Annotated in this window: 51 protein-coding genes and 1 tRNA gene (2 of these 52 only partly in view); 26 read left to right on the top strand and 26 right to left on the bottom strand. The window is 38.0% G+C overall.

The window, feature by feature from the left end; genetic code table 11:
• Nucleotides 1–1,085, top strand: partial view of a TolC family protein gene (locus tag HDE68_RS23575; protein ID WP_183884684.1) — the 3' portion only. It extends 232 nt beyond the left edge of the window; the window shows 1,085 of its 1,317 coding nt (coding positions 233–1,317); the start codon falls outside the window, past its left edge; it ends in the stop codon at nt 1,083–1,085.
• Nucleotides 1,086–1,103: 18 nt separating this feature from the next.
• The gene (locus HDE68_RS23570) at nt 1,104–1,826 is read left to right on the top strand and encodes a siderophore-interacting protein (RefSeq protein WP_183884683.1); all 723 of its coding nucleotides are present in this window, start codon (nt 1,104–1,106) and stop codon (nt 1,824–1,826) included.
• Between the two features lie 44 nt (nt 1,827–1,870).
• On the opposite strand, the gene HDE68_RS23565 is transcribed toward HDE68_RS23570, so the two are convergent.
• The 3 genes from HDE68_RS23565 to HDE68_RS23555 all read right to left on the bottom strand — a co-directional run bounded on the left by HDE68_RS23565 (nt 1,871) and on the right by HDE68_RS23555 (nt 5,379).
• On the bottom strand, nt 1,871–2,509 hold the full coding sequence (locus HDE68_RS23565) for a hypothetical protein (protein ID WP_183884682.1): 639 nt from the start codon (nt 2,507–2,509) through the stop codon (nt 1,871–1,873).
• 26 nt (nt 2,510–2,535) lie between these two features.
• Nucleotides 2,536–4,881 carry a TonB-dependent receptor gene (locus tag HDE68_RS23560; protein WP_183884681.1) on the bottom strand — a complete coding sequence of 782 codons (2,346 nt, stop codon included), beginning with the start codon at nt 4,879–4,881 and terminating at the stop codon, nt 2,536–2,538.
• Between the two features lie 117 nt (nt 4,882–4,998).
• A complete protein-coding gene (locus tag HDE68_RS23555; protein WP_183884680.1) occupies nt 4,999–5,379 on the bottom strand; it encodes a hypothetical protein in 381 nt (126 codons plus the stop codon).
• 208 nt (nt 5,380–5,587) lie between these two features.
• Here HDE68_RS23555 and HDE68_RS23550 point away from each other — a divergent pair, with 208 nt between their 5' ends.
• Both HDE68_RS23550 and HDE68_RS23545 read left to right on the top strand, forming a co-directional pair.
• A complete protein-coding gene (locus HDE68_RS23550; protein WP_183884679.1) occupies nt 5,588–6,004 on the top strand; it encodes a cupin domain-containing protein in 417 nt (138 codons plus the stop codon).
• Between the two features lie 266 nt (nt 6,005–6,270).
• Nucleotides 6,271–6,669: a hypothetical protein gene (locus HDE68_RS23545; RefSeq protein ID WP_183884678.1), complete on the top strand. Its 399-nt coding sequence runs from the start codon at nt 6,271–6,273 to the stop codon at nt 6,667–6,669.
• 182 nt (nt 6,670–6,851) lie between these two features.
• On the opposite strand, the gene HDE68_RS23540 is transcribed toward HDE68_RS23545, so the two are convergent.
• Nucleotides 6,852–7,205, bottom strand: a complete 354-nt coding sequence (locus HDE68_RS23540; RefSeq protein ID WP_183884677.1) for a winged helix-turn-helix transcriptional regulator — start codon at nt 7,203–7,205, stop codon at nt 6,852–6,854.
• Between the two features lie 108 nt (nt 7,206–7,313).
• Between HDE68_RS23540 and HDE68_RS26670 the strand changes: the two genes are divergently transcribed.
• The 5 genes from HDE68_RS26670 (at nt 7,314) to HDE68_RS23525 (ending at nt 10,513) form a co-directional block, all read left to right on the top strand.
• Nucleotides 7,314–7,688, top strand: a complete 375-nt coding sequence (locus HDE68_RS26670; protein WP_317617727.1) for a nitroreductase family protein — start codon at nt 7,314–7,316, stop codon at nt 7,686–7,688.
• A gap of 99 nt (nt 7,689–7,787) precedes the next feature.
• Nucleotides 7,788–7,946 carry a hypothetical protein gene (locus HDE68_RS26665; RefSeq protein WP_317617726.1) on the top strand — a complete coding sequence of 53 codons (159 nt, stop codon included), beginning with the start codon at nt 7,788–7,790 and terminating at the stop codon, nt 7,944–7,946.
• A gap of 926 nt (nt 7,947–8,872) precedes the next feature.
• Nucleotides 8,873–9,562, top strand: coding sequence for an HAD family hydrolase (locus tag HDE68_RS23530; RefSeq protein ID WP_183884676.1), 690 nt, complete (start codon nt 8,873–8,875; stop codon nt 9,560–9,562).
• 7 nt (nt 9,563–9,569) lie between these two features.
• Nucleotides 9,570–9,824: an NAD-dependent epimerase/dehydratase family protein gene (locus HDE68_RS26425; protein WP_221300927.1), complete on the top strand. Its 255-nt coding sequence runs from the start codon at nt 9,570–9,572 to the stop codon at nt 9,822–9,824.
• Between the two features lie 11 nt (nt 9,825–9,835).
• Nucleotides 9,836–10,513, top strand: a complete 678-nt coding sequence (locus tag HDE68_RS23525; protein ID WP_260171850.1) for an NAD-dependent epimerase/dehydratase family protein — start codon at nt 9,836–9,838, stop codon at nt 10,511–10,513.
• 552 nt (nt 10,514–11,065) lie between these two features.
• On the opposite strand, the gene HDE68_RS23520 is transcribed toward HDE68_RS23525, so the two are convergent.
• The 4 genes from HDE68_RS23520 to HDE68_RS23505 form a co-directional block, all read right to left on the bottom strand.
• The gene (locus tag HDE68_RS23520; protein ID WP_183884675.1) at nt 11,066–11,863 is read right to left on the bottom strand and encodes a hypothetical protein; all 798 of its coding nucleotides are present in this window, start codon (nt 11,861–11,863) and stop codon (nt 11,066–11,068) included.
• A gap of 288 nt (nt 11,864–12,151) precedes the next feature.
• On the bottom strand, nt 12,152–12,928 hold the full coding sequence (locus HDE68_RS23515; RefSeq protein WP_183884674.1) for a Fic family protein: 777 nt from the start codon (nt 12,926–12,928) through the stop codon (nt 12,152–12,154).
• 85 nt (nt 12,929–13,013) lie between these two features.
• A tRNA-Ser gene (locus HDE68_RS23510) sits at nt 13,014–13,100 on the bottom strand.
• Nucleotides 13,101–13,167: 67 nt separating this feature from the next.
• Nucleotides 13,168–15,174 carry an HD family phosphohydrolase gene (locus HDE68_RS23505; protein ID WP_183884700.1) on the bottom strand — a complete coding sequence of 669 codons (2,007 nt, stop codon included), beginning with the start codon at nt 15,172–15,174 and terminating at the stop codon, nt 13,168–13,170.
• Nucleotides 15,175–15,374: 200 nt separating this feature from the next.
• Between HDE68_RS23505 and HDE68_RS23500 the strand changes: the two genes are divergently transcribed.
• From HDE68_RS23500 to HDE68_RS23490, 3 genes are read left to right on the top strand one after another with little or no spacing between them, the layout of a single operon-like run.
• Nucleotides 15,375–16,706 (top strand): sigma-54-dependent transcriptional regulator, encoded by a 1,332-nt coding sequence (locus tag HDE68_RS23500; RefSeq protein ID WP_183884673.1) that lies wholly within the window; start codon nt 15,375–15,377, stop codon nt 16,704–16,706.
• Between the two features lie 9 nt (nt 16,707–16,715).
• Nucleotides 16,716–17,006 carry an antibiotic biosynthesis monooxygenase family protein gene (locus HDE68_RS23495; protein ID WP_183884672.1) on the top strand — a complete coding sequence of 97 codons (291 nt, stop codon included), beginning with the start codon at nt 16,716–16,718 and terminating at the stop codon, nt 17,004–17,006.
• A gap of 9 nt (nt 17,007–17,015) precedes the next feature.
• Nucleotides 17,016–17,555: a YfiT family bacillithiol transferase gene (locus HDE68_RS23490; protein WP_183884671.1), complete on the top strand. Its 540-nt coding sequence runs from the start codon at nt 17,016–17,018 to the stop codon at nt 17,553–17,555.
• Between the two features lie 48 nt (nt 17,556–17,603).
• Here HDE68_RS23490 and HDE68_RS23485 read toward each other — a convergent pair whose 3' ends face one another.
• Together HDE68_RS23485 and HDE68_RS23480 are read right to left on the bottom strand one after the other, a co-directional pair.
• Complete coding sequence (locus HDE68_RS23485) at nt 17,604–19,625, bottom strand: cation:proton antiporter (protein WP_183884670.1); 2,022 nt, start codon at nt 19,623–19,625, stop codon at nt 17,604–17,606.
• 15 nt (nt 19,626–19,640) lie between these two features.
• A complete protein-coding gene (locus HDE68_RS23480; RefSeq protein WP_183884669.1) occupies nt 19,641–20,879 on the bottom strand; it encodes a cation:proton antiporter in 1,239 nt (412 codons plus the stop codon).
• 284 nt (nt 20,880–21,163) lie between these two features.
• Between HDE68_RS23480 and HDE68_RS23475 the strand changes: the two genes are divergently transcribed.
• Both HDE68_RS23475 and HDE68_RS23470 read left to right on the top strand, forming a co-directional pair.
• Nucleotides 21,164–22,060, top strand: a complete 897-nt coding sequence (locus tag HDE68_RS23475; RefSeq protein WP_183884668.1) for an aldo/keto reductase — start codon at nt 21,164–21,166, stop codon at nt 22,058–22,060.
• A gap of 56 nt (nt 22,061–22,116) precedes the next feature.
• Nucleotides 22,117–22,623, top strand: a complete 507-nt coding sequence (locus HDE68_RS23470) for a hypothetical protein (RefSeq protein ID WP_183884667.1) — start codon at nt 22,117–22,119, stop codon at nt 22,621–22,623.
• 25 nt (nt 22,624–22,648) lie between these two features.
• Here the strand turns inward: HDE68_RS23470 and HDE68_RS23465 are convergent, their stop codons facing one another.
• The 3 genes from HDE68_RS23465 to HDE68_RS23455 are packed head-to-tail and all read right to left on the bottom strand — an operon-like array spanning nt 22,649 to nt 26,264.
• The gene (locus HDE68_RS23465) at nt 22,649–24,505 is read right to left on the bottom strand and encodes an ABC transporter ATP-binding protein (RefSeq protein ID WP_183884666.1); all 1,857 of its coding nucleotides are present in this window, start codon (nt 24,503–24,505) and stop codon (nt 22,649–22,651) included.
• Entirely contained in the window at nt 24,480–25,616 is a 1,137-nt protein-coding gene (locus HDE68_RS23460) for a metallophosphoesterase family protein (RefSeq protein WP_183884665.1), read from the bottom strand. Before HDE68_RS23460 ends, HDE68_RS23465 begins: the two co-directional genes overlap by 26 nt.
• A 6-nt stretch (nt 25,617–25,622) precedes the next feature.
• Nucleotides 25,623–26,264 carry a DUF47 domain-containing protein gene (locus HDE68_RS23455; protein ID WP_183884664.1) on the bottom strand — a complete coding sequence of 214 codons (642 nt, stop codon included), beginning with the start codon at nt 26,262–26,264 and terminating at the stop codon, nt 25,623–25,625.
• Between the two features lie 552 nt (nt 26,265–26,816).
• Between HDE68_RS23455 and HDE68_RS23450 the strand changes: the two genes are divergently transcribed.
• On the top strand, nt 26,817–28,754 hold the full coding sequence (locus HDE68_RS23450; protein ID WP_183884663.1) for a KUP/HAK/KT family potassium transporter: 1,938 nt from the start codon (nt 26,817–26,819) through the stop codon (nt 28,752–28,754).
• Here the strand turns inward: HDE68_RS23450 and HDE68_RS23445 are convergent.
• Complete coding sequence (locus HDE68_RS23445) at nt 28,751–29,545, bottom strand: helix-turn-helix domain-containing protein (RefSeq protein ID WP_183884662.1); 795 nt, start codon at nt 29,543–29,545, stop codon at nt 28,751–28,753. The genes HDE68_RS23450 and HDE68_RS23445 overlap by 4 nt on opposite strands.
• 82 nt (nt 29,546–29,627) lie before the next feature.
• Between HDE68_RS23445 and HDE68_RS23440 the strand changes: the two genes are divergently transcribed.
• Genes HDE68_RS23440 through HDE68_RS23430 form a run of 3 tightly spaced genes read left to right on the top strand, consistent with a single transcriptional unit; the run spans nt 29,628 to nt 33,608 of the window.
• Nucleotides 29,628–30,953, top strand: a complete 1,326-nt coding sequence (locus HDE68_RS23440) for a TolC family protein (protein ID WP_183884661.1) — start codon at nt 29,628–29,630, stop codon at nt 30,951–30,953.
• Nucleotide 30,954: 1 nt separating this feature from the next.
• A complete protein-coding gene (locus HDE68_RS23435; RefSeq protein ID WP_183884660.1) occupies nt 30,955–32,013 on the top strand; it encodes an HlyD family secretion protein in 1,059 nt (352 codons plus the stop codon).
• Nucleotides 32,013–33,608, top strand: coding sequence for an MFS transporter (locus HDE68_RS23430; protein ID WP_183884659.1), 1,596 nt, complete (start codon nt 32,013–32,015; stop codon nt 33,606–33,608). Before HDE68_RS23435 ends, HDE68_RS23430 begins: the two co-directional genes overlap by 1 nt.
• Nucleotides 33,609–33,643: 35 nt before the next feature.
• Here HDE68_RS23430 and HDE68_RS23425 read toward each other — a convergent pair whose 3' ends face one another.
• On the bottom strand, nt 33,644–33,961 hold the full coding sequence (locus tag HDE68_RS23425) for a hypothetical protein (RefSeq protein WP_183884658.1): 318 nt from the start codon (nt 33,959–33,961) through the stop codon (nt 33,644–33,646).
• Nucleotides 33,962–34,129: 168 nt separating this feature from the next.
• On the opposite strand from HDE68_RS23425, the gene HDE68_RS23420 reads away from it, so the two are divergent.
• A complete protein-coding gene (locus HDE68_RS23420) occupies nt 34,130–34,309 on the top strand; it encodes a histone H1 (protein WP_183884657.1) in 180 nt (59 codons plus the stop codon).
• A gap of 99 nt (nt 34,310–34,408) precedes the next feature.
• Here the strand turns inward: HDE68_RS23420 and HDE68_RS23415 are convergent, their stop codons facing one another.
• From HDE68_RS23415 to HDE68_RS23405, 3 genes are read right to left on the bottom strand one after another with little or no spacing between them, the layout of a single operon-like run.
• Complete coding sequence (locus HDE68_RS23415) at nt 34,409–35,668, bottom strand: cation:dicarboxylate symporter family transporter (protein ID WP_183884656.1); 1,260 nt, start codon at nt 35,666–35,668, stop codon at nt 34,409–34,411.
• A gap of 9 nt (nt 35,669–35,677) precedes the next feature.
• On the bottom strand, nt 35,678–38,455 hold the full coding sequence (locus HDE68_RS23410; RefSeq protein ID WP_183884655.1) for a TonB-dependent receptor plug domain-containing protein: 2,778 nt from the start codon (nt 38,453–38,455) through the stop codon (nt 35,678–35,680).
• Complete coding sequence (locus tag HDE68_RS23405) at nt 38,427–39,440, bottom strand: FecR family protein (protein ID WP_183884654.1); 1,014 nt, start codon at nt 39,438–39,440, stop codon at nt 38,427–38,429. The genes HDE68_RS23410 and HDE68_RS23405 overlap by 29 nt, the downstream gene beginning before the upstream one ends.
• Before the next feature lie 406 nt (nt 39,441–39,846).
• On the opposite strand from HDE68_RS23405, the gene HDE68_RS26420 reads away from it, so the two are divergent.
• Nucleotides 39,847–41,253 carry a discoidin domain-containing protein gene (locus tag HDE68_RS26420; protein ID WP_221300922.1) on the top strand — a complete coding sequence of 469 codons (1,407 nt, stop codon included), beginning with the start codon at nt 39,847–39,849 and terminating at the stop codon, nt 41,251–41,253.
• Nucleotides 41,254–41,289: 36 nt separating this feature from the next.
• Here the strand turns inward: HDE68_RS26420 and HDE68_RS23395 are convergent, their stop codons facing one another.
• The 4 genes from HDE68_RS23395 to HDE68_RS23380 form a co-directional block, all read right to left on the bottom strand.
• On the bottom strand, nt 41,290–41,742 hold the full coding sequence (locus tag HDE68_RS23395) for a DoxX family protein (protein ID WP_183884653.1): 453 nt from the start codon (nt 41,740–41,742) through the stop codon (nt 41,290–41,292).
• 98 nt (nt 41,743–41,840) lie between these two features.
• Complete coding sequence (locus HDE68_RS23390) at nt 41,841–42,740, bottom strand: NAD(P)/FAD-dependent oxidoreductase (protein ID WP_183884652.1); 900 nt, start codon at nt 42,738–42,740, stop codon at nt 41,841–41,843.
• 3 nt (nt 42,741–42,743) lie between these two features.
• Nucleotides 42,744–43,310, bottom strand: coding sequence for a TetR/AcrR family transcriptional regulator (locus HDE68_RS23385; RefSeq protein WP_221300920.1), 567 nt, complete (start codon nt 43,308–43,310; stop codon nt 42,744–42,746).
• 229 nt (nt 43,311–43,539) lie between these two features.
• Entirely contained in the window at nt 43,540–45,675 is a 2,136-nt protein-coding gene (locus tag HDE68_RS23380) for an ATP-binding protein (RefSeq protein WP_183884651.1), read from the bottom strand.
• A gap of 196 nt (nt 45,676–45,871) precedes the next feature.
• Between HDE68_RS23380 and HDE68_RS23375 the strand changes: the two genes are divergently transcribed.
• The 3 genes from HDE68_RS23375 (at nt 45,872) to HDE68_RS23365 (ending at nt 49,716) form a co-directional block, all read left to right on the top strand.
• Complete coding sequence (locus HDE68_RS23375) at nt 45,872–46,768, top strand: LysR family transcriptional regulator (RefSeq protein WP_183884650.1); 897 nt, start codon at nt 45,872–45,874, stop codon at nt 46,766–46,768.
• 78 nt (nt 46,769–46,846) lie between these two features.
• On the top strand, nt 46,847–47,773 hold the full coding sequence (locus HDE68_RS23370) for a YeiH family protein (protein ID WP_260171848.1): 927 nt from the start codon (nt 46,847–46,849) through the stop codon (nt 47,771–47,773).
• A gap of 350 nt (nt 47,774–48,123) precedes the next feature.
• Complete coding sequence (locus HDE68_RS23365; protein WP_183884648.1) at nt 48,124–49,716, top strand: discoidin domain-containing protein; 1,593 nt, start codon at nt 48,124–48,126, stop codon at nt 49,714–49,716.
• A gap of 183 nt (nt 49,717–49,899) precedes the next feature.
• Here HDE68_RS23365 and HDE68_RS23360 read toward each other — a convergent pair whose 3' ends face one another.
• Nucleotides 49,900–51,075: a cupin domain-containing protein gene (locus HDE68_RS23360; protein WP_183884647.1), complete on the bottom strand. Its 1,176-nt coding sequence runs from the start codon at nt 51,073–51,075 to the stop codon at nt 49,900–49,902.
• A gap of 237 nt (nt 51,076–51,312) precedes the next feature.
• Here HDE68_RS23360 and HDE68_RS23355 point away from each other — a divergent pair, with 237 nt between their 5' ends.
• Entirely contained in the window at nt 51,313–51,954 is a 642-nt protein-coding gene (locus HDE68_RS23355) for a FadR/GntR family transcriptional regulator (protein WP_183884646.1), read from the top strand.
• Nucleotides 51,955–52,035: 81 nt separating this feature from the next.
• Here the strand turns inward: HDE68_RS23355 and HDE68_RS23350 are convergent, their stop codons facing one another.
• Nucleotides 52,036–53,304 carry a phosphatidylserine decarboxylase family protein gene (locus tag HDE68_RS23350; protein ID WP_183884645.1) on the bottom strand — a complete coding sequence of 423 codons (1,269 nt, stop codon included), beginning with the start codon at nt 53,302–53,304 and terminating at the stop codon, nt 52,036–52,038.
• 155 nt (nt 53,305–53,459) lie between these two features.
• A complete protein-coding gene (locus HDE68_RS23345) occupies nt 53,460–54,731 on the bottom strand; it encodes an Hsp70 family protein (protein WP_183884644.1) in 1,272 nt (423 codons plus the stop codon).
• Between the two features lie 217 nt (nt 54,732–54,948).
• On the opposite strand from HDE68_RS23345, the gene HDE68_RS23340 reads away from it, so the two are divergent.
• Nucleotides 54,949–55,656 carry a helix-turn-helix transcriptional regulator gene (locus HDE68_RS23340; RefSeq protein ID WP_183884643.1) on the top strand — a complete coding sequence of 236 codons (708 nt, stop codon included), beginning with the start codon at nt 54,949–54,951 and terminating at the stop codon, nt 55,654–55,656.
• Between the two features lie 100 nt (nt 55,657–55,756).
• Here the strand turns inward: HDE68_RS23340 and HDE68_RS23335 are convergent, their stop codons facing one another.
• Nucleotides 55,757–56,014: a hypothetical protein gene (locus HDE68_RS23335; protein ID WP_183884642.1), complete on the bottom strand. Its 258-nt coding sequence runs from the start codon at nt 56,012–56,014 to the stop codon at nt 55,757–55,759.
• A 194-nt stretch (nt 56,015–56,208) separates the two neighbouring features.
• On the opposite strand from HDE68_RS23335, the gene HDE68_RS23330 reads away from it, so the two are divergent.
• A protein-coding gene (locus tag HDE68_RS23330; RefSeq protein WP_183884641.1) for an ABC1 kinase family protein crosses the window boundary here: on the top strand, nt 56,209–57,671 show its 5' portion. It continues 199 nt past the right edge of the window; only the first 1,463 of its 1,662 coding nucleotides appear in the window; it begins with the start codon at nt 56,209–56,211; its stop codon lies off the right edge, out of view.

The raw sequence follows: 57,671 nt of genomic DNA, 5'->3' as shown, positions 1-57,671 counted from the left end.
AGCTTCAAAATTCAGTGATACCGGGTGGTGTCTTGCCTGGTTTTGATCAAAGTCAGCTGATTCCGCTTACAGTCAAAAGCGAGAGTGTTTTCGGGTTGAACCTGAGTCAGCCGGTCTTTAATATTGGTTTGATCAATGAAATTAAGTTTAGTCAAATAAATCTCGCCATTCAAAAGGAAAAAAACAGGGCTGAGGAAATTAACATTAGTCTGCAGATTAGCCAGGCTTATCTGAATGTACAGTTAAGAGATTTGCAAAAAAGGGTTGCAGCTGATATAGCCACGCGTAATGCTGAGTATGCAATGATCGCCGAAGGAATGTATAAACATGGGTCTCTGATAGAGAACTATTATTTAAGGGCTATACTTGACCGTGATAATGCAAAGCAGATTCAAAAACAGACAGAACAGGATTATGAACTGAGCCTGATGGAACTATATTATCAGCTCAATATCCCCCGCGGAACGAATGTGCACATCAGCGATTCACTGGACGGGGCAGAAGCTGATATGAACAGTTTTCAGGACCTGTCAGGTGAAAGGACAGAACTCTGCCAGTTAAAACTCAGACAGCAGGAAGATCAGCTGGCCCTTAAAAACGTGAATCAAAGTGTAATGCCTTCGGTTTATCTGGGCGCAAATTATTCACAGCAATTCCTGTCCAATCGATTTAATTATGGGGATGGGAGATGGTGGAGCCCTTTCAGCTATGTGACGTTAAATGTGAATGTACCCCTGTCTGCACATTTGAAAATAAAGGGTAAAAAACGGGAATTTAAAGAAAGGATCGTCCAGAATGAATTGCTCCTGGAACAGAAAAAATCAGATATTAATTATGAAATCCAGCAGGCCCGTACTTCATTCAGTAATGCAGTCCTGAACATGAGGAGTACAAAAAGTAGCTATGAGCTTTCCAGGACTATTTTCCATAATCAGCAAAAGCAATACAAGCTTGGTGCATTTGCATACAGTGAGCTGATAGATACGGAAAAGACATTGAGTGTGACAGAGCGAAATTATATTCAGAGTGCTTATGAACTCATGCTTGCCCGGATTAAACTGCAGAAAGCAACAAATAATTTTTAATTTAAAACAGCGGGTTTTATGCCTTATATACCTAAATGGATTGCTGATTCGATGGAGAATCTGCTATCTTCAAAATTTCTTAATGCTATAGTGAAGTCTGAGGTTTATCTAAGTCCTGAGATAAAGAATATAGTTTTTACTGCCAATCTGGAAGGGATCGATTTCTATCCGGGTGCTGCTGTCAATTTTCGTGTCAGCCCGAATGATTTTCGTCATTATACCATTTCGGCCTTTGACAGGGAAGCCGGAACATTTGAAATTATTTTTCATATCCACGGTAATGGACCAGGAAGTGATTTGGTGGAACAACTGAAAGCAGGAGACCACATCAAAATAACCGTTCCGGGAGGCCGTAAATTATATAACAGGGAGAAAGAGCATCATTTCTTTTTTGGAGATGAAACCAGCCTTAGTTTTTACGCTGCTTTGATGCGTGAAACCGGTGAAAACGGCCAGTCGTGTACCGGGGTATTAGAATTACTGGAACAAAATATGAAGGTTCCCCCGGTTCTGGGTTTCGATGTGGTAACCGTATTAAAAACATCCGGAAATCCCGGATGGCAGGCAATTGCTTATCTGCAAACACTGATGGAGCAGGGTACAATTTTGCACTCTGCTTTTTATCTGACAGGTAATGTCGCTTCAATACAGGGATTTAGAAAGGCCTTGAAACATTTAGGGGTAAGTTCAAAAAATATTATGTTTCAGGGGTATTGGGCCGAAGGAAGGATTGGGTTGTAAAGAGGTTGATTAATCAACCTCTTTATTTATAGTGTAAAATTGAGTTAATGGCTATGTCCTTCCCCTTGTACCGGGTGCAGTTCAAATTTCAGATCAAGGTCGTTTGCTCCGGAGAATTTACTGGCAAAATCTTTATTGTTCCAGTCCTGAGCAGTAATACTAACTTTAACACCAGGATTTAAATGGCGTAATATATAACGGAAAGTAAAACTATCACTCGCTTTATCAACTGTTACGTAGCCGGTAACACCAACATTTATTTTCTTATTATCTTTGTCTCTGTCAGCATAAACATAAGTAAGGACACCGGTTGGGGCACCCAGAATAAATGCCTGATGTATCTCATGTTTATTTAAGAACTCCTGCTGCATTTCGCGATTGGCAAAGTCAAATGATTTTAAAACTAATTGATATGTTTTTCCTTCAGTAAGATGAAGATGCGCGCCAACAGGAGCAAGGCCTTTACTGTCAAAAGCTATAGTGACTGGTTTTGCTGCAGCGATAGGGTTGTAGTGATAATGATCTCCATGAGCTTCCCGTTCTACTTCTAAAAAGGTAAGTTCTGCTTTCCCTACCTCTTCTCCGGGAACTTCTGGAATAGGGCTGTCTTTTTTACAGGCGTTAAAAAATAAGGTTGTAGAAATTAGCAGGACAGCGAATGAATAATGACGTAGTTTGTTCATGATTATTTGTTTTTATGTGTTAGAAATTAAAATTTGTAAGCAAGTCGGAGTGTTAAGTTTCTACCCATTTCATGGGTATAGTATCTATAGCGGTTCATATAGTCTTTATAAAGCGTGTTGAATAAATTATCTGCGCTCATATTGATACTCATGGACTGTTGCCCCAGTTTTATAGAAGTGCCTGCTGTCATGGTAAAAAGATGATAGGCCCCGGGAGGGGGAGCATAATCGCTTTCGGCTTCGAAACGGGTTTGCCGTCTGATAAAACTGTGTTTAAATTGCAGGTAAGAACCTTTTAAATCAAGATTCCAGTTTATAGCCTGACTGATTCTGTCTGCCGGAATATAGGGAAGGTAATTTTTAGCTTTTATATCTTTTGCCCTGATCAGTGAAGCATTAAGCTGATAAGAAAAAGCAGGCAGAAACTGATAGCTTCCCGTGAAATCTATACCCGCAAAAGTTGCGTTGGTCTGCGTATACCTGAATATGGGATAAGTCCCGCTAATGGTTTGTTTAAAGCTGCGATCTGGTCTTGAATAGATATAGTTGCTGATGTACTGCAGGTATACATCCAGATTAAATTTCAGAAGGTTTCCTGAGTGTTTCAGGGAAGTTATCCATTTATAACCTTTTTCATTCTGCATGGCCGGGTTTCCTACTTCGAATAAACCAGCGCCATGATGCAGACCATTGCTATATAATTCATTTGCTGTAGGTGCCCGCCATGCCAAACCAATATTAGAGGCTAAATGCCATCTGGTATTAAATTTCCAGAGGATACCAGCAGATCCGGTTACGTTATTAAAGCTGTTATTGCCACCATAATATTGTTCTGTATTTTCATTCTGCTGCTCCTGGGCGGTAGTCTGGCTATACCTGAAACCAGCGGCGTCAAAGTATTTGTAATCGTATCTTAAGCCTGCTTCCAGTTCATATTTTTCTTTGATCCAGTGCTGAATAATAAATAGACCAGCAGTATAACTGTCAAAGTTTGGAATAAAAGTATTTGCCAGCGTACCAGGTATATTATTATTGACTTGCATCATGCTATTGATACCATAACTTCTTTTAGCACCATGAGCAAGAGGTACATCAAGTTTGAGATCCAGGGTATGCGTACTTAAAACCAGATCAGTAATAGGGATTGCTTCCCGGTCCCCTCTTCTGATGTCATATTCTTTTCTTTGGTTTTTTTGAAAAGCATAAGTGATGTCTAATTTGTGATGATTATCTAAATCATAATGACCTGTTAATTTGAGCAGCTGATGGGATATTTTTTGGCGGGGTGCAGTAATGTTATAACTGAAATTATAACTCTCCAATGGCCTTCCTGCTTCAATTCTGGCATTAATATCTTCTATGGTGCCAATATGGGCACTATATAGAATGCCTAATTCTGTACTGAACCGGCTATAATAAGCTTCATAATTTGATTTACCTGTCTGATAACCGGCCGCAGCGGAGAAGTTAAGCTCTCTTACGCCAGTGTTGCCCAGATAATAATCAGCTGTTTTGATATTTCCGCTCTTTTTGGCAGACCCCTGCAGGCGCCAGCCAAACCCTTTAATTGCCTTTAAGCCTCCGGTAAGCATAGCAGCAGTAGTCACTGCTCTTCCATTAGATGCGCCAATCAAATTCACATTTCCTGAAATAGCCGCAGTTTGCGGTAGGGCAGGGGGCTCTGTGATTACGATACCCCCAATTGCTTCGGCACCATATTTTACAGATTCGGCACCTTTGATGACGTGGATTTGCTGCGCGATGAAGGGGTCAATTTCAGGAGCATGTTCAGCTCCCCACTGCTGTCCTTCTAATCTGATACCATTATTTAAGATCAGTATTCTGTTGCTGTGGAGCCCGTGTATAATAGGTTTTGATATGGTAGATCCGCTTTTTAGCATGTTTACTCCCGAAATGTCAGCTAATGTTTCTGCCAGTGTACCACCTCTTGTTTTTTCTAACTGCTTTTCGGTTAGGGTAGTAGCTATACTTGTTCTGGGGGTAGCAGCCTGTTTGCTCTTTATTTCTACTTCCTGTAGCTTATTGACTATTGGATTAAGCGAAATAAGTATTGAGGTGTCTTTGGTGATTAGTATTTTTTGCTGATGCAAGTGATATCCAACAGCAGAATATTTAACTAAAACCGGTGTTTTTGCCTCTTGCCGGGAAAAGGTGAATTTATATAATCCTGCTCCATCAGAGTTTCCTTTTAAGTCTGATGGAAATAGGTTTATCGTTACACCTGTTATTGGCAAATGAGTATTCTCATCTGTAACATTAAGTGTAATGTGATAGGCGTCATTTTGTGCAAATGAGCTGTTGGCGCACAGCAAAAGTATCAGGGTGATTATTGGAAATAACCTTTTAAGCATAGCAAATAATAAGATAAATGAAAAGATACCTGCCGCTATTTTTTAATAACAGAGGTTAGTATGCAAGCTGATTAATACATATTTTGATATGTATAGACAGCAAGCGCATGGAATTATTTAACTGAAAGGCGAAGGCGGACCTTTATTTGTCCAGCTGATACCAGGAAGAAGTACCAGTTTTTGAAAATCACGATTACTGAGCAGTAAACTGGATTTTGTAAAGTATAATAAGGAGACGGATGATATAGACAACAGGGATGCTGGCTGATGATGTGAAAGTTGGTGGCAGAATTTACAGTTGATGTGATGCTTTTCAAAGCTGGATTTTTTGTTTGCCCCAAAAGTGTTTTTAAACACTGTCACAGTTACAGTTTCTGAGCTGCTTTCATGGTTATGAAAAACTTCGAGCACTGGTATAATGGTGAAAATAAATACCATCAAAGTGATGATAATTTTATTCAGTACAAGAAAAGAGGTATGGATACCTTTATTTTTCATGCAACAAAGATGCATTAATGTATTTGATTTTAGAAATTCTAATTGATATTTATCCGGTAATAACTGCATTTTGTATGTATGTTGCTGTAGTCAGGGATTATATGTGATGTCCTGTCTGTTGTTAGACAAGAGATGTCTACAAAGAATAACCGGATTTATCAGCACGATGATTGCTTTCGTATTTTGTACTCCTAAAAATCAAAATAAAATGACAACAGAAAATAACACATTAATTTTCCCTTTGGGAAATCCAGGGTCCGGTGAATGGTTCAATGGTGAAGTACATGTTCAGGGTTTAGTTTCTCCCGAACAAATGGAAGGACTATATAATGTAGGTCAGGTAACTTTCAGTCCGGGTGGCAGAACACATTGGCATACTCATCCGATAGGTCAGGTATTGCTGGTTATTGAAGGTAAGGGCTGGTATCAGGAAAGAGGGAAACCAGCGCAGGTACTTATTAAAGGGAGTACGGTAGCGATTCCAAAAGATGTAGAACATTGGCACGGAGCTTCTGCTGATAGTCAAATGGTCCATATTGCTATTTCAAATATGAAAGATGGGAATAATGTAGTATGGATGACTCCTGTTAGTGATCAGGAGTACGCGGAAACGGGGCTGGAATAGGCTGAGGCACAATGGCTGTAGTTTTTGACAGAGAAATGGCAGCTTCAAATGTCCGGAGTAGGCGGTTCATGTTGTCTTATACTCTTGTGACTTATCTTTTGTTGATTTTTGTTTGAATTATATGAATATACCTTTTTTAAAGGTTAGTGTGTTTTGTTTTTAAAAGTAAATATTTTTCATTTATTGGGTTTTTGAATGTATATTGGTAATTGTAAATGCTTTTTTGTTAACTAATTATCTAATATTAATCATAAAATCAAAAAAAAATGAAGACACTATCTATGTTTAGCCTCTTAATTATTTCAGCATTTTTAGCAAATGCTAAACCGGTGGAAATTAAAGATCCGCCGAAAGAAAGAAAAAATGAAGTTTTAACTGCGCCAATGAAGCTTAGTAAAGCGGCTTATATCTATGTTGCAAGACCAATACAAACTGAAATTGGACCGAGTGGTATATCATGTCCCTTTTCAATTGTTAAAAACGAGACTACTGGTGAAACAGTTACAGCTAGCTATAGTGGCTCAGCCATATTAAATGTAAGTGCAGGTGATGTTGTAACTGCTCTTTTCGATTTTTCGGGTCAAAGCTCTAAAAAGTTTACTGGTGCTGTAACTATTTCTGTATCAGAATTTAATAGCGGTTATAAAACTATTTGGGTTCGCTAGATATTCTTGTCTTTACTGAAAAGCTTGTTTATTTAAGATAAACAGGCTTTTTTATGCTGCTTATCGAAGATAAGCAGCATTTATGTTTCGCGAATGAAGAGGGATTCTAATAAAACAGCAGAAGAGTACCGCACCTTTCCAACCCCCCTCTCAACTTCGAAGACTCATCCTGTCACGTCCATCTATTTGCCAATAATCTTTTTCCGGTGATCTAAACCCCATTCTGACAATGCTATAACGACTTTTTCTAGTGTGCGGCCGTAGTCAGTAAGTTCATATTCAACGCCTATGGGTTGTATGTCTAATACAGTTCTTTTGATCAGCTGGTTGATTTCCAGATCTTTTAATTCACGACTTAACATTTTACCTGAAATCCCATTTACTTCACGCAGCAGATCCGTAAATCTCATTTTACTGAAAAAAAGCGAAGTAATAATAGTAATCTTCCAGCGTCCATTCAAAATATCCAGGGCGTCATGTACGGCAGGTATTTGTTTTCTGCATGTTTCTACCGTTTTTAGATCTTTTTCATCCATAATATGTTAGTTAGTATACTTTTTGTCACTGTTACTTTTGGTAACAATGTGACAAAAGTATATAAAATGTCTTTACTTTTGTCCTGTTAAATTAATTTTTTTTAAAAAATGGTCTTACTAGAAGCACTAAACTGGCGATATGCCACAAAAAAAATGAATGGACAAGTTGTTCCACAAGATAAACTGGATTATATTTTAGAGGCAGCCAGACTTGCACCATCTTCATCAGGTCTGCAACCCTTTCGCATTTTCGTAATTTCCAATAAAGAGTTACAAGAAAGAATGATACCTATTTCTGAAAACCAAAGCCAGATTGCTGATGCCTCACATTTATTAGTCTTTGCAGCCTGGGATGGTTATAGCCTGGAAAGAATAGAAGAAGTGTTTAATCAAACGATGGCCGAAAGAGGTTTGCCTGCAGATACCATGGATGGTTATAAACAGCGCCTCTGGAGTAAGTATGAACCACTTGGACAGGAATGACATGCAAATCATGCTGCAAAGCAGGCTTATATTTCATTCGGTCTGGCAATTGGCGCAGCAGCAGAACAAAGAGTTGACGCTACCCCAATTGAGGGCTTTTTGCCACCTGAGTTAGATGAATTATTAGGCCTGGACAAAATGGGTTTGAAAAGTACAGTTATATTGGCATTAGGATATAGAGATGAAGCGAATGACTGGTTAGTGGGGATGAAAAAGGTTAGAACTTCAAAAGAAGACTTTATAACGGAAATCGTTTAGCAGGTTGTAGGTGGGGTGATTTTTCTGAGGTTTATCCGATATAGATGAGGATTAGCTCGCTGCGCTCGCTGATCCCTTGAGGGGGGGCTTTCAACTTAACTGCGCTCGCTTCGCTCGTACGCATTTTTTGTTTACAGACCAGTCTTGCACCTGCGGCGCAGAACTGGTCTGTAAACAAAAAATGCTACTTGTCTTTCAGACAAGCAGCATTTAAGTTGAGCGGGGGAGAGGGGATTCTAATAGAACACCTTGAGGGGATTTTTGGTGTTTTGAGGCAGATTTTGGGTGTATAATCATCTAATTATAATTAAACATCAAATACAATTTCATCTGAGTTTGCAACTTAAGAGCTATATGATAAATTACCCACTTTAGCCAATTTCTGTTCCCCTTTTTTCCTTGCATTTTCTGAGGTAAAAAGATCTTGTAAGTAACAGCTTTTGTTAATTGAGATTGTGTTGAAATGCTATAAGTAATGAACAATGCCAATAATTTCACTGTTATTTTCAGCAATTATAGCATGTACCGGAATATTTTCATCGAAGAAACGTGACAAGATACTCTCAGTGATTACCGGGTCAAGTGATGTTGGTTCAGCTCTTCTATAAAACCGATTGTATTCATTCCAAAGGAGTAACCATTGTTATTTGTATTGACCAGATATTAAATGTCATCTTATTAATAGATATTAGATTGTGATTAGTTATGTTTTTCTGTGAAAACAGTTTTAAACTTCTTTAATAAGAAATTAACGTTATTCATCTAGTAAACGATGAAAACTTAGTTTTTAAGGATATTGTTGATCATAAATCAAAAATTACGGACAAAGAGGTGGGTTAGTTAAAAACATCCTTAGAATAGCTATATGTTGAATATCCTTAATCTTTCATATAGATCACTATCTTTGTAATCTATAATTAAAATTGATGAAGGACAAAATAAAAGTAGTGGCATTTGATGCTGATGATACATTGTGGGTTAATGAACCTTATTTTCAGGAAATTGAACATAAATTTTGTGCTTTATTGGAAGATTATCTTCCACATCATGATGTATCGCAAGAACTTTTCAAAACCGAAATGAAGAACCTTCATTTATATGGATATGGAGTTAAAGGGTTTATACTATGCATGATCGAAACTATTTGTCAAGTATCTAACAACACTGCTAATTTAGATTTAGTTGGTAAAACAATTCAACTTGGACAAGAATTACTTCAAAAGCCAATAGTGTTATTAGATGGTGTCGTTGAGGTATTAGAAAAGTTAAAAGGTAAATATACTTTAGTCGTAGCAACAAAAGGAGATTTATTAGATCAAGAAAGGAAGTTGAAAAATTCTAATTTGTTGGATTATTTTCATCATATAGAAATAATGAGTGACAAGAAAATAGAAGATTATCAAAAATTATTAAAACATCTGAATTGTGCTCCAGAAAATTTCTTAATGTTAGGTAATTCTATTAAATCTGACATTCTTCCGGTTCTAGAGCTTGGAGGCTACGCTGCTCATATTCCATATCATACTACTTGGGCACATGAAGAACAAGTACAAAGCATTGAGAATTCTGGATTTCTGCAAATGAAGACAATAGCAGAAATCTTTATGCATATATAATTATATTATGAAAGTACTAGTAACTGGTAGCTGTGGACATTTAGGTGAGGCAATTATTCGCCTTTTAATTGATAGAAATATTGAATATTCTGGACTGGATCTTAAGTCCTCAAAATATACTACACATGTAGGTTCCTTAACTGATCGTCATTTTGTTAAAGATTGTGTCAAAGGTGTTAAAGCGATAATTCATACTGCACTTTACATAAGCCGCATATTGCAACAAATAGTAAAACTGATTTTATTGAAACAAATTTATTAGGAACATTAAATTTGTTAGAAGAAGCGTCCTTAAATGATATTCAATCATTCATTTATAGTAGTACCACCAGTACTTTTGGTGATATGTTAAAGCCAAAAAGTGGAGATCCTGCTATTTGGATTACAGAGAAAACTCCTTCAATTCCTAAAAATATTTATGGTGTAACAAAGTTAGCTGCGGAAGATCTCTGTAATTTATTTTATCGAAATAATAATTTACCATGCATAGTTTTGAAAATAGCCAGATTTTTTCAGGAAGAGGATGACGATATTGGAGTAAGCTCATCATATGATGATTTAAATAGTAAAGCAAATGAACTTCTTTACCGTAGAGTTGATATAGAAGATGCTGCTATGGCCCATATTCTTGCTATGGTTAAAGCTCCAAGTTTAGGCTTTAATAAATATGTAATAAGTGCAACTTCGCCTTTCAGCAAAGATGATCTTTCGGAACTTAATATTGATGCTCCATCTGTAGTTTTAAAGAAATATCCTAATTATAAAGATATATATGAAAAAAAAGGGTGGAAGATGTTTCCGAAAATTGATAGAGTTTATGTTAATTCTGAAGCTATAAAAGATCTTGATTGGAATCCAAAATATAATTTTCAATATGTTTTGGATTGCTTGAAACAAAATAAAGATTACCGAAGTCAATTGTCAATAGATGTGGGCGTTAAAGCATATTAACACTATCTATCAGTTAGAGTATACAACTGTTGTTAAAATATCTATGGATTTCATCAAAAATGATTTTTGTTCACTTATGAGGGGTTTTAGATCGGGATGGAAGGTGCAATTGGCGGTGTTTTATTTAGGAGCATGAACAATTTAATGATAATATCAGTGCTCCAAATGATTCAAAAGGTAATTTATCTCGAATTGCTAAGGACAGACTTGATTGTGCTTCTGGTTTTATAATGCAAATCAAGATCTCAGATTAGTATGTACTGGTGGTTTTGGGGAGCATTTAAATACAACCCGTAAACCATACCATATTTATGAAAAGAAATACCTTGTTGACAGGGATATTCCGGGCTCAAATATTGTATAGACAGATTATCAATTATCCCAATGTTATATTCGTACCAGCATCTTCATCTTTATCCGAAGCAGAATTTAGCCATTTAGTTGAAAACGAAGCCAATGCCGTAAAAAAAGTATTTGCCCACAATTCTTAATGACTCTGTAAACAACTTATTTTGAAATTCCTATTACTGATGTAAATTCAATTAATATCGATTAAATCAAGTTTAAAAATCGAGCAATACTGGAATAGTGATCTAATTCTTTTTCGAAATCACCAATATCCCTTTCTTGATTTAACAGAGGGACAATGAGCCGGAAAGCAATAGCTCTAGCAACTAACGGGCGCAAGACATCCGTATTATACGATAATAAGTTTAAACTATTTAATGGCTGATCATGCCAGGCAATACTATCAACTATTAAAAGTGTTTCAGAATACTCCACAGGAAAAAAACCTGGTGTTAGATCTATCAATAGTGTTTGTTTATCACTAAAAAGCATGTTTCCTGCAAGATCGCAATGTACAAATTGCGTACTTAGACTTGGGACGCTTAACTTATTTAGCAAACTTTCAATGATTTCTGTTGCTTTAGACGGAATATCTGAAGGTATTGGGATTTTTTTGAATGCAATTCGTTGGGCTTTTTTCCAAGAATTATCCCAAAGTTCAAAATCCAATGGTCTATTAATATACTTTATTGCTTGATGGAATTTTCTACTAATTTCTAGTTTTTCCTTTAATCTATTTGGAACAAAAGAACCATCAAAATAATTTGTGGCTCCATATCCATTTTCGATAAATTTACCGGTTTTAGACCTAATTGGTTTAGCAACATTAATCCCTTCAAAATCAATGTCTTCGAGTGCAGAGCCCATCCAATTATATTCCTCTGGATTATTTATAGGTTTTAAGACGATATGTCCAACCTTCACAGAGGTATTTTGACCACCTGAAAGAAATTGTACATTTTCATCAGAATTTCCCCCGAATAGATCGGCTATTGCTTTCATTTTGTTTGGATTATAATTTGTAAAAATACAAAAGCAAATATATTGCTCTTGTAATAAATGTAATCTTAAATGGTTGTATTCTGCTACTTTGGTACACTAATCAATGATATATAGTTTGACGCTTTGATCGTAACATTCGCTGTTTCTTTCAGGGGGAAGAGGGCTTCAAACACTTAATGACCCAATAATTTCTAAGATCGAAGAAACCCTCGTTTTGCTCGTAATAGAGAGTTTTATAAGCCCAGTAACGGATTGAGTCTTTATGATAGTTTCTGACTCTTAATCTTTTTATGTTACAGACTTTGGCAACATCAATAAAAATGATAATGCTTTTGAATAGTCTAAATCCTGATATTCCAATCCTAGGGCTCTTATGTTGCTATAGTAAGTTTCATGCTGAGTATAATAGTATTTCTCAGATTGTACAAACCAGGCTTTAGCACCTAGTTTCTGAGCAAGGAACCATTTTTCAAGCAGACGGGCACTGCGCCCGTTCCCATCATTCCAAGGATGTATTTTTACAAATACGAGATGAATCATGCTGGCAAAAAAGAAAGTCTCTGATATAGTTAGTTCAGTATTCAATAATATCTCCAGATCAGTGTACAATTTATCCATTTCAGACGTCACTTCAAAAGGAGTAGCTGCTACATACTCAATACGACCGTCTTTTGTGGTGACAAACATATTTTGATTTCTAAACTTTCCCAGCCAGTTTGTAGATACGATATGTCTGGCTAAAAGGGAATGCATCTCTGCAAAAGTCTCTTTATCTGGTCTGGTTTCTGAAGCGAATTGGTAAGCAAGGTACAGATCGTCTATCTTGCGGGTATAATCAGGTTGAAATTCAATGTGAAAACGCTTGTGTTTGATGTAAGAATCTAATTCTATAGCTTCCCCTTCAATTTTACTGGAATACACCGATGCTACTGAAGTATAAAAACTAAATTCCTCTGTAGAAAGAGGGGCGTCTTCCAATTGATTAAATGCTGTAAATAAAGCTTCCTCATTAACAGTTGTCTTGTACTGTTCAAGCAAGTCTTTTGGGATGATTTGTAAATCCATTTCCAGCATTTTTTTCCTCTTGTTAAATAAAGATAAACAAAAAAGCCTGCTCATCTTAAGATTGCAGGCTTCTTGTTCATTTCAGCGGAGGAAGAGGGATTCGAACCCTCGGTACCGTTGCCAGTACGACAGTTTAGCAAACTGTTCCTTTCGGCCACTCAGGCATCCCTCCGTTTAAATTTGTTACCCGTTTTCCGGGGTTGCAAATATAGTAATAGTATCATTAAAACAAAAAAAAATTAAACATTTTGTAGGTAATCTATACGCACATGATAGATGCTCATAAGCATTGTCTTGAATATCAGCTTTATAGTTTCTATATCTTTTAACGTTAAATCGCAATTATCTAATTGATTTTGTTCCAGCTTGTAGTTAATGATGCGTTCAACCAGGTCATTTATGTTTTGCGCATTAGGATTTTTGATACTTCTTGAGGCTGCTTCGACCGAATCGGCAAGCATTAATACCCCTGTTTCCTTAGAAAAAGGGATAGGACCAGGGTAACGGAAGATATTTTCATCTACAAATTTCTCTGGAGAATTCTTCAGGAAGGACTGATAGAAATAATCTACACGTGTATTTCCATGATGTGTTCTGATAAAGTCAATCACACTTTCCGGTAACTGATGTCTCCGGGTAATCTCAATACCTTTATGGACGTGCTTAATGATGATCTGTGCACTTTGCTCATAAGGCAGTTTATCGTGCGGGCTTAAGGTCGTATTCTGGTTCTCAATAAAGTACTGAGGGTTTTCAATTTTACCAATGTCATGGTACAAAGCACCGGCCCTTACGAGCAGCGAATTTCCACCGATTTTAAAGATTGCAGCCTCAGCTAAATTAGCGACCTGTAAGGAATGCTGGAAAGTTCCCGGAGCTTTAAACGCCAGTTCTCTTAATAGCTTGTTATTCGTGTTGGTGAGCTCAATCAGAGCGACATCAGAAGTTATTCCAAATACACGCTCAAAAGCATAGATCAGCGGGTAAGCCAGTAATGATAAAAGAACACTGATAATAAAAGGTACAAAGTTGATCCATTCAATATCTTTAAATGAACCATCCCTTAATAACGCAATCCCTACGAAACAGATAAAATAAGCTGTTAAGATAAATAATGCAGATAATAACAATTGTTCTCTTTTGATCAGGTTTCTGATACTATAGATCGCAACCATACCTGCAGTAACCTGATAGAATACAAATTCAAAGCTATTTGGGACAAAGAAGCCTGCTATCAGAATAACAAGTAAATGGAGGTACAATGCCAGCCGGGTATCAAAAAGTATCCTGATGATAATAGGAACAATACAGAAAGGGATATAGTAAAGACTTGGCATATTGAGTTTAATAGACCAGGTCAAAGCCAGTAGCAGCATGGTAATAATTAACAGCAGTAATGATAACTGTCTGTTATCGCTGAAAATATCTTTTCTGAACATAGAAAGAAATACCATCAGCAGGGTCAGAATAAATCCTACCAGTAAGATCTGGCCAAGATATACCAGTTTACTGTCCCCGATAGTCTTGGTCTGTGCTTCATAAGTCTCTTTGAAAGATTGAAGTTTCTGGAAAACCTCATCGTCAATCACATTATTTTTTGCGATGATCAATTCTCCTTTCTGAACCATCCCACGGGTAGTCGAAAGACTATTGATCGTATTGTTCTGCACAATTGCAGTCAGTTTTTCATCAAATACAATATTGGGCTGTAAATGATCTTCCACCAGATTCATCACGACCTCTTTTTCCTTTACTTTAATAGAGGTAAAGGTGGTATTGAAATAATCCAGCGCAGTTTGTACCGTAAATACATCCTGTGTACTGATCGTTTTTGTGATGTTGTTATTTAAAAGGGAGATGTCATAATATTTCCGGCCCTTTTGATGTTTAGGGTTTAAGGCTATAATCCCTTTCTCGTAAATACTTTTTAATAATTTGAGTGAAGCAATTTTATTCGGGTTTTTCTCTTCTTCTGGAAAAGCATTTCCGCGCCATTTAACATCAAACTCATTCATATAAGCCTCTTCTACAGTAGCGTATAACTCTGTATTGTAACGGTAAATAGGAAGGACATTCTCCAATGCGTCTTGCTTATCGGTATTTACCTGCGGATTAGTCTTCAGGATTGCAAAGCTGAATGGTGAAACAAGATCTTTGTTCAGCCAAACTTTACCCTTTTGAAATTCATACCTGAAACGCGGTTGTTTAGGTAAAAAGAAGGTAATGATAAGTACAGTGAGTACCATCATAATATATTTAATATTTGATGAATACTTTCTGTAAAGGATTTTATGTGAATTCTTTTTGATTTTAGCCAAAACGGTGCGGATTTTTATTGTACAAAAATAAGATTTTTTAATGAATATGACCGTGTTACCAATTATTACAGGATCAGTCTTGATTACATATGTCTTATTATAACTATTTTTGACGAAATTTTGTAACTATGCAGCAAAGCGTTCTGATTATTGATGATGAAAAAAAGATATGCAGTCTTTTGGCGAGAATTATAGAACTGGAAGGATTTACTGTATTTCAGGCCAATACGGGCAAAGAAGGTCTTAAAGTATTGGCAGCGCAAGAAGTTCATGTAGTTATCAGCGATGTTAAATTGCCGGATATCAATGGGGTAGAGCTAGTTAAACAAATCAAAGAAATCAAACCCTATGCGGAAGTGATCAATCTGACTGCTTTCGGAACTATTCAGGATGGGGTAAAGGCCATGCGAAATGGCGCATTTGATTATATCACTAAAGGAGATGATAATGATAAAATCATCCCGTTAGTTTATAAAGCTATGGATAAAGCAAAACTGCAATACCGGGTATTTGAGCTGGAATCCAAAATACAGAAACAATATGATTTCACCGCTATACTGGGACAATCCAAACCTATTTTAGCAGCGATAGATCTTGCCCGCAAAGTGGCGCCAACAGATACTACCGTTTTATTATTAGGAGAAACAGGAACTGGTAAAGAAGTTTTTGCTCAGGCTATTCACTTTGAAAGCCAGCGGAAAGTAAAGCCATTTGTTGCTTTAAATTGCAGTGGGTTTAATCCTGATTTGCTTGAAAGTGAGCTGTTCGGTTATAAGCAGGGTGCTTTCACCGGCGCTCAGAAAGATAAAAAGGGCTTATTACAGGAAGCTAATGAAGGGACCTTATTCCTGGATGAAATTGGTGAAATGAACCTGGATTTACAGGCCAAGTTATTACGTGTGCTTGAAAATCAGACTTTTATTAAAGTAGGGGATACTCAAACCACCAAAGTAAATGTCCGTATTATAGCCGCAACAAACAGAGATTTAAAAACAGAAGCAGAAGAAGGCCGGTTCAGACTGGACTTGTTCTACAGATTGTCAGTTTTCTCTATAGAACTCCCTTCTTTAAATGAAAGAAAAGGTGATGTACTGTTAATTGCCAAACATTATCTGAAACAATTTGCTGCTAAAGTGAACAAACCTGATTTTACAATGGATGAGCAATTTAGTGCAAATCTGCAGAACCATGTTTGGAAAGGAAATATAAGAGAACTGAAAAATGTGATAGAAAGAGTAGTTATTTTATCTGATGGTCAGATTCTTAACGCCAGTTTACTTCCTTACGAATTTCACCATGAAGCAGTAGAAGGAGATGGGATGAAAATGGAAACTGTCGAAAAAATGCATATCATTAAGGTGTTAAAATATACTGGTAATAATAAAACCGAAACTTCACGTTTACTCGGTATAGGGCTGACAACTCTTTATCGTAAACTGGAAGAATATCATATTTCCTAAAAAAACAGCATGATACTTGAACAAGCTATATTAAATGTTTTGCCAGATCAGACTGCACAGTTTGAACTTGCTTTTGAACAGGCACAGCAGATTATATCCAGAATGCCGGGATATATTGATCATGAACTTCAGCGCTGTATCGAAAATCGGGAACAATATCTTTTGCTGGTGAAATGGGAAACACTCGAAGACCATACTGTTGGGTTCAGGACATCGGCAGAATACCTGAAGTGGAAAGAACTGCTTCATCATTTTTATAATCCATTCCCTAAAGTTGAACACTATACCAGAATCTTTTAAATACTAACTATGGAAAATTCTCAGGAAAAGCATGCTTATCCGATCGGACGTTTTGTGCCGGCAGCTACTTATACACCGCAGTCACTGGCCTCGTGGATAGGTGCGATCAGATCTGTTCCACTGCTGCTGGACTATTGCATTGAAAACCTGGATGAAGCACAGTTAAATGTACCTTATCGGGAAGGTGGCTGGAATACGATACAGGTGATCCACCATATCGCTGATAGCCATATGAATGCCTATATCAGACTGAAACTAGCCTTGACAGAAGACCGGCCAGCTATTACACCTTATGAAGAGCAGTTATGGGCAGAATTACCTGATGTGACTGATGTACCTTTAAATGTTTCGATTACACTTATTCATGCCTTACACCGCCGCTGGACTTCTATGTTAATGCAAATGACAGATCAGGACTGGAACAGGGAATACTATCATCCTGTTTCTAAAACTTATGTCCCTTTATGGCAAATGACTAACATCTACAGCTGGCATGGAAAACACCATGCCGAACAGATTTTATCATTGCGTAAGCGAAAAGGCTGGTAAAAAACTGCGGACTTGAAATCGGCAAGAGTTCAAATCCGCAGTATAATTCTAAATCTGCGGATAGATCAGCAGCTTAGTTTGTGATTCAAAAAGATGTTCCAGTTTACGCTGCGTAAAAGTAAGAGAAAGCAGATAAGTAGTTTCTTGTTTCCGATCTAAAACTACAATCATAAAGTCATCAGGCATCATCTTTTGCTTTAATATTCTCCAGTCTTTCCAGATTTCAGTTGCATCAAATTTAAAGGTAATATTAGCTTTAATTGCTTTTAAAGCATGTTCAATATGAATCTTCGTCGCGTCATCACAATAGCAATTCACAGATAAGCTGAGTTCAGTGCTGAGTTTGCAAACTTTAGCCAGCCATACCTTCATGTTTTTCTCCATCAGATACGCCGGTGGACAAATTAGTTGTATCCCTGTATGCACTGTGATTGGTTTATTGAGATACAGAATAAATAAGTTAGCTGGTGATTTCTCAATCAGTGCAGCAGATTTGTCCCCTAAAAATTTATCAATCACTGTCGACTTCCTTGGCCAGCCGGTAATAATAATATTCGATGACTTTTCTTTTGCAATACGCAGAACGCCACTCGATACGTTGTGATCTAATGTAGCAATCACTTTGACCAGTGTATCATTACCAGAAGCATATTTAACAGAATCATTTAATTTTTTACGGGCGATCAGCAGATTTGCCTGTGCATTATCACTATCGGGCACTACAGAAAGCAGGTTAATTGGTCTTTCTGAAGCTTTATCCTTGAACAATACGGCAAGATCAAGCATGGTCTCCATATTATTGAAATCCGCAATAGGAATTAAAATGTTTTCCTGGTCCTGTACAGGTTCGGGACCGGAAATCTCTTCCTCAGAAACAATATCCCTGCTGGCTTTTTCGGTCGCAAAAGAAGCAAATACACAGGTAATCAGGATCAGTATAATTGTTCCGTTAAGAATGTTATCATCGATTATTTTGGCCTTGTAACCTACTAATATAATAGCCAGTGTGGCTGCGGCATGTGCACTGCTCAATCCGAAAATAAGTAAACGCTGATTTTTAGTGTATTTAAAAATCCACTGTGTGAGTGTCGCAGAAAAGTATTTACCAGCAATTGCCACTAAAGTTAATGCTCCGGCAACTACCAATGCTTCAGGCCCTCTGAACAATACGCGCAGATCGACCAGCATCCCTACACTGATCAGAAAAAAGGGAATAAACAAAGCATTTCCCACAAACTCGATCCTGTTCATCAGAATAGAAGAATGCGGAATTAACCTGTTTAAGGCCAGTCCTGCCACAAAGGCCCCGATAATAGGCTCGATACCGGCCAGCTGTGCTAAGAAAGCAGAGAAAAACACAACCGATAAAACGAAAATATAATGAGAAGTTTTCTCACTTTCCAGTTTAGTGAAAAACCATTTGGCGATTTTTGGGATCACAATAAATACCGTTGCTGTAAAGATTGTGAGCGAGATGGCCAGCTGTATCCAGAAAGAACTGTTCAGCTCGCCTTCTACAGAGCCCATAATGACTGCCAGAATAATCAATACTGCAGTGTCAGTCAGGATTGTACCCCCAACAGTTACTGCTACTGCTTCATTTTTAGCGATTCCAAATTTATTGACAATAGGGTAGGCTACTAAAGTATGTGTAGCGAACATGCTTGCTGTCAGAATTGACGTTAGCAGAGAATAATGCAGCAGATAATAACAGACCGGGAAACCAATGAGAATGGGTACTGCAAAGGTTAGAAAGCCAAAGATAAAACTCTTATGTTTCTTCTTTTTAAACTCTGCCAGATCAAGCTCAATACCAGCAATAAACATGATATAGAGTAAACCTATAGTGGCAAAAAGCTCTATTGCCGAATTTTTTTTAAGGATATTAAAGCCATTCGGGCCGATAAGTATCCCTGCAATGATAAACCCTACAATGCCGGGTATTTTTATCTTCCCCAGTAAAATAGGGGCAATCAGGATGATAAATAGTAATAATGAAAATATCAGTACCGGATTAGTAAAAGGCAGCTGAAATTGCTTCGTGATCTGATCGAAAATATTTGTATGCATATATTCATTATGAATTTATTTTACCAATTTGTTAACTACCTTATTTAAGGTCAATCCCTGTACGACAATTGAAAATATAACGATGATATAACTTGCAGAAACAATCAGTGGTTTATAAGGTGAATCAGGTAAAGATAAAGCAAGTGCAACGGAAATACCACCTCTTAATCCGGCCCAGATCAGAATTCCTAATCTGTTATAATCTGTTTTCAGCGATCTTTTCATCAGGATAGTCGGCGCAGCAATACTCAACCCTCTTGCAATCAGTACAAAAATAACCGAAAGTAAGCTGATCAGCCAGTAGTTTTTAAAGAAAGGTATAATTACAATCTGCAACCCAATCATCACAAAAAGAATTGTATTCAGCAGATCGTCGATCAATCCCCAAACCTTATCGAGTATATCCTTCAAATGTGCTGTATTTGAATTTTCACCAATCTTCATGTTACTCAGCATTAACCCTGCGGTCACAGCAGCTAATGGAATAGAGACATGAAGTAACCCGCCAACAACAGAAATTCCCATGACCATAGCTAAGGTGATCATCAATATCGTTTGCAGCTCATCCACTTTCTTAACCAGACGGGTGCAGAAATAACCTGATGCTACACCGAGTAAAATACCTCCGAATACTTCCTGTGCAAACAAAAGTGAAGAATGTGACCAGGAAAATGCCATACCTGTATTTTCTGTTAGCTCCCTTAAGGTTACAAATAAAAGGATACCCACACCGTCATTAAAAAGCGATTCACCACCAATGATAGTTTCCAGTGAAGGTGGTATTTTTGATTTCTTTAAAATTGATAATACAGCCACAGGATCAGTAGGAGAGATCAGTGCACCAAAAAGAAAACAATACATCAATGGGATTTCTATATGAAGAAAAGATGCGGCCCAGTAAAAAAGAAAACCAAATATGGTCGTACAGCCTATAACACCTACTGTACTCAAAATCAGTACAGGCCTTTTTTGTGCTTTAAGTTTTTCATAATCAAAATGTAATGCACTGGCAAAAAGTAAAAATGCCAGCATGACATCCAGCAGGGTTTTAGTAAAATCTATACTTGAAGTAAGCTCAGCAATAAAATTATAAACTGAAGGAAAGGTCTTTCCGGTAATCATAATAACTACCGAAAGACTGATTGCAATAACCATGATACCTATAGTACCGGGTAATTTAACGTAACGGTGATTCAGATAAGAAATGAGCGCGCTGATGGTTACCAAAATGGTAATCGTAGTAAAAGTATCCATTAATTTAATTGGGGTTTATTCTCTATTTATTATTTTTCAAACAACAAAATAGGTTAAATTGTTCAGTTTTGATGGCTTAAGCGGAAAGGTTTTTTAATTCATGAATCGAAATCATTGCCTGTTAATCTTAAAAACAGGAACAAACAATTGATAACGAGGCCCTGGTAAACATTAGTGGAAATCTGTTGCAAGATTGAAAAAAACAATTAATTTAGTCATTTCACAAGCTCGCCTAAAAAAATGATCCTTTTGTTGAGCCGGGACACATTATAAAGATAAATAAGATGCAATATTCAAAACTTGGAAAATCTGATCTTGAAATCAGCAAAATTGGATTCGGCTGTATGTCTTTATCAGGCAACACCAAAGAGAATGAACTGATCATTGAAAAAGCGGTTGAACTTGGGATTAATTACTTTGATACAGCAGATCTTTATGAGCATGGGGAGAATGAAGTTAAAATAGGTAACCTGTTAAAATTAAAACGGGATCAGGTTATTATTGCGACTAAAGTTGGAAACCAGCACAGAGCTGACGGAAATGGCTGGGACTGGAATCCAAAAAAGGAATATATTTTGTCAGCAGTCGAAGGAAGCCTGAAAAGACTGCAAACCGATTATATTGATCTTTATCAGTTGCATGGCGGAACTATGGAAGACCCGATTGATGAAACTATTGAAGCCTTTGAGATTTTAAAACAACAAGGGAAAATCAGACATTATGGTATTTCATCTATCCGGCCAAATGTGATCCGTGAATATGTTCAGCGATCCGGAATTGTGAGTGTAATGATGCAGTATAGCCTGCTGGACAGAAGACCGGAAGAAGAATCTCTGGAATTGCTCCAAAAAAATGGTATTGGTGTATTAGGACGTGGTAGTATTGCCCAGGGACTATTAGTTGATAAACCGGCAGCTTCTTATTTGAACTGGTCGGCCGGAGAAGTTGCCCATGCTGCAGAAATTGTACATTCCATAACCGGCAGAAACAGTTCTTCTGCGCAGACAGCTATACGTTTCGTTTTACAAAACCAGGCTTTAAACAGTGCTGTTATGGGAATAAGAACTCAGGCACAATTAGAAGATATTGCTGCGGCAGTTAATTTCCCTAAGCTTACTGTACAGGAAATGGATTTACTATTAAGAGTATCACCAGCAAACTATTATTTAGCGCACAGATAACAGCTCAGAACGGCAGGTTTAATATCAGGGGCTCCATTTAACAAAAAAGACAATAAATGAAATTATCATTCGGAACAGAAGTCAATCATCAGCCTAATTATTTTCTGGAGAAAATATGGAAAGGTCTACTGCTAGGTCCAGGAGACCTGGACGGAAGTTATCAGGATTTCCAGCGTCGTCATCTCGAGAAATTTGGCAAATGCTGGGATGGTGATAACTTTGGCGAATTTCTGGAAGCCAAAATCCATACTATCCGCAGAGATTTGGATAATGAATGGAGAGCAGGAATGGAAATTCAACTGGTTATTAATCTGAATTCCATTGACGAATTTCAATTTGCACCTATATTGAGGTGTCAGTCAGTGCAAAGGATACAGATTGACTATTCTAATTTAATTAATGATGATGGGCCAGCTGTTTTTATAAACTATGAACTGATTGACAAAGAAACATTAGTGCGTCTGGCCATCAATGATGGTTTTGCAACTGTAGAAGACTTTTTTCTTTATTTCAATGAAGAATTTACAGGGAATCTGATTCACTGGACGCCTTTAAAATACTGATCGTAAACAGAAACGGGCAGCCAGCTTAACGATAACCCATAGCCTGGAGATTAAACAATTCGGCATAACGGCCGTTTTTATCCAGTAATTGCTGATGGCTTCCTATTTCTACGAGTTCGCCTTTTTCCAGTACAAGGATCCTGTCAGCCATTCTTACCGTAGAAAAACGATGGGAAATCAAGACTGCCGATTTTCCATGGGTAAGTTCCGAAAAACGCTGAAATACCTCGTATTCAGCCCTGGCATCCAGTGCTGCGGTGGGTTCATCCAGAATTAGTAATTGCGAATCCTTCATATAGGCTCTTGCCAAAGCTACTTTTTGCCATTCTCCGCCAGAAAGTTCCACACCTTCCGAAAACCGCTTACCCAGCATCTGGTCATAATGTCCCGGTAATTTGGCGGCAAGCTGATCAGCCAGACTCTGATGCGCAGCAGATTTTATCAAAGGATCATTTTCTTTCTCTTTGATATTTCCAACCGCTATATTTTGAGAAAAGCTCATCTGATACCGGATATAATCCTGAAAGATAATCCCCAGGTTCATCCTTAAATCAGCGAGGTCATATGCTTTCAAATCTATTCCATCCAGTAAAATTCGCCCTTCTGTAGGATCATATAACCGGGCCAGCAGTTTAACCAGGGTAGTTTTTCCTGCCCCGTTTTCACCAACTAAAGCCAGTTTTTCACCAGCAAATAAAGTAAAACTCAAATGTCTGTTGGCCCAGCGCTCAGAATTCAGGTAACGGAAGCCGACATCTTCGAAAGTAAAACCGGTTTGAATAGGTCTTGGGAAAGGAATAGGTTTTGCAGCTGTGGTAATCTTTGGATTAATCTCAAAAAACTCAAAGAAGTCACGCAGGTAAATAGCTCCCTGAGATACGGCAGTAAAACGGGTCAGGATGCCTTCCAGTAAAGCTCTCAGCTGGCGGAAAGAGCCTGCTAAAAAAGTCAGTTCACCAATAGTGACTTTCCCTGAAACTGCATCCAGGATAATCACGATATAAGCACCATAATATCCCGCTGTGCCTAATAAAGCAAAAAAAGTTCCCCATGCCGAGCGTTGTATAGCCAGCTTTTTGTTCGCAAGATAAAACCTGTCTGATAAAACTGAAAAGCGATCGATGACAAAACCTGAAAGATTAAATATCTTGATTTCTTTAGCAGTTTCGTCACTGGCACCTAAAAAACGAAGATAATCCAGTTCCCTTCTTTCGGGGGTTTGCCCTCTTGTTAAAGCATAACTCTGGTCATTGAAATAAGATTCTCCCAGAAAAGAGGGGAGGATAGCTACAAACAAAAGCAGGATCAGCCAGGGATTAAATACAATCAGTCCTGCTGCCAGAAAACCCATTGTAATCAGATCCTGTAGCTGGCTCATCACTTGTGAAAGCAAAATAGTCCTTCCTACAGTTTGCTGACGTGCACGCTCCAGTTTATCATAAAAGATAGAATCTTCAAATTGATCCAGGTCTAAGGTGGCTGCATGAGCCATAATCTGTATCGAAGTATGTTTAGAAAAAAGATCCCCAAGCAGACTATCAATTAATGAAATCGCCCGGCTTAATAAATCTGAGCTTACTGCAAGTGCAAATTCCAGAGCAATCAGTTCCCAGAGATAGGTTAGATCATGGTTCTGAGGTGTTTTGCTAAACAGGATAACCTGATCAATAATCAGTTTACCAACATATAGCATGGCCAGTGGAGTTGCAGAACGTGCTATTCGCAATAACAAGTTAGAAATTGTCATGCGGGGGCTCGTCTGCCAGACCATTTTAAAGAAAGCCGGCAGGTTTCCCAGTGCAGCTAATCTTTCTTTTATAGTTAAACTTTCTTTTTTAGAATTTTGCAGAGAAGATTTATTGAACAGCCTGTTTGTCGCCATGCTTACAAAAATACGTAAACTCTTCGAACAGTGCTGCGTCTTCACCAGGTTTCAATCCCTCATGCGGAATTGCATAGTATTTTCCGTTAATCTGATGTCCTTCTTCGGTCTTTTCTATCTCCAGATTTAAAAAGCCATGCTGCATGGTACAGGCATTTTCTAAAGTAACTGTGTCGAAAAGCTCACTTTTATCCGTATACATCACCTCATCACTTTCTGCCAGCCAATGCAGTTCATCAAAACCACCTGCACCACAAACGATAAATGGAACTGTTTTTCCATTCGCATAGGTTTTATTGAAACGCTGATAATTATGGACATGTCCGCTTAATACAAGATCGGGGGTTACTCCGGCTGTTTCAAAACATGCTGCCATGAAATTAATCATTGGTAAACTTGAACTATGATTGAAATCTGCCGAGTAGGGGGCATGATGCACACAAACAATAATTGCTTTATCACTGTGTTCGGTTGCAGCTTGTTTCAGTTCTTCAATAAACCAGGCTTTTTGCTCTTCAGTAATCACTCCGAATTTGGGAACATTGCTATGCAGGCCTATGATATTAGCCAATGGAGTTTGTAAGGTCCAGTAGACATGAGGCTGCATTCCGCTCATACGATTTAGTTTCGAGCCGAAAGGAACAGGTCTTGGAGCCTTTCCACAAAATACACTTGTAAAGGGTGCAAGGCTTGAATAAGGGATTTTAGCGTTTGAATTGACATCACTGTCATGGTTGCCGGCAATGGCATAAACAGGGGAAGGATAATCTTTATAAGGTATGAAAAACTGACGTTCATACTGATCGGCCTCACCAAAATGATAAACGATATCACCTACATGATAAAGAAACATTGGCCGGTCTGCCGGGTTTTTAGCCTGATAATACTGTTTGCCCATTTCTTCTGCAATGAGCTTTTGAAAAGATGGAGATTTTAAACCTCCGGTATCACCAGCAACCTGAAAAACCATTTTATGCGGATCAGGCAAAGACATTTCTGGTTTTAAATGGTATGGATATTCTCCAAAGGGTTCTGGCAGCGGCTGGAATTTATAGTTGTCGTCTGGTTGGTTTAATTTGAATAATGGTGTTTTCTTATTTTCTGATGACATGCTTATCTATGCGTTTTTAATCAGGATAGCCTCAAGCACATTGGCTGCATCATCGCATTTATCGGTGGCCATCTCCAGGGTCTGGAGAATCTCTTTTTGCTTGATGAGCTCAATCGCATCTGTTTCTGAGATAAACAAACGGGCAATGGCAGTATTACAAAGAAAATCTGCCTGGCTCTCTCCTTTATTAATTCTTAAACAAACATCAGCAATAATTTTGGTATTCTTGAAATTACGGAGCTCTGTTATCGCTAATTCCAGATCTTTGGACATTTCTGTGATTAACTTAGCAAGATGTACAATTTCCTGACTGAAAACAGTGATCTTATACAATTCGATATTCAGGGAAGTCGCATAGATATAGTCTGCAACATCATCCAGCGCACTTACTAAAGCATGGATATCTTCTCTGTCAAAAGGAGTAATAAAATTCTTGCTCAGTTCCAGGAAGATTGAATGCGTAATATCATCTCCGGCTTGTTCCAGTCTTTCTGTTTCCCTGAAATGAGCTATTCTTTTCTCAGCATCTTCAGTAGTTACGGTCTGTAACAGGCTTTGCGATATTTTAACCAGATTTTTAGCATCCTGCTCAAACAGCGGCTGGAACTTTTTATCTTTTGGACTGAAGAAATTAAATACAGAATTCATGGGAATGGGGTTTCTGTAAAAATAAACAGGCAATGTTAAGTCTTCGTCAACTCTGTATGAGATTAGATATCAGGCAATCAGTTTCTGCAGATCAGCTTCGGGTATGAGCGTAGGATCTTTAAATTGTTTATTTAATAATCCCCGCCGAACCTTAATCGTTCGGGTAGTGGTCACGATTATCGCGCCCGATTTGTTGTAACTGTGGGAAATGTAAGAACCAACATTTGGGTCAAACAGTTCGATTCTAAAAAGTAATTCGTGGAAAATGAAAATTGGTAGCGGCACGGGGTAAAGGTAAATTAACAGTTTGGTAATATGTAATTATCATTCTGTTAATGATGTTTTTAAGTTAACATAGATTTAATATTGGAAAGGGAGATTTTTAATATTGAACTCTAAATTTATAGAAGAATTTTGTTCAGGGGCACTGTAGATTATCTTTAAGAATATTGTAAGATGTTTAAACAGATTGGATTAAATATTATTTTTTTAGAATTATACTACCCTTCAATGTAGAACAATCCCTACATTTGCGCCACTCAAATAAAAAAAATGGCAAATCATAAAGACGTCAATAAGCTAACCGCGGCAGGTTTACTCATTAGCTTAGGGATTATTTACGGGGATATCGGTACTTCTCCGCTCTATGTTTTTAAAGCAATTATTGGCGATAGACTCATTACAGCAGACCTGATACTTGGTGGTGTATCTTGTATCTTCTGGACATTAACACTTCAAACTACTATAAAATACGTAATCATAACGCTTCAGGCGGACAATAAAGGTGAGGGTGGTATTTTCTCTTTATACTCATTGGTTAAACGTAAAGCAAAATGGCTCATTATTCCGGCAATGATTGGTGGTGCAGCTCTTTTAGCAGATGGGATTATGACCCCGGCGGTGACCGTTTCTTCAGCAATTGAAGGATTAGGGATTATTTATAAAGATCTGCCAACCGTGCCGATCGTCATTTTAATAATTACCTTCCTGTTCGGTATTCAGCAATTCGGAACTTCATTTATTGGTAAAGCATTTGGTCCCATTATGTGGCTTTGGTTTACTATGATCGCTGTTTTAGGTGCTGTTTATGTGATGCAGTTTCCAGAAATACTGAAAGCTGTTAATCCTTATTATGCTTATCATATCCTGACCACTAATCCAGAAGCATTTCTGATTATTGGTGCAGTGTTCTTATGTACAACAGGAGCAGAGGCATTATATTCTGATCTTGGCCACTGCGGACGTTCCAATATCCGTGTGAGTTGGGTATATGTTAAAATCTGTCTGATTTTAAGTTATATGGGACAGGGTGTATGGTTATGGCAGTTACAGGGAAAACATTTAGGAGAGGTTAACCCATTCTTCCATATTATGCCAGACTGGTTCTTAATCTATGGTATCCTGATTGCAACTGTAGCAGCTGCTGTAGCAAGTCAGGCATTGATTTCAGGATCATTTACGCTGATTTCAGAAGCAGTCAGGTTAAACTTATGGCCTAAAGTTAAAATCAATTACCCAAGTAATTCAAAAGGACAATTATATGTGCCTTCTATGAACTGGGTCTTGTTTATTGGTTGTATCCTGGTAGTATTAATCTTCCAGAAATCAGAACATATGGAAGCTGCATACGGTTTATCAATTACCGTAGCTATGTTGATGACAACCATTTTAGTCTCAATTTTCCTGATGCGCAAAAAGGTTCCAATGTACCTGATTGTGATATTTTTAACTATTTACGGTGTGATCGAATTGACTTTCCTTGCAGGTAATGCAGTGAAAATACTACATGGCGGCTGGTTTACACTGATCCTGGGTATGTCGCTTTTCTCTATTATGTGGGCATGGTCAAACGGCCGCAGAATCAGAAACCGCTATATGCGTTTTGTGGATATAGAGAAATACTTCCCGATTATCAGTAACATCAGTGAAGATGAAACTATTCCTAAATATGCTTCACAGCTGGTTTATCTGACCAGTGCCAATTTCAATTTTGAAATTGAATCTTCGATCATGTATTCGATCATTCAGAAACATCCAAAAAGAGCTGATGTCTATTGGTTATTGCACGTAGATGTAACTGACGAGCCTTTTACCATGGAATATAAAGTAGAGCAGTTAGTAGACAAAAAACTGATCAGAATAGATTTCCGTCTGGGATTCCGTGTCGAACAACGTGTAAACGTGCTGTTTAGAAAGGTAGTGGAAGAGATGGTTAAAAACGGAGAAATTGATATTACCAGTAAATATGCCTCTTTAAAAGAGCATAATATCGCTGGGGATTTCAGATTTGTTGTGATTGAAAAAGTACTTTCGAACTCTAACAGTCTTCGTTTTATTGAAAGATTTACTATGGCTTATTATAGTATTCTTAAAACATTCAGTGTACCTGAAGAAAGAGGGTTTGGTCTTGACTTAAGCTTTGTAGCAGTAGAAAAGGTCCCTCTGATCGTAGATATACCTACTGATTTTTATTTAAAAAGGCTGGATTAATCCTTCTTGCCAAAATCTGACGGCCTGATATTAGTAAGCTGAAAAAATGCTTTACTAAAGGCCGCCAGACTATTATATCCTGTTAAGTAGGCGATTTCAGTAGTTGTCTTATCGCCAAACATAATCAATTCTATCGCTCTTACTGTTCTTAGTAATTTAAGATATTGCAGAAAGGATATGCTCATGGTAGATTGAAATAAGCGTGATAAAGTACGTTCACCCATTCCGAAACGGCTGGCCAGGTTTTCCAGTGTTAGTGGCTGGGCAAAATTCTGAGAGAGGTACAGCACGATAGGCCTTAACCTCGGATTTGAAGTTGTTGGTAATGCAATCGGGAATGATTTGGTGCTTAAGCGCGGCAATATATCCTTGATCGCCGACAGAAAACGATAACCTGAATCTTTTTTCTCCACCGTACCCGTCCAGTTTTCTGAAAAAACAAGCATCTCAAATAACAGACTGTTTAGCGGATAAATTCCCAGTTTTTGATAAAAAGGATCTAAATGATCATCTTCATTATAAAAGTATAAGCTATGGGTAACCGTAGCTGCATTTCTGACATTCAGATAATGGCCCAGGCCACCAGGAATCCATACATAGTGTCTCGCTGGTATGATATAAGTCTTATTTTCAATATGAATATAAGCAATACCACCCTCTACATAAGTCAGCTGACCTTTGGTATGGGAGTGTTTAGGCAGACTGCGCTCTAATTTTTCATGGACTATATATATGCTTTTAGGCTTAAAATCAATGTTTTTAAGATAGGCTGCTGTGTCTAATGATTGCATTGGCTGGAATGGACAAATATTTGGTAATATAGGTAAAATTACAGGTATTTCATAGCTGTAATTTTGTATCATTCTTAAAGACATGTACTACAATAATAAAAAACTCGTTTTATTTTCCTGCGCTTTTTTCCTGTTCAACAGCGTAAATGCACAGCAGAACACCAAAATTTCCATGTCCCTCAACCAGATCTGGGAAAAAGTAACCGCAAATAACAGAACCATTCAAATGCAGGATCTTAGTGTAAAAAGAACTGTTGAAGGTATAAAGGACGCTAAAGCGGAGCGTCTTCCCGAAATCTCTGCCGAAGGCGAATATGCAAAAGTCAGTAATATGCCAATCTATGACAACGGACTTTTTCATACACCATCTCAGTTTGAAGTGGTACATACTTCTTATTCATTTGGAGGCAATGCGTACTTCAACTTGTATAACGGTAATAAAACCAATATTAAAATAGCAGAAGAAAAGAAAGAAAATGAGATTGCGATAGAACACCGGAATCTGACAACTGCTGAGATTAAATTAAGGGCTACGGCATATTTTCTGGATCTTCAGAGAAGTAATATTTTCAAAGCATTGTTATTGAAAGATATCAGTGATCAGGAAAAACAACTGGAAGAAATCAGACAATTGCTTAAAAATGGTGTTGTGCTTAAGAGTGATGTGCTCAGGGTGACTTTAAAATTATCCAGACAGAAAATGGCACTCGTTCAGTTGAACAATGATTTGACTATTGCCAATCAGAAATTGAATATTCTGACCGGGCTGCCGGATGAAACAGTTATTGAGCCTGTGGCTGATACAGCAGCAGATTTGCCGGTATTAAAGCCTTATGCTACTTATTTATCTGATGCAATGGCACATTCATTTGCCTATAAAATCTCAGAGAAAGAGACTGAATTGCGCAAGCTGGAACTGAAAAATGTAAAAGCGAATGTGTCATTTAAACTGGGGCTGTTTGCAACTTATTCTTATTCGTACCCACAGATATTTATTTATCCCTATTCGATATCCTTATATGGCCTGGGGATGGCGGGTGTTAAAGCCAGTTTCCCGATTTCGGCCCTTTACCACAATACCCATAAAGCAAGGGCAGCCGGGCTAAAATATCAGCAGCAGGAAGTAGAGCATTCCGATACCGAAGATAAAATCAGACAAGAAGTGAATGAAGCCTATCTCAGATACCAGGAATCACTGACCCGTATTGATGTGGCCAAAGAAAATATTAGCCAGGCTACAGAGAATTTAAGGATTGTAAATAACACTTATTTCAATCAGCTGGCACTGGTGACCGATTTGCTTGATGCAGATACACAGTTACTTCAAACTCGTTTCGACTATGCTGCAGCCAGAATCGCGGCACAATTACAATTTTATCAATTACAAAAGGCAATAGGTAACCTCTAGCATGAAAACAAAGAATAATTACACGAATACTGATCAGCTGATCACTAAAATAACGGCCTGGATAGCTGGAATCATTGCTATAGGGTTGGCCGTCTGGGGAATTGTATTCCTTGTTGAGCTTTATACTTATGAAGATACAAACGATGCACAGATAGAAGAATACATTAACCCGGTTACTTCGCGCGTAGGCGGTTTTATCAGAGAGATCAAATACGAAGAAAACCAGGAAGTGAAAAAAGGCGATACCCTGCTGATTATTGACAACAGTGAGTATCAATTGCAGCAGGAAGAAGCTGAAGCAGCACTTTCTAATGCACAAGCACAGATTAATGTGCTGGAAAGCAATGTGCTGACTACTGGTAAAGTTTCTCAGGCCAGTCAGTCTCAAATTGCTTCTGCAAAAGCAAAATTGATTAAACAGCAGCAGGATTATGACAGATATTCCAAATTATTTAAAGTAGAATCCGCTACACAGCAGCAATTGGAAAATAGCAAAGCCGCATTGGATGTCGCCAGTTCAGAATATCAGGCAGCACAGGAAAACTATCAGGCCTCATTATCAAAAGTAAATGATATCAGGGCGCAAAAAGGAGTTTATGAAGCCGAAATTAAACGTCGTAAAGCTTTGCTGAACAGAGGTAAACTCGATGTAAGTTATACGGTAATCCGTGCACCATATAATGGGAAGATGGGCAGAAGAACCATACAGCAGGGGCAGCAGATTCAAACCGGACAAACCTTAGCTTATATCGTAGATGAGGAAGCTGGTAAATGGGTGATTGCTAATTTCAAAGAAACACAGATCGCCAAAATGAAAATCAATGGCGCAGCAGAAATCACAGCCGATGCTTTTCCTGGAAAAACATTTAAAGGAGCAATTATATCTTTATCTCCGGCCACAGGCGCAAGATTTTCTTTACTCCCTCCGGATAACTCTACAGGTAACTTTGTTAAAATTGTTCAGCGTATACCTGTTAAGATTAAATTGACAGAAAGTAAAGAAATAGTAGATCAGCTGCGTGCGGGAATGAATGTAAATGTCAAAGTAAAAAAAGACTAATGAGTTTAGCTTTGCCTGTATTTAAATCGTGGGTGCCTGTCTGGTTAATCAGGACAACTATATTTCTGGTCATTTTTCCGGGCCTGTTATTGTTTGGATTATCAACGGCCAGCGGACCCGGAGCTGCCGGATATTATGGGATTGAGCCAGCGGACGTTCAATATTCTATGGTAATTTTTTATGCCGCTGTAGCGGGATTTTTTGCGCTGGAAAGAAGGTTTTTTATCTTCATTGCAACCAGAGAATACTTTATACTGAGTATCATTATTCAAATGGCCACCGCCTATGTTTGTTTTCATACGCAAAACCTGTATATCTTATTGTTCTTCAGGTTTTTGCAGGGGATGTCTAATTGTATGTCTACCAGTATTTGTATTACACTCATTTTTGGAAGTCTGCAAAGCGAAAGAGCCAGAGAAATTGGTTATTCTATATTTTATGGTTTGCTGCTTTGCATTACGCCAATCTCCACGATCATTACTTCGCCTATATTGGACGCATTTGATTATAATGTTTTATACAAATTTATCATCTTCGCTTATATCCCAGGTGGTATCCTGCTTTTGCTGATCATGAATAATGTCAGACTCAATAAGAAAATGCCGCTTTATCAGCTGGACTTTTATAGTTTTATCATATATTCTTCATTACTCTGTTTAATGGGTTATACACTGGTATACGGACAACAATATTACTGGCTAAATGATCAGAGAATTGTCCGGAGTTTATCTGGCTCAGTAGTTCTGATTGCTTTGCATATTTTTCGCCAGCTTCATTTGAAACGTCCATATCTAAATCTGGATGTCTTTAAACACAGGAATTTTAACGTAGGAATGCTGATGATCTTCGTGCTTTATCTGATCCGCGGGGCTTTAGGAATTGTTTCTATCTATTTTGCGAATATATTAGGAATGGACCCCATACATATAGGGTATATTATGGCCGCGAATATTGCTGGTATCGTACTCAGCGTGCTGATCTCATCCCGTCTGATTGTTATGAAAAGGCCGATACGCCTGGTTTGGCTGTATGGTTTTTTATTACTGTTGATTTTCCATGTCTGGATGTGGTTTCTTTTCACTACACAGGCCGATGCTTCAACTTATGTGATCCCTTTAATTATACAGGGAATGGGAGCAGGCATGCTGATGACACCTATTATTGTTTATGCGATCTCTTCTGTGCCCGAGTATTTAGGAAGTTCGGCATCTGCTACCGGTGTATTTTTTCGGTTTACCGGATTTTGTACCAGTATCGCATTAATCAACTATTTTCAGCTTCAGCAAAAAAGCAATCATATCAACCGTTTTCAGGAACAACTGAGCGGACTAAACACAGTGGTGTCAGAACGTTTAAACCAGTACGCAGGTGCATTGACCAATAAAGGTATGGTACCCGATCAGGCAGCTAAAGCTGCAAGAGGTTTACTGAACAGAACTGTAGACAGTCAGGCGCAGTTGAGGGCAATGATGGATTATTATTTGCTGATCAGTATCGTGCTGATTGCAGTCCTGCTGATTATCGCATTATTTCCTAAGCTGAACAGAACAAAAATTGATTTGAAATCTAATCAGCCAGCACCGGCTTCTTACTAGAACAACTTTATTCTGATCTCCCGGTTGCAGGGAGATCAGGTACGGATAATCTTCTCTTTTTCCTCTTCATCATCAGCTCTCTGGCCTCCGCCAAGGTCTGTTTTATTGTTTTTACCATACAATGAATCATCGTTTTTTGTCATTGTATTGTCAGAATGATTGTTTTTAGCGTCTTTTAGCTGATCTTTTAATCCTTCTGCCTGATTTAAATTTTCAATAGCGGGAAGCTCTGATCCTTCCCTGTGTTCGGTCGTACTATTATACCGTGGAAGGGTTTGTTTTTGTGGATTATTTACGTTAAAGTCTTCTGAATCAGTTACTTTACGTTTTTCTTCTTTGTTGTCCTTTTTCATATCGCTGTGGCTTGGTGAGTTACAGTATCTTCAACAATACCTTATGGAAATGGTTTTAAATAAAGATATGGACATATTAAAACCCAATTATCGTTCGTTAATGATTTGGAAGAAAACAAACAATTATTAACTTTAAGCCCAGAAATCAAATTTAATTAACAAAATATCATGGAAAAATTCGCAAAATTAAAAGAGTTAATCGCCGGAGTTGAGGCAGATGCAGACAAGTTTTATAATTCAGGTAACGGTGCTGCCGGTACTAGAGTTCGTAAAGCAATGCAAGATTTAAAAACACTTGCTCAGGAGATCCGTACTGAAGTAACTGAAAAGAAAAACAGCGACAAATAATTATATATAGTCTTTGCGCAAGCAGACTTTATAAAAGAAGCCGGGTCATGATTAATGATCCGGCTTCTTCTTTGAATGGGATTTTGTAGAAAGCTTTCCTTATTTTTTTAGCGCCAGTACATTATCTTCTCCCGGATTAAATTCATTCTCAGTTTTAGCAATTACAATTGTGGCTACCCCGTTTCCGATAATATTTGTAATAGCACGGGCTTCACTCATAAACTTATCTACACCCAGAAGGAAAGCCAGCCCCTCTACAGGGATTTTATGAATAGCAGTAAGGGTAGAGGCCAATACAATGAACCCGCTGCCAGTTACACCCGCAGCCCCTTTAGAAGTAAGCATCAGAATGCCTATAATACTCAGCATCTCTGGAAATGATAAATGAACATTATACAATTGCGCTAAAAAGATAATGGCCATTGATAAATAAATGGAGGTGCCATCCAGATTGAAAGAGTAACCGGTAGGGATAACCAGGCCGACAACTGATTTACTACATCCCAGCTGTTCCAGTTTTCTCATGATAGATGGCAGTGCCGATTCGGATGAAGATGTTCCTAAAACAAGCAATAATTCCTCTTTAATATATTTAAGAAAGCTAAGAATGCTTAAATTGAAATAGCGCATAATGGAACCCAGAATAAGAAAGATGAACAAAGCCATAGTCAGATAAATGGTACCCATTAATTTGGCTAAAGGAATCAGAGTTTGTAAGCCGAATTTGCCAATTGTATAAGCCATACCTCCAAAAGCACCCAGAGGAGCGAGGTACATCACATATCTCAGACTACCAAAAACAATTTTTGAAGCCTTACCTAATACACCAATAACAGCCTGTCTTTTAGCATAAAAATTAAGTGCAATCCCCACAATAATAGCTACAGCCAATACCTGCAGTGTCAGATTGGACATGAAAAATTTGCCCCAGTCAAAACCAGCCCCGGATTCAGCAGCCTTTGTATATTTTGAAGGGTCCTGGATATTGAGCCCTGTACGGTCGATATGTCCCGGCCTGATCACATAGGCTACAAGTATGCCTATAGCTAAAGCAAATGTGGTGACTACTTCGAAATATAAAAGTGATTTAACACCAATACGTCCTACCTTTTTCAGGTCACCCATGCCGCTGATCCCTAGTACTATAGTCAGGAAAATAATAGGCGCTATAAAAAGTTTGATGATATCCACAAAGGTTTTACCAATAATTTCCATTTTAACGGCTAATGCCGGATTCAGGGTGCCCAGCAGGACACCTGCTATAATTGCAATTAAAACCCAGAAAGTAAGATTGGTAAATAACGTTCTACTCAAACTTTTGGGCTGTGTTTTAATGGCTGTGTTTAAAGTGTTTTCCATGTTGATGGTTTAAAAATAATATTGCAGACCGGTATAATAATTCATTCCGTTGAATCCGAATTGATTAGCTGTCCTGCTATAAGGGATCTGGCCTCCAAAGGACAGATTGGTATTCATTGCATTGATCTCTTTGATCTCATCAGGATAAATGTTAAATAGGTTATTACAGCCAGCGGTTATCGTGAACTTCCTGCTCATCCGGCAGGAGAATTGAAGGTCAGTAATGACTTTACCACCAAAAGACTGATCAAAGGCCGGATTGTTTTCCCAGGTTGCTACTTTTCCAAAATAGGTATTCCTGAGCAGAAAATTAAAAGCGCGTAGCTGATATGCAAATGATAATATCATTTTACTGGCAGGCTGGGCCTTTTCAATGATACCAATATCAAGACGGGGCAGCAGGCTTGAACCAGGAATATTTCTTCCATCTGAAAGCGGCAGGCTGATCACTCTCATTTTAACCCTGGTCTGATTAAAAGCAGCTGTTCCATTAATAGTCAGCGATTGTTGCTGATCAAAAATTGCTGCATAATTAGCTGTGAGTTCAATCCCATGGGTATAAGTATCTAAGGCATTAATGAAAAACTGTATATCAGTCACGGCCGCATGCGTAAGGATTGGTTTTAATACGGTGATAGAGCTATCTAATCTTCCGGAAACGACAATCCGGTTATGAATAGGGATATAATAGAAGTCGGCAGAGAAAGAAAGTGAAGAGTTAATGCTTCCGGCTATCCCGGTACTCAGGTTAAATGAAGTTTCAGGCCTGAGTTTGGGGACTCCTAACTGCTGTAAAATGGGGTTGTCATTGCGAAAATGCTGTACCAGGTAAACATCAGATTGCCCGTTCTTCTGAAAGAACTGGAACTGCTGCTGCTGATAATATACTTGCTGCAGCGAAGGGGCCCTGAAATTCCTGCTGAGTGAACCTCTGATAGAAAACTTTTCATCTAACTTATGCCGGATGGCTATTTTGCCAGAAAGATTACCACCGAAATCACTATAGCGTTCATATCTTGCAGCAACAGATAATAATGTTTTTGCTGACAGCTCCAGATTAGCTTCTGCATAAACCCCAATATTTGCCCGGTATTTATTCAACTGCTCTTCGGGCTTAAAACCGGGTCTTCCATTGGTCCCGGGCAGCTTTAATAGGTTTGCAGGCGTACCATCAGGATTGGCATTTAGATAAGAAGCTTTCTCCCCGCCTATAATCTGATAATTTTCGAGACGGGATTCTGCACCTGCAGCAAAGGTTATACCCTGTGTTATTTTTTTTGAAAAGTCGACATTCAGAATCCCTTGCTGAAGTATTGTACCTCCTGTTTTAAAGTTTAAAGGAGATAACTCACCCATAGAGGCATTGACTGTATTGACTGCATCACTATTTAATTTATTATATCCATAAACTGCGCTGAAATCCATATTCCAGTTGTTGGTACTCATTTTTTTGAAACCAGCAGCCAAAGATTTGTTTGTTAAAACTGCTGGAAATTCGGGAAGATAACCATTGGGAAAAAGAACTGATGATGCAGAATAAATATTCGGAAAACGGTAAAAGCCGAATGTTACAGCTTTTCTCTGTGAAAAGCCACCAAATGAATAAAATTTCCATTCCTTATTTAAAGGAGTTTCCATGTTGAGCCACAAGGCTATATTTTTAAATTCTGCATCACCATATTGACTCTGGTTGCGCTTAAAGCCTTTGTCATTCACTAATAAATCGTCCCTGCGTTTATTTTCATTCAGCTTATCTGCAGGTGTAGGGAAGGTAATGCTGCTTAATTTTGAGGTGTCGCTAACGGTATTATAAACCAGTCCTTTATATGCCCTTGCACGGTTGGTAGCTTGTTGGTATTGATAATTAAGTGTGAAATTTATAAATCCTTTACCTGAACTAAGTGGTAAACCATAACTTAAATTATTTTGAGTATAAAATCCGTCTCCTTTTAAAGTCTGGCCTGCTTGTGTGGTATAAAAACCCCTGGTTTCTTTCTTTAAGACGATATTAATAATACCAGCAATTGCGTCAGAACCATATTGCGCAGCAGCTCCGTCCCGCAGTATTTCGATTCTTTCAATCAATGCTGCGGGAATCGCACTCAGATCAGTTCCGGCAGTCCCTTTACCAATGGTATTGTTCAGATTTAATGCAGAGATGTTATGCCTCCTTTTGCCATTGATTAAAATCAGAAGCTGATCGGGGCCCATACCGCGCAGCGTAGATTGTTCTGCATAGGAAGCCACATTATTGATCCCGTATTTTGAAGAATTAAAAGAAGCAGAAGTATAATGAAGCATTTGCGCTAAATCTGGCTGACCTGTTTGCAGCAGGATATGCTGGTTGAAAATGTCTACCGGTAACGCTGTTTGAAGCTTTGTGCGCGGCATTTTGGTATGCGAACCGAGAACAGCAACCTCATTCAGGTTCATGGTGACAGGCTTCACCTCTTGCTGATCAATAGCTGCATTGATAATATACTGGCTATCAGAAATCTTTTTAAATGATAGATTTAACTGGGATAACAGGTTTTTTAATATCAAGTCCAGGTTATGGCTGTCCGAACGTGTATAACCTGATAATTTTACACTATTTATCAACGCCGCATCATAGACAAAGCTGACTTTAAATTTATTGGAAAGAAAATCCAGTTCGCTGGTCAGTGTTTGATCCTGGAATGTGACTTTATGCTGTCCGCAGGCACCATTACTAAAAGTATTAAAGATAACAAGCAGGATAATTCCTGTCAGGTATAAATTAACTCCCGATATAAACTTTCTTGCCATTCTCTTTTACTGTAGTATTCAGTAAGGCCGCCAAAGTCTGAATTAAAACAGCTTCATTTTTGAGTTCCAGTGTCCCTGAAATTTCTTTTGCAGTGATTGATTTGTTTTTGATTAAATACGCTCTGCCATAGTATGCGGATAACTTATCACATATTTCGGATAAGGCTGCATCCTTAAAAATATATCTGCCCTCAACCCACGAAGTAAGCTGTTCTAAATGATCAGTTTTTTTGCGGTAAGCAGTTTCTCCTTTTTTACAAACAGCATATTCCCCTGGAAATAGGGTAAGGGACTGATGCTGGAATTGTAAAGCAACTTTTCCACTCACTAAAGCGACAAGTGTGCGATCAGTACGGCTATCTACATTAAATACAGTCCCCAAAACATTCACATCAGTAAGATTTGCATGTACCGTAAATGCCACTGGCGATTGATTTTCTGTTTCAATATGTTTGATTTTAAAGTGGGCTTCACCGGTTAACCAAACCTCCCTGTTCTGTTTATCCCATTTTTCGGGATATTTCACCGAGCTATTCGCATTCAGGATTACTGTTGAACTATCAGGTAATAACAGCGTTTTTGTTTGCCCATAGGGTGAAGAAAAAGTAAGTAAAGTGACTTCAGCCGGCTTATTTTTCATATAAAATAATAACCCGGCACCAATAGCCAGTCCTGTAAACACTGCTGCTATTTTGAAGAATGAGAATCTTTTTTCTGCAATAGCAGGATAGTCAGTTCTTTGATTTGAAATTGTATGGTCTATTCTATTTTTAAAACTTTCATAAAGCTCTTTCTTCAAAGGATCTTTCCCCAGAGAAAGCAACCCAATGATTTCTTTAGCCTCATTGGCTTTTTCCTGGCAGGATGGGTTATCCTGAATCCATTTTTCCCAGAATAAAACAGCTTCCGGATCAGAGGCCTTCACATAATTAGTGAAGCCCTCATCGTTTACAAAATCAGCTGTTGTATATTCCTGGTACGACATTTTTATCAGTTATAATTTATAAGAGGTTTTTGTCTTTCTGTTTATTACCCTGCCCATTAATTTAATAAGGTTAAAATAGATTATTTATTTCGTTTTAGCGTTTATTTGGCCTCATCTATCAATAATATCTATATTAAGTTGTTTGTACTAAATGTGTTGAGATGAAAAAATATTATAAATTTATCTTTAAATTAAAATTATTGGATATATTTATTTAATAACCGATAATAAATTAATCACAGGACATTTGAATTTAGTATTAATAATGATTTCTAAACTGATTTATTTTGTTAAAACGTTTTAATGTAGTTTAAATGATGATTTAATATCAGATCACAAAACCTATAATCAAATATAATATGCTATGATGAAATAAACACAATCTTAAACCTATAAATCTAAACCTATGAAAATTAAAACAATGATCTTTAGTTTGCTCACATTAAGTACGGGAATTGCCTGTACTAAACAGGATGCTGCAAATAAAGATGGACTTTCTAAAAACAATTCTTTAATGCAGATGAATGAGGTATTGGCCGATGCGCCTAATACCTGGCAGGAGCACTGGTTTGAACATAACCAATTGCTTAACCGCGTATTTAGTGATACCAGCGTGGCTGTTTATTATGATAATGACGTGGACAGAACTATAACCTGGCCTAATACTTTTCTTGCCCAGGTCTGGAACTATACTAAAAAGACCTATGGGGCTTTTGGTAATGAGTCGCGTCTTTATGTGATTTTGCATACCGCGAAATATAGCGGAGGCCATCCAAGTACTTATATGGATGGCAGTCATGATTACAGAAATGTAATTGATTGTGGTTCTGCAAGTACGCAGGCCTGGAAATCTGGTACTGGTAACGATCTGGACCTGACTACACATGAGGTTGGTCACATTGTAGAAGGTGCATCTAAAGGGGTTCATGGCTCCCCGGCATTTGATATCTGGCATGATAGTAAATGGATGGAAATATATATTTATGACGTTTATCTTGGGCTGGGAAGAACTGCAGATGCGCAGCGCTGGTATAACCTGGTATCGGCAGGTTCGGATAGTTATCCACGTGCGCAAACACATTGGTTTAAAGACTGGTGGTATCCGCTTTATAACCAGTATGGAAAAACAGCCGTATTAAATAAGTATTTTACCTTATTAGCTGCAAATTTCCCAAAACATGTAGTCTCAAACGGGGCTGGTAATATCAGTGAATATAGCAGAAAATTGAATTTCGGAGAGTTTGTACATTTTTGGAGCGGTGCGGCCGGAGCTGATTTAAAACAACTGGCACTTACAGCTTTTGGAAACAAAGATGAGCAGGGAAATGACTGGACTGTACAATTACAGCAGGCCAAATCAACTTTTCCAAATGTCGTATATCCCGGAAGCAGTACTGGTCAAACCGGATTAACGGTAAGTGCTGATAATGTGGGAGGTCCTAATGCGGCAGAAGGGTCTTTAAAGCTTGTAGATAATGATGTAAATACCAAGTTTTTTACAGCGAATTACTCCACAGGATTCTGGGCACAGTTAACTTATCCTTCGGCGGTCATCTTAAAAGGATATTCACTGACATCAGGAAATGATGCAGCAGACCGTGATCCTAAGAGCTGGAAATTATCAGGATCTAATGACGGGAATACTTATACGCAGCTGGATATCCGCTCAGGAGAAACATTTAGTGGAAGAATACAGACTAAGAATTATACTTTTAGTAATACTACTGCCTATAAATATTACAGGCTTTTTATTACTGCTAACAATGGAAGCCCTGATTTACAAATCAGTGAATGGGGGGTAAGCCTTAATTGATAAAGATATAGCGTACTGGTTTACAGTACGCTATACTTATGGTTTTGGACGATGTGTCTTCATATAGTTATCTACAGAAAATGGGCCTGAGCCTACTACCCAAAACAGAACAAGCAGGAGCAGGACAATAATTGAAAGCCATAATTCTGAATTCAAAAAAGAGAAACCTTTAGAGATATTTACAAAGAAAATAGCGCCTAAAAGAATAGGGATCTGGATAACTGCAGCAAAGCGTGTCACTAGTCCGATAAGGATCAGCAAGCCACCAACCAGGTGCGCAAAAGCCACGGTATGCAGTACCACAACGGCCATTAATCCTGAAAATCCAAGTGTGTTGTGCTGTATGATCCATTCCTGCTGGGCTCCGGTATCACTGACAAATGCAATACCTTTACTTAAAATCAATAAACCGAGTCCAATCCGGACTACGTCGAGCGATTTGGTGTGATGAATATCACCCCAATGCTCTATTTTTTGAACCATGTTCATATAACCTCCTTTTTAAGATAGATTTGGTTATATTAAGTTAAGAATAAAATATGTTTAAAGTGCAAATAATTGTGTGTTAATTGTTTGCACTTTAAAATCTACTCTGAAATCAATTCATGGTTAATCAAAGCACCGGCTGCAGTACCTGCAGCAACAGAACTTGCAACCGATCTCATAGCTTCTGTACAATCTCCGGCAGCATAGACTCCCTGTACACTGGTCTTTTTGAAATTATCTACCACAATTAACCCTTTCGGATCTATTTCACAGCCTATCTTCTCTGGAATAGGGCAGTGCTGGGTAAATGGTGGCCTGGTATATAAAGCATCTGTTTTTTGCTGTGTTCCATCTATAAAGCTGATACTTTCTATATGACCGTCTGTATGTATGATACCTGCTATTTGTTTTTCTACAATAGTCACATTTAATGCCCTGATCTGCTGCTGCTGATCTGCATCAAACTTAATTTCTCCATTCGTGAAAACGGTCAGATCTTTAGTCCAGTTGGAGATCAATTTGCTGAAATTCAGTGTTGTATCGTCGTTAGACAAAATCCCGGTAGACTGCCCTTTGTATTCATAACCATGACAATACGGACAATGAATAACCGAAATTCCCCAGCAGGATGCAATACCTGGAATATCTGGAAGCAGATCTTTTAATCCGGTAGCAAAAAGTATTTTTTTTGTACTGAGTTGTATTCCTGTGGCAGTCAGAACTGTGAAATTATGGTTTTCACCAGTTACCTGTACAACTTTGTCATTCAGAAAACTAACGGTTGGATAAGCCAATACCTGGTCTTTAGCTGTTTTTGCAATTTGTGAAGGGCTAAAACCGTCCTGTGTGATAAAATTATGAGATTGTGGTGTTTGCTGATTACAAGGAGCCCCGCTATCAATAATCAGTGTTTTTCTGATTGCCCTGCCTAAAGACATAGCTGCCGATAGTCCGCTGTAGCTACCACCGATTATAATCACTTCAAATTCTTGTTTTTCCATTTTTTATAGCTTATTAATTCCAATCCCTTTACTAAAAGAGAACCATGCAAAACTTTTAATATCATTTCTGGCTACAGATCCTGTTGTGGAGGAAAGTATGGTTGTATTGATTATTCCACTTAAAAACAATGTTATCCAGGGCGTAGTTAGTGTCGGACTGATAATCCCCTGTTTTTGCAGTTCCAGGATAATTGATGTGGTCTTATTGAAAGTATGATCATAATCAGCACAATCTTTATCACTTTTCTCATGTACATGATCTTGTCCATGATGGAGTTTCTGCAAAAATGAGTACTTTGATCCGCAGTCTATACTTGCATATAAAATGCGTTCTAACTGGACCAGTGGATCTGCAGAGCTATTAATAGCATTCGTGATATTAGTTTTGCAATTTTCCTGCATTTCCTGCTGGCAGGCTTTGAGTAAATCAGTCCTGTCTGTGAAATATCTGTGAAGTGTTCTCCTGGTAACTTCAGCCCGCTCAGCTACTTTCTCAAGTGAGCTTGAATAGTCATCATTAAAGATTTCTATTGCGTTATCAATAATTTTTTGTTTAGTATTTTTCATCATAGGTAACGCAATAATATGAATAATTTCTCAAATCTGAGACATTAACTGTGCCTATTTATGATTTACTTTTATAAGTTGCTTATTATTAATATTTTAACTTTTTGTTTATTGGAATTTTTTATGGTTTTTGAAGGGAGCAGGTAAAAATATGATACATTGTAATTTCATTACAAAACAAGCAGTACCCAGCTTGTGTACATGATAACAGGAAGCTTTTTTAAGAAATATATTAAGGCAGGTAATCGAGTATTTTTTCCAGCAATTCGCTCTCTTTATAAGGTTTGACCAAATAATCATTTAAACCGGAAGAGATGTAATTTTGATGAGATTCGGGAGAGATCTGACCGGTTATTGCAATAATCGGGGTCCTGCATTTGTTTTCATCCTGGTGGGCACGGATTTTTTGGGTGAGTTCCAGGCCATTCATACCGGGCATTTCAATATCAGTTAATACCATATCATAATGATGTGCGTCAAATGCCTTTAAAGCATCTTCACCATTGGTCGCGGTATCAAAACTAATATTCAGTTTATTAAATATCATTTTGATAACCAGCAGGTTCATATTTGCATCATCTACAACCAGCAAATGAATGTTTTTAAAACGGTCTGCTTGTGAAATCAGGCCTTCGTTATCTGCCTGTTCATCCTGTGTCTGTTCAGCAAGGGGATAAGGAAGTTCTAGATAAAACGTAGATCCTTTGCCCAGAGTACTGTTCACGGTAATTTTTCCATGATGAAGATCTACTAATTTTTTACAAATTGGCAAACCCAGTCCTGAGCCCTTTTGCCAGTCCATGCGTTTGTTGTTAATAACCTGCGAAAATTCATCAAAAATAAGAGGTAATTCTTTCTCAGAAATTCCAATTCCAGTATCACTTACTTCTATAAGCAATAAGATGTGACCAGTCTCTGTATGCTTTGTCGTTACTTTGACAAGTACTTCTCCTTTATCAGTAAACTTAATTGCGTTGGCAATCAGGTTGACCATGATTTGTTTTAGGCGGTAAGGGTCTCCTGTGATTGATAAATCGGGTGCATCTTTTTGATTTAATATCAGCTTTAATCCCTTTTGATTTGCCAGTACTGCAGTAGCAGCAACTATCTCATGTAAAATACTTTTATAAAGGAACGGTGTCTTTGAAAGAGATAATTTTCCGGTTTCCAAACGTGAAAAGTCAAGAATTTCATTGACCGCAGATAATAACATAGAAGAGGAAGTTTCCAGTAAATTTGCCATCGCTCCCTGTTCAGGGTTTAATGGAGTAGTTTTCAGTTGCTCTGTTGCCCCCAGAATTGCATTCAGGGGAGTGCGCATTTCATGGCTAATACTGGTGAAAAATCTGGATTTGACAATAACCTGCTCTGAAGCTAATTTATTTGCCTGAACAATTCTATTGTAGGCACGGTAAAGGGTAATTAATAACGAAATGATGACTAGAATAGAGAATACATTAATCAGAAAATTGATTTTTCCAGACGTACCTATCACTTCTAAAGAGTGGTTCGTTTTGTCTCTTAATATCATTTTCCTGGTTTGCTGCAGCGCATATTCCCGGTCACTGAACTCACGGAACATCAGCTTGATGTTTTCCAGAATCTGCTCATTTAATTTTAAAATTGACCTTTCATTTTCAGTCAGGAGTTTATGGTTCCCTCTTTGTTTCTCGAAAAGATTTTGATAAAACTTCTCGATATCATCGATCTGTTTTTTGGTGTAAACGTTGTCATTTTGAGAAGTTTCAACGATAACGGTTTCTACTTTACTCGTTTTGGCTGTATCCTTCTTATTTTCTTTATTCAGAATAGCGCTTTTTAAACGTTGAAAGAACTTTGTTTTTTTAACCTCCGGAGCAGGGGCAACGACTTCGGTTTTTGTGATTTTTTTAATCACAGGTCTTGGCGAAGGTTTAAATAAACTAGCCGGGGCTGAGGTTTTAGAAGTATCTACCAATAAATTAACAGACATCAGTGAGTCTGTCATTTTTTTAATTTTGGCATAAAGCAGAATCTGTTTATTTCTTTTGCTGATATCATTTGAGATATCTGTTGAAACATTATTCAGGTCTTCTTTAGAGAAGCTCTCCAATAAAAATGAGACATGTTTTATTCCCTGGCTATATTTGATAAAATATTTTTTTTCCCATAAAGAAGTATACATCCTGAAATTATTTTCAGCTTCCTGCAGTCCCATATTAATGGTATCCAGTTTATGGAGCTGTTCATTGTTTGCATCCCTTTGCAGACTGGTAGCCTGAAGTACTTTTTGTTCAGTATATTGGGTGAAAGATGTCCTTACCAGCAGCACAATAAAGAAGGCAATAATTACCAGAATGGCTATAAAGGATACTTGCTTATTCTTCATGTCGTTTTTTTTCAGTCGTATTTTTCAGGTTCTTATGCTTAAGCAGGTTTGCAGGTTAATAGTATTGCGGAAAGAGCATATTAAGGATGTAAATGTAGGAGAAAATTTTGTTAGATAAATATATTGTCTGGAAGCATCATAATTTCGATAGCAGAGAATTTCATTTATTGCAGTTTTATTAAGACCTTGGCGGCTTATGTCAGACTTTCGTTTAGAGGTTTTTTATACTGTTGCCAGGCGGCTTAGCTTTACTAAAGCTGCGGCTGCTTTATTTATTACTCAACCTGCGGTAACCAAGCATATTTATGAGCTGGAACAGCAGTATGATAATAAATTGTTTGAGCGTAAAGGTAACAAGATACAGTTAACCCCTGCCGGAGAGGTATTGCTGAGTCATACAGAATCTTTATTTGATATTTATCGGAATATAGATTTTGATATGAATGCGCTCGTTCATAAAAAAGAAGGGATTTTGTATCTTGGAGCCAGTACCACAGTCTCTCATTATGTAATTGCACCAATACTTGCCGGGTTCAGGAATAAATTCAAGGCTATAGAAATCAATCTGATCAATGGCAATACAGAGCAAATTGAAAAAGCCTTACTGGAGAAGCAAATACAGCTTGGCATTATAGAAGGAAGATCTAAACATCAGGAAATTAGTTATACAGAGTTTATCAGAGATGAAATTGTCCTGGTTTGTGGTCAGGATCATCCGCTGGCCAGAAAAACCGAACTGACAAAAGAATTGCTGCTGGAAAATTCTTTTGTCATGCGGGAACAGGGATCTGGAACACTTGAAGTAATCGATTATGCTTTAAAGGAAATAGGCATGAGTGTGTCTGATCTTAAAGTAGAAATCCAGCTTGGAAGTACTGAAAGTATCAAATCATATTTAATGCATTCCCGTTCTCTGGCTTTTATTTCTATCCACGCTTTAACAAATGAATTGCAGCGTGGAACTTTAAGAGTAATTGATGTAGCCGGCTTAAATATAGAACGCAATTTCTATTTCATTCATCTTCAGGGTAAACCCGATGGTTTATCGGATGTTTTTCTGCGTTATGCGCAGTTAACCCATAACCTGAAGTAATGGCAGATTAATTTTATCGATTTGACCTGTCTGGCCATTTGGGAGATCTTTGTATCACAAAACACAAAGATTATGCAAATGAGCCTGTTAACCCGTCAAATTATATTTATCCTTGCTGCATTGTGCTGCCTGTTTCCTCTGATGTCCCCGCCATTAGCTTTATTGCTTGGGCTGGTTATCGCCCAGTTCATGGAACATCCTTTTCTTCATCTGAATCATCAGGCTACTAACTGGCTTTTAAAATTAGCAGTAATAGGTCTGGGTTTTGGAATGAATCTTTCTTTCGCATTACAGGCTGGTAAAGAAGGTTTTCTATTTACAGTAGCTTCTATTTTTGGGGTACTTACACTGGGTTTTATCCTGGGTAAATTATTCAAAACTGAACGTAAAACCTCTTTTCTGATCTCTTCTGGTACCGCGATCTGCGGTGGAAGTGCGATTGCTGCTTTATCTCCGGTGATGAAGGCTGGAGAAAAAGAGATTTCAGCAGCACTGGGAATCGTCTTTATCCTGAATTCTGCTGCTTTATTTATATTTCCTGGTATTGGCCATGCATTTAACCTATCGCAAACTCAGTTTGGGATCTGGTGTGCAATTGCAATACATGATACAAGTTCTGTGGTTGGAGCGGCAAGCAAATATGGGGAACAGGCATTACAAATTGCAACTACAGTTAAACTTGCGCGTGCCTTATGGATCATTCCTGTAGCTTTTGGTACCGCCTTATTTTTTAAAACTGATCAGAAAAAAATTAAAGTGCCTTATTTTATAGGATTGTTTGTTCTGGCTATGTTAGCTAATACCTATCTGCCAGCGATGAGGCATTTTGCCCCTTACGTGGTTAGTCTGGCTAAAACGGGATTGACTTTGACGTTGTTTCTGATTGGAAGTGGATTATCACTTCAGGTTATTAAATCAGTAGGAGTGAAGCCTTTTCTGCAGGGAGTTATTCTGTGGGTTACCATCTCTTGCGTTTCTTTATGGGCAATTATATTACTGGCTTAAAAGAACATGGAAAAATAGCAGGTGAAATTTTGCGCAAACGTTTGATTATATCTTTTAAGCCCTGATTAGCAGCTGTTTTGTTATCAATAGATTGACTTTGAATAGTTTTTAGCTGGAATCCGGAAGATTTGTAATTAATAAAACCTGTTAATTGCTCAAATTATAATATAAACAGACTGCTGCTCTGTAAAAGAGAAGAAAATACATCTTCATATTTAATAATCCTCTGCTTTAAGATCAAACGTTTGCGTATCATTTATAAGGTATATTTTTTATAGATATCTATAGATTACGGTTATGTAAAGCATTGTACTATAATATAATACCCTAACCTAACCAAAACATATCCTATGAAAAGAAATCTATTATTATTAATCCCGTTACTGATCAGCTTCATGGCTTGTAAGAAAGCGGCAGACGCAGTAGGGGGCGGCACCGCCTCAACAAATCCTGTTACAACTGTTGACGGATATAGCAGTGACCATATCCATAACCTTAATCTGGTTTATTTTATCCCCAGTGATCTGGATACCTTACCAGGCTATCAGAAGCGTTTAAGTGACCTGATGCTTTGGGGACAGAAATATTATAAAGATGAAATGGCCCGTAATGGTTATGCAGATAAAACCTTTGGCTTATTTACAAGCCCAACAAAAGGCGTGAAAATTACGGTGATCAGAGGCACTAAGCCAAAAAGCAGCTATCCTTATTCTGGTGGTAATGGAGCTGTTGCGCAAGAGATCAATGCTTATTTTACTGCGCACCCTGCAGAAAATACAAGTGCACATACCCTGGTCATTATTCCTCGTTATGAATTTAAAGCAGATGGAACACCAAGCGGAGGTCCGTTTTATGGAACAGGGAAATGGTGTTATGCCCTTGATTATGAAGGAATGGATATTAAAAACCTGGGTAAGACCGATGCTGATGGTAAACGCTTTAGTGTTTGGTTTGGTGGAATGATGCATGAATTGGGACATGGTTTGAATTTACCGCATAACTGTCAGAAAGTTTCTGAAAATGAGACGCTTGGAATGGCATTGATGTGGGCCGGTAATGGTACATTAGGAATTTCTAAAACGTTTTTAACAGCTACAGATGCGGCTATCTTAAATGTGAATCAGATTTTTAATAAAGATGATAAACCTCGTTATGGAACAGTTAAAGCATCAATTAGTAAAATCCATGCTAATTATAACGCAAGTAAAGCAGCTATAATTGTATCTGGTAAATTTACTTCAGACACTAAAGTTAACAGTGTGGTTTATTACAATGATCCCAATGTAAATAATGAAGGTATAGGTGTTAACCATGATTATAATGCAACTACCTGGGAGTCTAAAGCGATAGGTACAGACAGTTTTTATGTAGAGATGCCAATTGCTGAACTTAAATACAAAGATGGTAATCCATACGAATTGAAAGTAAAGTTGGTGCACGATAATGGCAATGTGACCGAAACGATTTATAACTATGAGTTTGTAAACGGCATCCCGGTGTTGAAATTCAGCAGCAGAGACGAATTGAGTAAAACAGGCTGGAATGTCATTAATGTAAGCTCACAGGAAACCTCTGATGAAGATGGTAAATCTGCCAATCTGATCGATGGAGTAATCAATACTTACTGGCATTCACAATATTCGGGTACCACAGCGACTTATCCGCATTCTTTTACTGTAGATATGGCTGCTGCTAAACAGGTAACTGGTATCAGTATTACACAGAGAAATGGTTTACAAAGGGCTGTGAAAGACCTTGAAATTTTATATAGTACTGACGGAACAAATTTTGTTTCGGCAGGATCTTTTGTACTGGCTAATGTTAATGGGGCACAATACATTAATTTGCCATCCCCGCAGACGATACGTTATTATAAAATAATAGCGAAGTCTTCTTATGATGGACAGCCATTTGCAGCCTTGTCGGAGGTTGGTGCGTATTAGTGTTTGTAATATAAACTTCTGACATAAGACCTTGGTCTGCCTAGCAGCAGATTAAGGTCTTTTTTTTTGTCAATAGTTAAAGCGCATTTTATTTGAAAACCAGCAGCTATAAAAAATAAAGCTCCTGAAACCAGAATTCCAGGAGCTTGCGGCTGTCTTTAATTTCAGGAGTTATAAATTTAACTAGTAAATTCCTTTTTTATGTTTACCAAGCGTAGCTGTCTGTGCTGGTGAAATTCCAAAATGATCCTGAACAAGCTGAGCAGGGTTTGAAGTCAGCCAGTCATTCAATGATATTTCCTGGTATTCACCTGCATTGAAAAGAATGATCAGTTTAAGTGTTTCAGTACCAGTGTTTTCAATGTAATGGCCGTAACCTTGTTTAATGAACGAAACCATTCCTTTTTTGTAAGCCATTGTCTTTACACGTCCATGAGAACCGAAAATGCTTATATTTCCTTTACCACTCATTACATACTGCCATTCATCCGCATTAGGGTGCCAGTGTAATTCGCGGATTGCGCCAGGCTCAATGTCCATACGTAAGGCAGTTAAAGTAGTTTGAATAGGGAACTCTTTAGCTGATACTTTGATCGTAGAACCACCTGCAAATTTCTGATAAATACCGTCTTTCTCCATACGGAATTTATGTGCAGAATTGCTCGTTGGAATATTAGGATCTATGTTTTGAGGTTTTGGTGCTGTAGCTATTTTTCCTGTACCAATATAAAGTTCTTTGTGCGGGAACGCGGCAAATGTACTTGCTGGTAAGCCAGAGTTGCGTGCAAGTATTTCCGGAGAGATATGACTGATCCAGTCTGTTGAACTAAAAGTGCCGAATTCAGAAAAATGACCGTTGTCAAAACCCAGCAGGAATAAACATGATTTATCACCTAAACATTGCAGACAATGTCCGTGACCTTTTGGGAAATACCAGATATCACCTTTTTCAAAGTCATCTGTTGAAGTGGTTCCATCAGGCGAAACAACTGTAGTACGCACCTGACCTTCTAAGATGTATGCCCATTCTGCTGCAATGGAGTGCCAGTGTAATTCACGGAAACTACCTGGGTTTAAGCGCATGATTACAGCTGCGATACTTTGCGACACTGGAAATTCTTCGACAGTTGCTTCTTTGGCATTACCACCAGAGCCGACCCAGCCAGTACTTCCATTCTCAATATCATATACAAAATCTTCCAATTCTGCCTGCGGACCTTCCGGACCTTTTGTTGCTGGTATTTTTTCTGCTGCTGCGGCCTTTTTAGGGATTAATAAATCTAGGCTTGTTGCTGCTGTTACCAGGCCAAGGGTTGATAACGATGCTGCGGAAATGAATCCGCGTCTTGTAGTTGCCATATCTTTTTAGATTAATATATCACAAATATATAATGCAAATATGATATTTAAAAATAAAACATCATATGTTTAATTTAACATCATATGTTTATTGTGGCGATTGATTTGCTATATCTGATTGTTTTTATGATGAAATTTGATGCTGATGGGGTTAGGCGTGTTAAAATGTCTTGTTATATTTATGATGTCTGACTGAAACATCGTATGTTTGTAACGAAGAAAATATACTGAGCAGAAATGAAACTCTACGAAAAGGTAATTGGCCTGATAAAGGAAGATATTTCTCAGGGAAAATATAAAGCAGGTGAAAAGATACCTTCCGAACCTGAACTGATGAAATTATATGATGTAGGCCGTTCAAGTATCAGAGAGGCTATCAAGACGCTTGCTATTTCGGGGATTTTAAAAGTACAGCAAGGTTCCGGAACATTTGTTAACCAGAGCTTCCAGGAGGTAAGTATTGAGCAGCGTTTAAGACGTGCTGATTTTGATGATGTGAATGCGGTAAGGGGATTACTGGAGAAGGAAATTGTGAAACTGGCTACACAAAATCGTACAGAAGAACAGTTAGGGGAGATGGAGCGGTGTTTAGAAAACCGTAAACTAGCTATTCAGGATGAAAATGCCCTGCTTTGTGCGGATGCCGATATTGCTTTCCACACAGCGATTGCCCTGGCTTGTTCCAATCCTGTATTGTCTGATTTATATTATAGCTTTACTTTGATTATGCGTAATTTCTTTCAGGCGCGCGAGAAACAGGGGATTAGTCGTTTTGCGATGAATCATCATCTGCATGAACAGCTATTTAAAGCGATTAAAAGTAAAAAGACAAATCAGTCACAATCAGTTCTTCAAAAAATTCTGGACAATAACTATTAAAGAATCAGGCCCGCCATAAAATTAGCAGGCCTGAAAATTGGTGGTTTTATTATTTTGTTCCTGAACTGATTATGCTTTCTTTTAGCTGGTTACTGTAGCAATTTTTGATTTTAAAGGGATGTTGCCAGAGTTAAGGCCAGGAGTCTGACCATGCAGGTCAAACACCAGTTTAACCTTTGGCCCAAAAAACAAACAATGGGTAGAGCCTCCAAAATGGAACATGCCCAATTGATCCCCTTTTTTAACATGCTGACCTTCATAAACTGTAATCTGGCAGGAAGAAACTTCGGCCATTCCAACAGGCATCATACACATCAGTCCGATTGCAGGATTATCTGCTTCAATAAATATAAGCGCCCTGGTGGCTAATTCAGTGATATAACCCTGTGAATCATTCGGGCCGGATGGATCATAACCTTCGGATAGGGCTTCCGCATAATAAGTCCCGTCCTGCACATAGGCTTTGACGATTTTACCACTAACAGGGCTATGCCAGCGATGATAACTCAACGCATTCAGAAAAGCCTGATAGACCGTTCCACCAATAAAATTATCCAGTAAAGGATCATTAGCCATCATGTGTTCCAGTGAATAGGGTTGTGCTTTGATCCAGAACCTGTCATGTCTTTTTACATTTTTTTCAATCCTGTAGGGTGCAGACTCGCAAGCGTTTGCAATGACTGCATCGTTATCAGGATCTGCAAGCGGACGCTGACCAGCTCTGAATTCTCTGGTGAAAAAATCATCCCATGATTTAAATCCATGATGAGGCAGCGCAGGGTCACATTTAAATTGCTTGTCGAAATCGGGCATCGCCTTCATGGCATCTGTACCAAACCAGCCTGTTTTCGGATCTTTATTTAATACATATTTTGAGTCTTCGGAGGATAGAAAGATGGCCCATTCAGTCAATATCCTTTTGAACTGCCAGTTGACTTTTTCATTTAAGAAAGCTGCATATCCGGCAGTAGTTCCCATGGACCAGTCCAGAATTGCGTTGATTGGAAAGCCAACTAAGCCGGTCTCATTAAACTCGGGGGCTTTAGTCATGATTCTATTAATAAGCCGCAACATCAAATGATAATTTCTTACCTGCGGCTGACCAGCTGGATTCTTGTTAAAAGGTGGTTTACGCGGAACTTCCTCAAACATCAGGTGGAACCACATGAAAATTTCAGGATCATCCTCTATTAATTCTTTGAGTTCTTCAATTACAGGAAGTAAAGGGCTTTTGTCTTTTTCTACTTCAGCGATAAGTTCGTCCAACCAATTTTCCAGGATATCCTGGTCTGATGGCAGCCATGCACCAACGCGGAAGGGAAGTGATTTTTCGTTAGTTGTTGTTTTCATATCTACTTGTTTTGCCTCATGAAATTAGGCAAAACCCAGAGATTAGTATAGCTTATTGATATTCATTTTTGTTCATTTTTATTCTTGTTGTTTCCTGTATATCAGTTTGTTGTGTGCTTTTTGTTCAGTCGGTTGAAAATGCGTTTAATTGCAGGCTAATCTGCGTCAAAAAGGTAACCGCTATAGGCAAGACCTTTCGCCACACTGGTAAAATTGTCCCCCGAATTTACAGGGATATGTGGGAATTTGTTTTTGAACAGCTCTTGTACACCGCCAACCAGTGAGCTTCCACCAGTAAGGAATAAACTATCAATCTCTTCTGCCTTTATATTGTTTTTTAACATAAAATCATCCAGATAAACACTGATTTTTTTGATGTCTTTTTCAATTACTGCAGCATATTGCTCTTTAGAAACCTCTTCGTCAATTTCTATTTCCATATTCGAATAACTGAACTGAGAAACCGGCTGATCGGATAAAGTAATTTTAGTTTTTTCTATAGAACGAAATACAGAGTAACCCAGATTGTTTTCAATCAGGGTGATCAGGTTCTTAAAATTCCGGTCCTTTTTAGAGTAATGGTAATAATCCTGTAAATCTTTCTGTATTCTCAGGCCATTGAAGAAGTTCATCTTATCCCAGGTACAAATATTTGCAAACAGAGACATCGGCACAGTCAGGACTTTTCCTGGTGTAGCTTCATAGCGTGTGTTTTTTCCAAAATAAGGGGTTCCTTTATCCCACATAAATGCAGAATCAAAGCTATCTCCACCAATATAGATACCACCCGAAGCGATCATATCATTTCTTCTGTCCTTGTTGCCGGAATGATCAGGATCAAGTATCAGATAGGTGAAATCTGTTGTTCCACCACCTAAATCGGCTACAAGTACTTTTTCTTTCTTTTTAATTGTTTTTTCGTAGGCAAATGCAGCACCTATAGGTTCAAATTGAAAACGTACTTCAGTAAATCCTGCATTTTCTGCTGCCTTACTTAGCCTGGTTTGTGCAAGGGTATCTTTTGCGGCACTATCATCATCAAAAAATACGGGTCTTCCGATCACTGCTTTCTGGCAATCGTATCCAATAATCTGATCAGCTTTAGTTTTCAGATCTTTAAGAATCAGGGCAACCAGGTCAGAGGCATTGTATCTTTTGTTATGTATCCTGGTCTCTATAAAACTGCTTCTTGATAAGATTTGTTTAATAGATTTGATAAAACGACCTTTCATACCATCGCTCAGGTAGGCGTCAATTGCATTTTCGCCAACCACATAATTTAGTGGCTGGGTAGTACTTTGTTCTTGCTGAAAATACAGAAGGGAGGGAACTGTAATGGTACTTATGATCTCATTTTTTTCTTCGTCATAAATTGATAGTGCAGAATTGGTTGTTCCAAAATCAATTCCATATAGAAACTTACTCATCGTAAAAGGGAAATATTGTTTTATACTGTTTTTTTTGTGGGCAATTCTCCGTTCAATCATTCAAAAAATGAGTTGAGGAAGATTTTACAAACGTATTAAGATTGATATTCTTGTTGATATACGCTGTTATAGCGGGTGCAAAGGTAAATTTTTAGAATAATATCTGAAGTTAAATTTGTGCAATTATCTACATTTGTTCGTTGTCACCTGATACAGAATGGATATAATCAAAAAGATAAACGATATAGCAATAGAATTTTTTGATGATAATAATTCGAGGTTCGCAGCTAAAATGGCAACCAGTGAGGCGAATATCAGGAATTACAGAAGTAAAATCATTCCCAAGGTAGATTTTATAGTCAGGTTATGCAATGAGCTTGAGATAAGTTTTGAATGGATGTTTAATAACGCGGGTCCAATGAAGGTTATTCATGGCAGTACGCTGTTATCTGCTTCCGGTGAGCTGCGTGAGGTCTCAGCAGCTGGCAATTTGCCAGTAAATAAGACTGAACAAGGTGTACCGCTGTATGATTTAAAAGCAGCAACAAGTCTGATCAGGTTGTTTGAAGGACATGAAAGTATAATTGATTATATCACTATCCCGAATCTTCCGCGGGTTGACGGAGCATTGTATGTTACCGGAGATAGTATGTATCCGCTGTTAAAAAGCGGGGATATCGTCATCTACAAAAAGGTAAATAATATCGAAGAGGGAATTTTTTATGGGGAGATGTATTTACTGGCGATAGATATTGACGGAGACGAGGCGACTGTGATAAAATATATTCAGCAATCAGAAAAAGGGGAGCAGTATATCAAACTAACTAGTCAGCATGACCATCATTCGGCCAAAGATATCCATCTTAAACATGTTAAGGCAATTGCTATTGTTAAAGCGAGTATCCGGATCAATAGTATGCAATAATTTACAGTCAGCAAAGCAGCTGATTTATAAAAATGGCGGAGATGATAAATCTTCTCCTTAGCCATTCGTATGATTACAATGTCAAATACCTTTCTGAAAATTATTGTTTATTAACAAAGATACCTCTGAAGGCAGACCAGCACGCATTCTTAATGTCAATAGGAAGTGCGTCTTTTACATAAAACTGAATACCGTTTTCATCGTAGAAATAACGAAAGTAATTTCCAAGTCTATCCGGTTTTTCGCCAGTATGAATATTTTCACGATTAACCAGCCAGCGGGAGTAAGTTACTTCTACGCCATCCAATGCATCCTCAAGATCTTTAATCTTACCGGAGTTTTTGTCGCTATTAATCATATCACTATAGTCTTTCATATCAAATATTCATTTAATTGGCAAAGATACGGATTATAAAGTGCTTAGAAGACTATTGACCGGAATGGTCGTTTAATCCTGTTTAAATAGCCTATATATCCGGATTGTATGGAGGTTTTATCTTGGCATGAATTTTTCTTTACCTTTCTGCTGTATTCCTGCTAAATCAACAGATCATGATGCTTAATCAAAAAAGAAAACTCAAAAGGACAGTCTCATTAGTCAGGATACTTGTGAAGTATGGATTTGAGGAATTATTGATCAGAAGTAATATTAAAAGTTTATTGCCTTCAGACTATAATGATGATGGAGCAGCGCAGGAGCAATTATCTCTAAGCGTTTATGAGCGGATCAGGATGGCGCTCGAAGAACTTGGGCCGACCTATGTTAAATTTGGACAGGCATTTAGCAGCAGGGAAGATTTGCTGCCTAAAGAAATGATTATTGAGCTGCAGAAATTGCAGGATAAAGTAGAGGTAGAGGCGCTGGATGTAAAAGAGCGGATTGAAACAGAATTAGGTATAGATCCTGATGATTACTTTGAAAGTGTCGACCCGGAGCCCTTTGCATCAGCTTCGATATCGCAGGTTTATAAAGCCAGATTGAAAGATGGCGCATTAGTGGTTTTAAAAATAAAACGAACCGGAATCCGGGAGGTCGTAGCTTCAGATATGCTGATTATGAAGGATGTAGCTAAACTTTTAACCAGTTATAGTGACTTGTTTCGTAAGATAAATCTCAATGAGGTATTGGCGGCTTTTGAAAAATCTATTTTTCAGGAACTGTCCTTTCTCAATGAACTGGCTAATATGGAGAAGTTTGCCAGGAACTTTAAAGGGGTAAAATCTATTCATCTCATCAAAGCCTACCCGGAATTAAGTAATGACAATATACTGTGTATGGAGTTTGCTGACGGAGTTAAGATCACTGATCAAGAAGCTATTGTTTCTTTTGGGCTGGATCCTTCAGCAATTGCATCCAGTGGTTTAGATCTTTACCTGGTGCAGGTTCTTGAGCATGGTTTCTTTCATGCAGATCCGCATCCGGGAAACCTATTGGTACTTAAAAATGGTAAAATTGCTTTTATTGATTTTGGCTCTATGGGCAGCATGGTTGCCGGAGAAAAAGAATTGCTGGAAGACTTTATCTCTCATTTTATAGAGCAGGATGCCCGAAGGCTGATTGCAATTATCAAAAAGATGGCTATACGTTTCAATATCAGTGATGAGAAGAGGCTGGAAAAAGACATTCATCTTTTTTTTAATTTGCTGAACAGTACCTCGCTGCAGGAGATTGATGTCAAAGAGATATTAAGCAGATTTTCGGCTATTCTGAATGAGAATGAAATATTGATGCCCGATCATCTTTATCTGCTGGTACGTGGAATTGTATTAATTGAAGGTATTGGAAGGGCACTCATCCCGGACCTGAATATTATTGAAAGTTTAAAGCCTTATATAGTCAAAATTGCAATTCGTAAACTTAGTCCTGAGAATCTGAAAATTAGTGGGATGAAGTTATTAAGAACAGTAACAGAGGCTTTGAAAACTATGCCTGACGATGTACATTCGGTGATTAGTAAACTCAACGGTGGAGAGTTGAAGATTATACAGGAAATAGAGGGCTTATCATTAATTAA

It is taken from the genome of Pedobacter cryoconitis, assembly GCF_014200605.1.
In the GTDB taxonomy this organism is placed as follows: Bacteria; Bacteroidota; Bacteroidia; order Sphingobacteriales; family Sphingobacteriaceae; genus Pedobacter; species Pedobacter cryoconitis_B.
This window is presented reverse-complemented; position numbering and strand designations above follow the sequence as displayed.

Bases quoted from the DNA above. Each gene is read 5' to 3' on its own strand.
- HDE68_RS23570 (WP_183884683.1), top strand. From the start codon at position 1,104: ATGCCTTATATACCTAAATGGATTGCTGATTCGATGGAGAATCTGCTA.
- HDE68_RS23565 (WP_183884682.1), bottom strand. From the start codon at position 2,509: ATGAACAAACTACGTCATTATTCATTCGCTGTCCTGCTAATTTCTACA.
- HDE68_RS23560 (WP_183884681.1), bottom strand. From the start codon at position 4,881: ATGCTTAAAAGGTTATTTCCAATAATCACCCTGATACTTTTGCTGTGC.
- HDE68_RS23555 (WP_183884680.1), bottom strand. From the start codon at position 5,379: ATGAAAAATAAAGGTATCCATACCTCTTTTCTTGTACTGAATAAAATT.
- HDE68_RS23550 (WP_183884679.1), top strand. From the start codon at position 5,588: ATGACAACAGAAAATAACACATTAATTTTCCCTTTGGGAAATCCAGGG.
- HDE68_RS23545 (WP_183884678.1), top strand. From the start codon at position 6,271: ATGAAGACACTATCTATGTTTAGCCTCTTAATTATTTCAGCATTTTTA.
- HDE68_RS23540 (WP_183884677.1), bottom strand. From the start codon at position 7,205: ATGGATGAAAAAGATCTAAAAACGGTAGAAACATGCAGAAAACAAATA.
- HDE68_RS26670 (WP_317617727.1), top strand. From the start codon at position 7,314: ATGGTCTTACTAGAAGCACTAAACTGGCGATATGCCACAAAAAAAATG.
- HDE68_RS23530 (WP_183884676.1), top strand. From the start codon at position 8,873: ATGAAGGACAAAATAAAAGTAGTGGCATTTGATGCTGATGATACATTG.
- HDE68_RS26425 (WP_221300927.1), top strand. From the start codon at position 9,570: ATGAAAGTACTAGTAACTGGTAGCTGTGGACATTTAGGTGAGGCAATT.
- HDE68_RS23520 (WP_183884675.1), bottom strand. From the start codon at position 11,863: ATGAAAGCAATAGCCGATCTATTCGGGGGAAATTCTGATGAAAATGTA.
- HDE68_RS23515 (WP_183884674.1), bottom strand. From the start codon at position 12,928: ATGGATTTACAAATCATCCCAAAAGACTTGCTTGAACAGTACAAGACA.
- HDE68_RS23505 (WP_183884700.1), bottom strand. From the start codon at position 15,174: ATGGTACTCACTGTACTTATCATTACCTTCTTTTTACCTAAACAACCG.
- HDE68_RS23500 (WP_183884673.1), top strand. From the start codon at position 15,375: ATGCAGCAAAGCGTTCTGATTATTGATGATGAAAAAAAGATATGCAGT.
- HDE68_RS23495 (WP_183884672.1), top strand. From the start codon at position 16,716: ATGATACTTGAACAAGCTATATTAAATGTTTTGCCAGATCAGACTGCA.
- HDE68_RS23490 (WP_183884671.1), top strand. From the start codon at position 17,016: ATGGAAAATTCTCAGGAAAAGCATGCTTATCCGATCGGACGTTTTGTG.
- HDE68_RS23485 (WP_183884670.1), bottom strand. From the start codon at position 19,625: ATGCATACAAATATTTTCGATCAGATCACGAAGCAATTTCAGCTGCCT.
- HDE68_RS23480 (WP_183884669.1), bottom strand. From the start codon at position 20,879: ATGGATACTTTTACTACGATTACCATTTTGGTAACCATCAGCGCGCTC.
- HDE68_RS23475 (WP_183884668.1), top strand. From the start codon at position 21,164: ATGCAATATTCAAAACTTGGAAAATCTGATCTTGAAATCAGCAAAATT.
- HDE68_RS23470 (WP_183884667.1), top strand. From the start codon at position 22,117: ATGAAATTATCATTCGGAACAGAAGTCAATCATCAGCCTAATTATTTT.
- HDE68_RS23465 (WP_183884666.1), bottom strand. From the start codon at position 24,505: ATGGCGACAAACAGGCTGTTCAATAAATCTTCTCTGCAAAATTCTAAA.
- HDE68_RS23460 (WP_183884665.1), bottom strand. From the start codon at position 25,616: ATGTCATCAGAAAATAAGAAAACACCATTATTCAAATTAAACCAACCA.
- HDE68_RS23455 (WP_183884664.1), bottom strand. From the start codon at position 26,264: ATGAATTCTGTATTTAATTTCTTCAGTCCAAAAGATAAAAAGTTCCAG.
- HDE68_RS23450 (WP_183884663.1), top strand. From the start codon at position 26,817: ATGGCAAATCATAAAGACGTCAATAAGCTAACCGCGGCAGGTTTACTC.
- HDE68_RS23445 (WP_183884662.1), bottom strand. From the start codon at position 29,545: ATGCAATCATTAGACACAGCAGCCTATCTTAAAAACATTGATTTTAAG.
- HDE68_RS23440 (WP_183884661.1), top strand. From the start codon at position 29,628: ATGTACTACAATAATAAAAAACTCGTTTTATTTTCCTGCGCTTTTTTC.
- HDE68_RS23435 (WP_183884660.1), top strand. From the start codon at position 30,955: ATGAAAACAAAGAATAATTACACGAATACTGATCAGCTGATCACTAAA.
- HDE68_RS23430 (WP_183884659.1), top strand. From the start codon at position 32,013: ATGAGTTTAGCTTTGCCTGTATTTAAATCGTGGGTGCCTGTCTGGTTA.
- HDE68_RS23425 (WP_183884658.1), bottom strand. From the start codon at position 33,961: ATGAAAAAGGACAACAAAGAAGAAAAACGTAAAGTAACTGATTCAGAA.
- HDE68_RS23420 (WP_183884657.1), top strand. From the start codon at position 34,130: ATGGAAAAATTCGCAAAATTAAAAGAGTTAATCGCCGGAGTTGAGGCA.
- HDE68_RS23415 (WP_183884656.1), bottom strand. From the start codon at position 35,668: ATGGAAAACACTTTAAACACAGCCATTAAAACACAGCCCAAAAGTTTG.
- HDE68_RS23410 (WP_183884655.1), bottom strand. From the start codon at position 38,455: ATGGCAAGAAAGTTTATATCGGGAGTTAATTTATACCTGACAGGAATT.
- HDE68_RS23405 (WP_183884654.1), bottom strand. From the start codon at position 39,440: ATGTCGTACCAGGAATATACAACAGCTGATTTTGTAAACGATGAGGGC.
- HDE68_RS26420 (WP_221300922.1), top strand. From the start codon at position 39,847: ATGAAAATTAAAACAATGATCTTTAGTTTGCTCACATTAAGTACGGGA.
- HDE68_RS23395 (WP_183884653.1), bottom strand. From the start codon at position 41,742: ATGAACATGGTTCAAAAAATAGAGCATTGGGGTGATATTCATCACACC.
- HDE68_RS23390 (WP_183884652.1), bottom strand. From the start codon at position 42,740: ATGGAAAAACAAGAATTTGAAGTGATTATAATCGGTGGTAGCTACAGC.
- HDE68_RS23385 (WP_221300920.1), bottom strand. From the start codon at position 43,310: ATGATGAAAAATACTAAACAAAAAATTATTGATAACGCAATAGAAATC.
- HDE68_RS23380 (WP_183884651.1), bottom strand. From the start codon at position 45,675: ATGAAGAATAAGCAAGTATCCTTTATAGCCATTCTGGTAATTATTGCC.
- HDE68_RS23375 (WP_183884650.1), top strand. From the start codon at position 45,872: ATGTCAGACTTTCGTTTAGAGGTTTTTTATACTGTTGCCAGGCGGCTT.
- HDE68_RS23370 (WP_260171848.1), top strand. From the start codon at position 46,847: ATGAGCCTGTTAACCCGTCAAATTATATTTATCCTTGCTGCATTGTGC.
- HDE68_RS23365 (WP_183884648.1), top strand. From the start codon at position 48,124: ATGAAAAGAAATCTATTATTATTAATCCCGTTACTGATCAGCTTCATG.
- HDE68_RS23360 (WP_183884647.1), bottom strand. From the start codon at position 51,075: ATGGCAACTACAAGACGCGGATTCATTTCCGCAGCATCGTTATCAACC.
- HDE68_RS23355 (WP_183884646.1), top strand. From the start codon at position 51,313: ATGAAACTCTACGAAAAGGTAATTGGCCTGATAAAGGAAGATATTTCT.
- HDE68_RS23350 (WP_183884645.1), bottom strand. From the start codon at position 53,304: ATGAAAACAACAACTAACGAAAAATCACTTCCCTTCCGCGTTGGTGCA.
- HDE68_RS23345 (WP_183884644.1), bottom strand. From the start codon at position 54,731: ATGAGTAAGTTTCTATATGGAATTGATTTTGGAACAACCAATTCTGCA.
- HDE68_RS23340 (WP_183884643.1), top strand. From the start codon at position 54,949: ATGGATATAATCAAAAAGATAAACGATATAGCAATAGAATTTTTTGAT.
- HDE68_RS23335 (WP_183884642.1), bottom strand. From the start codon at position 56,014: ATGATTAATAGCGACAAAAACTCCGGTAAGATTAAAGATCTTGAGGAT.